The organism is Algibacter sp. (genome assembly GCF_029245835.1).
GTDB lineage: Bacteria > Bacteroidota > Bacteroidia > Flavobacteriales > Flavobacteriaceae > Algibacter_B.
Genome location: NZ_JAQWOO010000090.1, coordinates 1 through 57,671 on the forward strand (window position 1 = coordinate 1; position 57,671 = coordinate 57,671).

Sequence of the window (57,671 nt, forward strand, 5' to 3'; positions counted from 1 at the left end):
GTTAGTCAAAACTATATTTATTATCAGAATACAAGCAACACGTTATATGTTAAAAAATTAAACAGTGCTGTTAGAAAGCTCTCGTTAATCAATATGCGTGGACAAGCAATTATGGAGTTCACAGATGTTTCTAGAGAGCGACTAGAAAACGGCATACAATTCAATAATGTTTCCACAGGCGCTTATGTTGTATGTATGCGAACAGAAGCAAATGAGGTGTTAACTAAAAAGGTTATTGTGAAATAATTTAATAAATATCAAATTTTTTAAAAAGACTACTTTTTTGAGTAGTCTTTTTTCGTTTTAAAATTAATGTTTTAAGTATAATTCATTAAATTCGCGAACTTATAAGAATCAACAAGAAATGAGCGCGAAATTTCCTGAATATAAAGGACTTGACTTACCAAATGTAGCTAACAACATACTGCAATATTGGCAAGAAAAAAACATCTTTGAAAAAAGTGTTTCTACCAGAGAAGGCAAAGAATCATTTGTGTTTTTTGAAGGACCACCTTCAGCAAACGGACTTCCTGGAGTACACCACGTTTTAGCACGTGCTATTAAAGATATTTTTCCACGCTATAAAACCATGAAGGGTTACCAGGTGAAGCGTAAAGCAGGTTGGGATACGCACGGATTACCTATTGAATTAGGTGTTGAAAAAGAATTAGGAATCACTAAAGAAGATATTGGTAAAACGATTTCTGTAGAAGATTATAATGCTGCTTGTAGAAAAGCAGTAATGCGCTATACAGATGTTTGGAATAACCTAACTCAAAAAATGGGGTATTGGGTAGATATGGACAATCCATATATTACTTACGAACCTAAATACATGGAATCTGTTTGGTGGTTGTTAAAACAGATTTACAATAAAAAATTAATATATAAAGGCTATACCATTCAGCCTTATTCACCAAAAGCAGGAACAGGTTTAAGTTCGCATGAGTTAAACCAACCAGGAACCTATCAAGATGTTACGGATACTACGGTTGTTGCTCAATTTAAGGCAATAGAAAGTACCTTGCCTGAAACTCTAAAAAAGTTTGATCATTTACATTTTCTGGCTTGGACAACTACACCATGGACTTTGCCTAGTAATACGGCATTAACTGTTGGTTCTAAAATTGATTATGTTGTAGTAGCAACTTATAACCAATATACTTTTGAACCCATTCATGTTATTCTGGCTAAAAATCTAGTTGGAAAACAGTTTACAGGTAAATATCAAAAAGCAGAAGATGTTTCAGAGCTCTCTAGTTATTCAAAAGAAAACAAAAAAATACCTTATTTAATTGCATCAGAATGTAAAGGCGAAGACCTAGTCGGAATTAAATATGAACAACTTTTAAAATACGCACTTCCAAACGATAATCCTCAAGATGCATTTAGAGTTATTTCTGGAGATTTTGTAACTACTGAAGATGGAACAGGAATTGTACATACCGCACCAACTTTTGGAGCAGATGATGCTTTAGTTGCAAAACAAGCAAAACCAGAAGTGCCACCGTTATTGGTTAAGGACGAAAACGATAATCTAGTACCACTAGTAAATTTACAAGGTAAATTTAGACCAGAAATGGGTGAATATGCTGGTAAGTATGTGAAGAACGAGTATTATAATGAAGGCGAAGCACCAGAGCGTTCAATAGATGTTGAGTTGGCTATTAAATTAAAAGAAGAAAACAAGGCCTTTAAGGTTGAAAAATATAAGCACAGTTACCCAAATTGCTGGCGTACAGATAAGCCAATTTTATATTATCCATTAGACTCGTGGTTCATCAAAGTAACTGATGTTAAGGAGCGCATGTTTGAACTTAACGAAACTATAAACTGGAAACCTAAATCAACTGGTACTGGTCGTTTTGGTAATTGGTTGGCAAATGCAAACGATTGGAATTTATCGCGTTCGCGATATTGGGGAATTCCGTTGCCAATTTGGAGAACTGAAGATGGTAAAGAAGAAATTTGTATTGGTTCTGTTGAAGAGCTTAAAACTGAAATGCAAAAAGCCGTTTCAGCAGGTGTTTTAAAAGCAGATATTTTTGCTGATTTTGAAGTTGGAAATAATTCCGAAGAGAACTATGCTAAAATAGATTTACATAAAAACATTGTTGATGAAGTAGTTTTAATATCAGCAACCGGTCAAAAAATGTTCCGCGAAAGCGATCTCATTGATGTCTGGTTCGATTCTGGTTCTATGCCTTATGCACAATGGCATTATCCGTTTGAAAATAAAGATCTAATTGATAAAGGAACAACTTACCCTGCTGATTTTATTGCAGAAGGGGTAGATCAAACTCGAGGGTGGTTCTATACACTCCACGCTATCGGGACTATGGTTTTTGATTCGGTTGCCTATAAAAACGTCGTGTCTAACGGATTGGTGTTAGACAAGAACGGACAAAAAATGTCTAAACGTTTAGGAAACGCCGTTGATCCCTTTGAGACTTTAGGAACTTATGGTGCCGATGCTACGCGTTGGTATATGATTTCAAACGCTAATCCTTGGGATAATTTAAAATTCGATTTAGAAGGTATTGAAGAAGTGAAACGTAAGTTTTTCGGAACGCTTTACAATACGTATTCATTTTTTCAGTTATATGCTAATCTAGATAATTTTAATTACGGTGAAGCTGATATTCCTGTAAATGAAAGACCAGAGATAGACCGTTGGATACTTTCAGAATTACACACATTAATCAAAAAGGTAGATGCTTTCTATGCGGATTATGAGCCTACTAGAGCGGCAAGAGCTATATCTGATTTTACACAAGATTATGTAAGTAACTGGTTTGTGCGTTTAAGCAGAAGACGTTTCTGGAAAGGCGATTACCAAAAGGATAAAATTTCTGCATACCAAACACTTTATACCTGTTTGCTAACTATTGCTAAGTTAGGCGCTCCAATTGCTCCTTTTTTTATGGATAGATTGTATTTAGATTTAAATGCAGCTACAAAAAAAGAAAGTTTTGAAAGCGTACATTTATCAAATTTCCCAGTTTTTGATAAAGCTTTTGTTGATAAGTCTCTGGAGAACAAGATGGAAAGTGCTCAGACTATATCCTCTTTAGTACTGTCTTTAAGGGCTAAAGAAAAAATAAAAGTAAGACAACCATTACAAAAAATAATGATTCCTGTTGATAGTGAATCTCAAAAAAATGAAATATTAGCGGTTGCAGACCTTATAAAATCTGAGGTTAATGTAAAAGAAATTGAAGTTTTAGAAGACGCCTCTGATATTCTGGTAAAACAGATAAAACCAAATTTTAAAGTCCTTGGACCTCGATTTGGAAAAGACATGAAGGCTGTGGCTCAGGTCGTTAATAACTTTACTGCAGACGATATTAAAAAAATTGAACAAAATGGTATTTTAGACGTCGAAGTTAACGGAAAAAGTATTACTTTAGAACGTACAGATGTTGAAATAACATCACAAGATATTGAAGGGTGGTTGGTTGCAAATGAAGGTGCTTTAACGGTAGCTTTAGACGTAACTATTACAAACGATTTGCGGAAAGAAGGGATTGCTAGAGAGCTGATAAATAGAATTCAAAACTTACGTAAAGATTCTGGTTTTGAAGTTACAGACAGGATTGATGTAACCTTTCAAAAAGACCAACAAGTAGTAAATGCCGTAGATTCAAATATGACTTATATAAAATCAGAAACGTTAACAAATAAAATTGAAATAATAGATAAATTAGAAAATGGTATAGAAATTGCTTTTGATGATGTAAATACCAAACTATTTATTCAAAAACATTAAAATTATGGGAGAGAATACCGTAAGATTTCCAGACAGTGACTTAGCAGAATTCAAAACGCTAATCACAGAGAAAATAGCAAAAGCACAACACGATTTAGAGTTGATTAAGAGTGCTTATATGAACGACCATAATAATGGTACAGAGGACACATCGCCACAATTCAAGGCTTTTGATGAAGGAAGTGCAGTTATGAGTAAAGAGTCGAATTCGCAATTAGCCATTCGTCAAGAAAAATTTATTCGCGATTTAAAAAATGCATTGATTAGAATTGAAAACAAAACATACGGTGTTTGTCGAGTTACAGGTAAGTTAATAAACAAGGAACGTTTAAAACTAGTGCCTCATGCTACCTTAAGTATTGAAGCTAAAAACATGCAATAAATTCCTGTGAAGATAGGAGTCTAAAGAATTTCAATTATAATCGCTTTAATTTGTTTAAAGCGATTTTTTTTATTTTATCGAACACAGGTTAAATGACACTAAAAAAATCTATAATCTTAATTATAATTATTTTACTAATCGATCAGATTAGTAAAGTATATATAAAAACAAACTTCGTACTTCAAGAGAGTGTTGATATTTTTAGCTGGTTTGAAATCATATTTGTTGAAAACGATGGTATGGCTTGGGGCACAAAAATTAGTGATTTTGTTACATTTATATCAGATAGAACAGCCAAAGTGATTTTAACTTCATTTAGAATAGTTGCTATTTTCGGAATTGGCTATTGGCTTTACGATACCACAAAAAAAGAGAGTTCTAAAATATTAATTATTGCCATAGCTTTAATATTTGCAGGTGCTTTAGGGAATATTATAGATTCTGTGTTTTATGGTGTTTTATTTGATGATAGTTATAATCAAGTGGCAAATTTCCTGCCTGATGCAGGAGGGTATGATGGTTTATTGCACGGTAAAGTTGTAGATATGCTTCACTTTCCATTATTTGAAGTAGACTTACCAAAATGGTTTCCTTTTTATGGTGGAAAACGTTTTAGCTTTTTCGATCCGGTTTTTAATATCGCCGATATGGCTATAAGCACTGGGTTTATTATGTTAATTGTATTTAACAAGAAGGCGTTTTCGAATAAATAAAAATAACTAAAACTTATAAACCTCCTCAGCCGTTACACAATAATCCAACTGTACATCACTCTCAAAAACATCGGTAATAGTATCTTCAGCTTCAAAAAAAGAAAGTCCAACTTTAACTGTTTCAGGTTTGCAATGAGATAAAAAACGGTCATAAAATCCTTTACCATAACCCACACGATTTCCAGTTTTATCAAAAGCCAATAATGGGATAAAAATAACTTCAATCTTATCTGTTGCAATTTGGATACCATCAACAGGCTCAGGGATATTATAATTATTTTTCTTTATTACCGTATTATCAGTCAAAAGAAAATGCGTCATATTTCCCGTTTCAAAATCACTTTTAGAAATTAGAATATTTTTGTCTTTACCAGATAAAATATTCAAAATATAATCCGTATTAACTTCCTTCTGTTCTTCAATCGCTAAAAAAATATGATAAAACGAATAATCCCAAACAGGAAGTTTTAAAATCTGATTTGAAATAGCTAAACTCAAATTATTAATCTGACTCTCAGATAAACCTTTCCGATGTTTTTTATATGTTTGCCTTAATTCTTTTTTGGTCATAAATTACGTCTTAAGTATTGTAGTAATATTAAATAATGCATCACCCTGATACACAATAGGTGATTCATTTACGTTAATAATATATCCAGCATTCGAAGCTTTAACCGCATAGTTGAATTTGCCATAGGGGTCGGTAATATTTCCTAGAATACTGCCTTTTAAAACAAACAAGCCAATGTCTGCGGATGCTTTAAACATCCCCGAATGGGCAGCACGTAACCATCGGCTATCAGTAATAAAAACACAATCTTTTTTAGGCTTTGACGATTTAAAGTTAGTTCGTAACATCCCCAAATGTTTTAAAACACGTTTAGAACCGTTAACTCCAGAATTGGTAACAACATCATCAATATGAAACGATTTTCCACCTTCAAAAAGCAATAAGTCTTTACCCATTTTAAAACAGGTTTTTCTAAATGATTTAGATAAATTTTTAGAATATAAAACAAAAGGCGCTCCAAAAATCTCAGCCAATTCGTTGAGTTTAGAATTATTTTTGGCATATCGCAATTGAGGTGCGTTAAAACGTCCTGAACCACCCGTATGAAAATCAATAATTAAATCTACATGCGGAATAACATCTTGTGTTAATTTATGCGCAACTCTACCAGCAAGAGACCCCGATGGGCTTCCAGGGAATACCCGATTTAAATCTCGACCATCTGGAAATTCGCGTTTTAAATTTATAAACCCAAAAACGTTAATAACGGGCATACAAATAATAGTACCACATTTTGGTTTATTAATTCCTTTGGCAATTAGTTGTCTAACAATTTCAACGCCATTAACCTCGTCGCCATGTATACCTGCGGTAAACAAAACCTTAGGGCCAGGTTTTTTTGCACGCTCAATAATAACAGGTAAATTAACAGGTGTTGAGGTATGCAAATTTGCAACATCAAAGCTAACTTCTTTACTCTCACCTAGTTTTACTTGTTCACCTAAAATGTGTAATATATCGGCTTTTGTATCGGGCATTTATTTAGTATTTTTTTCAATAAAAGAAATAATCGATTTAGCAATATTACGTCCAGTTGCGGTTTCAATACCTTCTAAACCAGGTGTAGAATTTACTTCCAATAATAAAGGTCCTCTTGCAGATTGTAACATATCTACACCGCAAACAGGAAGTTTTAAAGCTTTCGATGCATTCATGGCTAATTTTAATTCATCATGGTTAAGTTTAATAATATTAGCAGAACCACCACGATGTAAATTAGAACGAAATTCGCCTTCTTTTCCTTGGCGTTTCATAGCGCCAACAACTTGCCCATCAACTACTAAAGCACGTAAATCTGCACCACCAGCTTCCTTAATAAACTCCTGAACAATAACACGAGCTTGTAATCCGTTAAAAGCTTCTAGAACCGACTCAGCAGCATTTTTAGTTTCCGCTAAAACCACACCCAAACCTTGTGTGCCTTCTAAAAGTTTAATAATAACAGGTGTTCCGCCAACATGTTCAATGACCTCTTCAACATCTCTAGAATAGTTTGTAAACACCGTTTTAGGCATCCCAATTCCAGCTTTACTTAAGCGTTGTAAACTACGCAGTTTATCTCTAGAGCGTTGTATGGCGTCTGATGTTACGATGGTAAAAACCCCCATTTCTTCAAACTGTCTTACCACAGCACAACCATAAAAAGTAACCGAAGCCCCAATTCTAGGTATTATCGCATCCACATAGTCTAAATATCTATCTTTATAATAAATAGTAGGCTTTTCTTTTTCAATAATAATATCGCATTTCAGAGGGTCAATTACCTCCATTTTGTGCCCTCTTTTTTCGCCCTCTTCAACTAGGCGTTCTGTAGAATATAAATTTCCGTTTCTAGACAGTATGACTATGTTCATTTTATTTTTTTCTATTAGTGTTAAAAGAAACGTTTTCTAAATCTACATCAACCATAAATTTTTGCCTTAAAAATTGCCTGCCTATCAAAACCGGAAATTTCATAGCATCTCTTGTGCTTAAAGTTAAGTTAATCTTATACGTTTTACCAAAAAATACCACCTCAGATTTTACTTTATATCTATTTTCTTTAAAACCGTTGCTACTTTTCACGTCAGTTCGCCAAAAAGTATCAAAAATAATCTCCGTTTTACCAAAATTCTTATGCACATTACTATTAAAAATACACAGTAGCGCATTGTCAATCTCAATAATTTCAGAACAATGTATGGTTGAGGTGTACGCTCCCGTATCCATTTTCACATCAATATTGAATAATCCCAATTTCGGGAAATCAACAATATCAGAGCGTCCTACAATTTTTTTACTCATTTTTTTTAATACAATTTGGGCGTTACCCTAAAGGGTCGGGCTTTACATTACAAGTCCTCGCTCCCAAAAGGTCGCTGTGGGCTTTCCACTGCAATCCCTAACGCAAACCAGTCCGCAGTCTTCAGTCATCAGTCAAAATAATATCCGCAAACTTGATAGCTTCCGTCTCCTGTCTTCCGGTCTAAGCCTTTTTTTTAAAAGTGGCGCAATGTAGATAATTTATCGATTCAAAAAATAAAAATCTTTTAAAATTTCAAAACGTTAAATCGTATGTAATTTCAGCGTAAAAAACATTAAAATAATTACCTTTACAATAATGGATACCCCTGATTTAGAGATACAATTAAAAACCTTACCGAATCAACCCGGAGTTTATCAATATTACGATAAAGAAGGGACTATTATATACGTTGGTAAAGCCAAAAATTTAAAAAAACGAGTAAGTTCGTATTTTACCAAAACCCACGAAAATGGGAAAACACGCGTTTTGGTTAAAAAAATTGCGAACATAAAACACATTGTGGTCGAAACCGAAACCGATGCACTTCTATTAGAAAATAATCTCATAAAAAAACATAAGCCACGGTATAATGTGCTTTTAAAAGACGACAAATCATACCCATGGATTTGTATAAAAAAAGAACGTTTCCCAAGAGTGTTTTCCACACGTCGCATATTTAAAGATGGTAGTGATTATTTTGGGCCATACACCAGTGGGAAAACCGTGTATACGCTTTTAGATTTAATTCGTGGCCTTTACAGTCTGCGCACTTGTAACTTCAATTTATCAGAAGAAAAAGTAGATTCGGGAAAATATAAAGTTTGTTTAGAATACCATTTAGGTAACTGTAAAGGCGCTTGCGAAGGGTTAGAAACCGAAGAAGCATACAACGAAAACATAAAAGCCATAAAAGAAATTTTAAAAGGAAACTTTAAAGATTCACTGTCTCAATTTAAAACGCAAATGAAAGAGTATGCTGCAAATATGCAGTTTGAAGAAGCACAAAAAATCAAAGAAAAAGTTGAAGTTCTAGAGAATTACCAGTCAAAATCCACCATAGTAAACCCTAAAATTAGCAATGTAGATGTGTTTTCTATCATGAGCGACGAGAGTTATGGTTACGTTAATTTTTTACAACTATCATATGGTTCTATCATCCGTTCGCATACTTTGGAGATAAAAAAGAAATTGGACGAAACCGATTTGCAATTATTAGAATTGGCCATTACAGAAATAAGGCAGCGTTTCAATTCCAATTCCAAAGAAATATATGTGCCTTTTAAAGTCGATTTAGGTGAAGGTTTAAAAGTAACTGTGCCAAAATTAGGCGATAAAAAGCACATTTTAGACTTATCACTACGTAACGCCAAATATTTTAGAATGGAGCGTTTTAAACAAATAAAAATTGTAGACCCAGATAGGCATGCTAACCGCATCATGGCACAAATGAAGGCAGATTTACGACTTTCAGAAGAGCCAAGGCATATTGAGTGTTTTGATAATTCAAACATACAAGGCACACATCCAGTAGCGGCTTGCGTGGTATTTAAAAACGGAAAACCAAGCAAAAAAGATTATCGTCATTTTAATATAAAAACGGTTGAAGGTCCGGACGATTTCGCATCTATGGAAGAAGTGGTGTATCGCAGATACAAACGTTTACTAGATGAAAATCAGCCTCTGCCACAACTCATTATTATTGATGGCGGAAAAGGGCAATTATCATCCGCATTAAAAAGTTTAGAAGCTTTAGGATTACGAGGAAAAATAGCTATTATAGGAATTGCAAAACGTTTAGAAGAATTATTTTACCCAGACGATCCAATTCCATTATATTTAGATAAGAAAAGCGAAACCCTAAAAATTACACAGCAATTACGAAACGAAGCGCATCGTTTTGGGATAGAGCATCATAGAAATAAACGTAGTAAAACAGCGTTAAACACAGAGCTAGAAACTATTACTGGCGTAGGCGAAAAAACAGTTGTTGAATTATTGAGACATTTTAAATCGGCAAAACGCGTTGCTAATGCTAAATTAGATGAGTTGGAAGCGGTTGTTGGTGTGTCGCGAGCAGAAAAGGTTTATAATTATTACAATGACAATGAGAAGTAAATAACTTAACCTGCGAGGTTTTAAAAACCTTGTAGGTTTCAAATAAACTGGAAGTATTTAAATGATAGAAACTTTTGAGTTGAGAGATAAACCAGAATTAAAGATAACTTTGAGTGAATCTGGAATCGAAATTAGTGATGCTTCTCAACCAAAAAATAATGGAATATTTTTATTCAATACCATAAAAAGTATTGAATTAAATAACAAAAAGACAAATTGGTTCATAACAATTTTTAGTTGGATTATGTATCTCTTTGCTAGTGAGTTAGATAATAAATAATATAAAGATAATGCGAATTTAAAAATAAAGACAGTAAATCAAACATTAAAAATATGGTTAAACAATACTGATTTTCAAAAAGCAGAAAGGATTATAAAAATAATTAATAATAAAAAATATAAAACACCCCTAAAGTCCCCTCGAGGGGACAATCGTCCTATTTAACTGAGTAAATTGTCCCTTGAGAGGACTTTAGGGGTGTAAAAACAAATAACAATAATGGTTAAAGCATTTCTATAAAGCAATATTTTAAAACCTATTAAGTAAAATCAAAACTTGAACAAAAAAAGCATCATATTAACCCTATTCTTAATCGCTTCACTTTCCGCGAAAGCGCAAAATAAAGTACAAGAAAACACTAAAGCCAAAGTAGGTTTGGTATTAAGTGGTGGTGGTGCAAAGGGATTAGCACATATTGGTGTTTTAAAAGTAATAGATAGTTTAGGCGTAAAAGTAGATTACATAGCAGGAACCAGTATGGGCTCAATAATTGGAGCGTTATACGCATCAGGTTATTCCGGGAAACAATTAGATTCTGTTTTCCAAGAAATTGATTTTGATAATATTATTAATGATTACTTACCACGCTCATCCACTGCTTTTAGTGAACGTGCTAATATGGAGAAGTACGCTGTAAAATTGCCGTTTAACGATTTTAAAATAAAATTACCTTCCGCACTTTCAAGAGGGTATAATACCTATGGTTTATTTTTAAAACTTCTGATTCATGTCAATTCAATTAATGATTTTAGCAAACTACCTATACCATTTTTCTGCATTGCAACAAATGTTGAAAACGGGAAGCAAGTTATTTTAGATAAAGGTAATTTAACACAGTCTATAATGGCAAGTGGTGCATTGCCTTCGCTATTTCAGCCCGTAACTATTAATGATGAAATTTTAATTGATGGCGGTGTAGTAAATAACTACCCAGTAGACGAATTGCGTGCTAAAGGTATGGACATCATTATTGGTGTTGATGTACAAGACGGGTTAGCAACACGTGAAGAGCTAAAATCTGCACCAGAAGTTTTATTTCAAATTAATAACTTTAGAACGATAAACGATATGAAACTTAAGGTTAAAAAAACCGATGTTTATATCAAACCTAATATCAAAGATTTTAATGTCGTCTCTTTTAATGAGGGTAACAAAATCATTAAGTCTGGCGAATTTGCTGCATTATCTAAGTTAAATCTTTTATGGGAACTAGCTTCCGAAACGCCTAACATAAACCAAAAGGTGAAATTACAAGTCATAGATAGTTTAACAATAAGTAATATTGATATAAAAGGCAATATTAATTACACAAGGGCTTATATTTTAGGAAAACTGAAATTAAAAGTAGATAAAAAAATAAGCTATAAAGATTTCAATAAAGGTATTAATAACTTAGTAGCAACAAATAATTTCGCTGCTTTCGAGTACGAGTTAAAAAACACAAACCAAGTAGAGAATTATAATTTGATAGCAAAGGTAAAAGAAAATCAGGTAAATACATTTTTAAAACTAGGACTTCACTTCGATGATTTGTATAAAAGTGCTGCACTCGTAAATCTTACAAAAAAGCAGTTACTTTTTAAAAATGACATTGCATCTTTAGATCTTGTTTTAGGCGATAATGTGCGTTACAATTTTGAGTATTTAATTGATAAAGGTTTTTATTGGAGTGTGGGATTAAGATCTAGGTACAATCAATTTGATAAAGAGATTAATGCGCAGTTATTGTTAGATGATGCCCAAATTATAACAACAGGTCTAAATAAAATAGATGTAAAGCTTAGGGATCAAACCAATCAGTTTTACGTGCAGACTCTATTTAGGCGCGATTTTGCATTAAGTATTGGGTTGGAGCACAAACGCCTAGAAATATATTCTGAAACTATTTTTGGAGATAATTCAAATGAAGATTTTCTGTTTGAAAAAACAGATTATATGAGTTTATTTGGGAATTTAAAATTAGATACTTACGATAATAAATACTTCCCAACAAAAGGGGTGTATTTTAATGGTGATTTAAATATATATTTGAACGCATCTGGTTTTGTAGAAAATTTTGAAGAATTTTCAGTAGCTAAGGCTGAAATGGGTTATGCCTTTAGTGTTTCAGATAAATGGGCTTTTAATTTACAGACTAGTGGTGGTTTTAAATTTGGAGATAAATCTAATAGAACCCTCGATTTTGCTTTGGGCGGTTATGGGAATAATTTTATAAACAATTTTATTCCTTTTTTGGGTTATGATTTTATTTCGTTAACAGGAAATAGTTACGTAAAGTCTTCGGCAATAGCTGATTATGAAATTTTTAAAAAACATCACCTCACTTTGGAAGGGAATTGGGCTAACGTAGATGATGATATTTTTGATTCAGGTGAATGGTTTACACTTCCAGATTATAGAGGTTATGCTCTAGGATATGGAATAGAAACGTTTCTGGGACCTATTCAAGCTAAATATAGCTATTCGCCAGAACAAAGAGCAAGCTCGTGGTTTTTTAATATTGGATTTTGGTTTTAATAGAAAGATTTTTCATTTCCTCGAAAGCATAAATTTTCATAAAATTATCCACTAGGTAATTATCAATATTTTTTACGATATTTGTGTTACTATGACCCGCTTTTGGAAAGACTTACTATTACATCTTCACTATCTCATCAAGAGAAATCCTGAATGAACATACTTTTCGTATCTTTATAAATACGAGATATTTAGCATCTTAAGATCAGCTTAAGGTTTCTTTTTTACTCAATTTTTAAAAACTTAAAGTATGCCTTTTTATCATAAATTAGGAAATATTCCTCATAAACGACACACTCAATTCCGGAAGCCAGATGGTAGTTTGTACTACGAACAGTTATTTGGAACTATTGGGTTTGATGGTATGTCAACAAACAGTTATCACGAGCAACGGCCTACGCAGGTTAAAGAAATAAAAAACCAATACAGTGTAGCGCCAAAAATTGCGAAAGTAAATAATATAAAATCGTATCGTTTAAAAGGCTTTCAAGTAAAACCAGAAAACGATTTTCTAGAGAGTAGAAAAACGGTTTTAATTAATAGCGATTGTGCTATAATATTAGCAGCGCCAAAAGAGTCTACAACAGATTATTTTTATAAAAATACCGATGCTGATGAATTAATTTTTGTACACAAAGGCACAGGGAAATTAAGGACCATGTTAGGGAATCTCGATTTTAAATATGGCGATTACTTGTTAATTCCAAGAGGAATCATTTATAAAATAGATTTTGATACTGAAGATAACAGGTTGTTTATTGTAGAATCTCGCAGACCCATTTATACACCAAAACGTTACCGCAATTGGTTTGGGCAATTGCTAGAACATTCGCCGTTTTGCGAACGCGATATTCGCAGGCCTTACGAGTTAGAAACCAATAACAAGAGTGGTGACTTTTTAATTAAAGTAAAAAAACAAGATGATATTATAGAAATGGTTTATGCTTCTCATCCTTTTGATGTGGTTGGATATGATGGTTATAACTATCCGTATGCCTTTTCAATACACGATTTTGAGCCTATTACGGGGCGTATTCATCAACCGCCACCAGTGCATCAAACTTTTGAAACCGATGCTTTTGTAGTGTGCAGTTTTGTGCCGCGACTTTATGATTATCATCCACAATCCATACCAGCGCCATATAATCATAGCAATATTGATAGCGATGAGGTGTTGTATTATGTTGATGGCGATTTTATGAGTAGAAACGATGTTGAAGAAGGGCATATTTCATTACATCCAGCTGGTATTCCGCACGGACCACACCCAGGAGCCACAGAACGAAGTATTGGAAAAACAAATACAGACGAATTAGCAGTAATGGTTGATACCTTTAAGCCACTTATGCTTACCGAAGAAGCTATGAAAATAGCTGATGATGATTATTACAAATCTTGGTTGTAAAGCCTCCCCTAACCCCTCCTAAGGAGGGGGACTGATTACTCAGAATATGAGTTTTCAGTGAGATTAATAAAATAAGAACAGATTGTAAATAAATACTCAAATTCCCGCTTTGAGTTTCTTCCCTTTGGGGAGATTAAGAGGGGCTTCTTATGAAAGACATAAAATCAGTAAACTACGGTTTAGAAAAAATTTTTGAAGGCGCACAAGATTTCTTGCCGCTTTTAGGAACAGACTATGTAGAGTTCTATGTAGGCAACGCAAAACAATCGGCACATTTTTATAAAACAGCATTTGGGTTTCAATCTTATGCTTATAAAGGCTTGGAAACAGGGTCTAAAGACTCGGTTAGTTATGTGCTTAAACAAGATAAAATAAAATTAGTTTTAACAACACCGCTTAATAGTAAATCGCCAATAAATGCCCATATTGTAAAGCATGGCGACGGAGTAAAAGTTATAGCATTATGGGTTGATGATGCCAGAAAAGCGTATCAAGAAACGACTAGTAGAGGTGCCAAATCTTACATGGAACCTGTTGTAGAAAAAGATGAACATGGCGAGGTGGTAAGAGCAGGAATTTATACCTACGGCGAAACCGTACACATGTTTGTTGAGCGTAAAAACTACAAAGGCACTTTTTTACCAAGTTTTGAAGCCTGGAAATCTCACTATAATCCGGAGCCAGTAGGTTTAAAATTTATAGACCATATGGTTGGAAATGTAGGCTGGGGGCAAATGAATACTTGGGTGAAATGGTATGAAGATGTTATGGGATTTGAAAACTTTTTATCTTTTGATGATAAACAAATCCATACCGAATACTCGGCACTTATGAGTAAAGTAATGAGTAATGGAAACGGACGTATAAAATTCCCCATTAATGAGCCCGCAAAAGGCAAAAAACGATCGCAAATTGAAGAGTATCTTGATTTTTATGAAGGTGCTGGTGTGCAACATATTGCAGTAGCTACAGATGATATTATTAGTTCTGTAAGTGCATTAAGAGCTAGAGGTGTTGAGTTTTTATCTATTCCGCCGGAGGAATATTATAGAGCAGTTCCTGGGCGATTAGAAGAACATAGCCATGAATTGCGAGAAGATATTAAAGCTTTAAAAAAATTAGGTATTATGATTGATGCTGATGAAGAAGGTTATTTACTGCAAATTTTCACCAAACCTGTTGAGGATAGACCAACGCTGTTCTTTGAAATTATTCAGCGTATGGGTGCCAGAGGTTTTGGAGCTGGAAATTTTAAAGCACTTTTTGAATCTATTGAGCGCGAACAAGCTAAAAGAGGGACGCTTTAATAAAAATTATATCGACCTACGAGGTTTTTAAAACCTTGTAGGTCTTAAAAGAAAACAGAAATCAATGACAAAATTTAATATCGTATTCACAATATTTTTTGTAACTATATGGATGGGTTGTAATTCTGATAAATCTAAGGTTAGTCCTGAAAATGAAAATACTAACTGCGCCGAAAAGGTAACGGATACATTAAAAAAACACTTAAAACCATTCAAATCTGAATTGCCAACAATTGGGCTTTTAATGTATCATGGTGTTTTGCAAAGCGAGGTTATTGCAACATCAGACGTTTTTACTAAACCAAGCGAAGACGGAAAACAACTTTTTAATGTTATTACAATAGCCGAAACTGAAAGCCCAATAACAACCGAAGAAGGCATCAGAATACTTCCTGATTATACGTTTGAAAATTGCCCAAAACTAACGGCTCTTTTTGTGCCAAGTGCTTATGATATGTATGCCCAAGTGAACAATGAAAAAATTATTAATTTTATTAAAGTAAAAAATAAAGAGACTGAATTTACTGTGAGCAATTGCGCAGGAGCACAACTAATAGGAAAATCTGGAATAGCAGATGGACATAAAATTGTTACTTGGATTGGAGGTGGTAAACAATTGCAAAAGGAGTATCCGAATTTAAAAGTTCAAAATGATAGTTTAGTCACTTTTGTTGCCGATGGAAAATTTAGCTCATCAAACGGGAATCTGGCAAGTTATATTTCCGCATTAAGTTTATTGGAAAAAATGACCAGCTCTAAACATAGAAAGTTTATTGAAAGCTATTTATATCTAGAACGACTTAAAAATTGGAACTAGTAATTATAGTTGGTAATAGCATTGTTTTTCAAATTCTCATTTTTTATTAAAAACTATAGTGTTTGTTATTATATCGGGGTTTCTCTATGATGCTCTGCGGTTCTTGGTGTGTCTTTGAGTAATCTTTTTCGGAAGCTGTTTTAAAGTTCTGCACTGCGTTAAGGATAGTAGCGACATCCTTTTTTTGCTGCCACCTATGGCAAAAAAAGATATAGCGGATAGCCTGACCCTTTTCGGGTAACGCCCTTAATATAGATAAACCGTTAATTTTTGTTAATCTATAATAACTAAAACACGCCTAACCATAGCTAAACCAATAAAATTTCTATTTTTGGAACAGTAATTGTAATTTCTTAGGTGAAACAATAAAACGTAGCGCGTAGAAGTTACATAGCAATTACCCAAAAGAAAATGAAAAAATTACTACTTTTATGTATTGCGATAGTATGTATGCAGACGGCTTTTTCGCAGGAAGAATCGGCATTTGAATCAGGCGAATGGTTTAAATTTAAGATGAGTTATAGTAATTGGTTCAAGGCCGGTAACGCAACGCTTACTGTTAAAGATGCTAAATTAGCAGATAAAGATGTATACCATGTGGTTGGTAAAGGCTGGACTACGGGTATGATTAAATGGTTTTTTAAGGTAAAGGATAGGTATGAGAGTTATTTTGATAAACAAACTATTAGGCCTTATAAATTTATTAGAAATATTGACGAAGGCGGGCATACCAAAAACCTAGAAATAGATTTTGATCAGGTTAAAAATAAAGCACATATAAATGATAAAAAGCGTAATACATTAAAGGTTATTGATACTAAACCAAATATTCAAGATATGGTGTCTACATTTTATTACTTGCGTAATAACTTGGATATAAATGCTCTAAAAAAAGGGGATGAGGTTAAAGTGGATATGTTTTTTGATGAGGAGAATTACGGATTTAAATTAAAGTACTTAGGCGAAGAAATTATTAATACTGATTTTGGAGATATAGAATCTTTAAAATTTAGGCCCTACGTTATGGCAGGACGTGTTTTTAAAGAGGAAGAAAGTTTGACGCTTTGGGTATCAAAAGACAAAAATAAAGTACCTTTACGCATTAAGGCAGATTTGGCTGTTGGGTCATTAAGAGCAGACCTAGAAGCTTTTAAAGGGTTAAGACATCCTTTTAGAATAGTTGTTAATAATTAAGATATTTTGAGTCCTAAAATAACCAATCAACTTAAAGAAAAATACGAGGCCATAGACCAAGATGTCGAGGTGCATTTAGAGGGTTTGTTATATAGTAAACCTATAAATTACTGGGACTATATTCAAACAGATGCCTTATTGAATCTACAAGTACAGCGTACTGTTTTTCCTGACGAGAATGTATTTATTATGTATCATCAGGTAAACGAATTGCTTTTTAAAATGGTACTTTCTGAAATGGCTCAAATAGCCAAAAATAAAGAGATAGATACAGAAACATTTACTACTAAAATAATGCGCATTAGTCGTTATTTTGATGTGTTAACTTCATCTTTTAGTATTATGAAAGACGGCATGGACGTAGATCAATACAATAAATTCAGAACCACATTAACACCAGCCAGTGGTTTCCAGAGTGCGCAATATAGAAAAATTGAATTCGCATCTACTGAGCTTATAAACCTTATAGACAAACGTTTTAGAGATACTATTGATAGAGACTCTACTTACGAGTATGCTTTTGAGCATTTATATTGGCAAGCCGCTGGGAAAGATTATAAAACAGGTAAAAAAACATATACATTATCGGCTTTTGAGGCACGCTACAAAGACGAATTTATTAGATTTACTAAGTTTTATCAACACAACAATTTGTGGAGTAAGTTTAAAACATTGCCAGAAGAAGATCAGTCTAATAAAGATTTGATAACGGCAATGCGCCATTACGATTATACGGTAAATATAAAATGGGTTATGGCGCATTACAATACTGCAAATCATTATTTAAATATTAACGGTAAAACTGCTGAAGCTACTGGCGGAAGTGAATGGGTAAAATATATGCACCCAAAATACCAAAAAAGAATATTTTTTCCAGATTTATGGACCGAGAAAGAAAAAGAAACGTGGGGAACAAGTATTTAGTTCTATTACTATGTGCAATTTGCATCTTTGGATGTAAAAATGACGAAAAACAAGTAGTTGAAGATCTAGTTGAGGTCATTGAAGAGCCAGAAGAAATCTTAGAGTTTGGTTTTAACTTAGAGAATTACATCGTTAAAAGAGATACCATAAGAAAAGGCGATAGCTTTGGCGAAATTCTTGAACGGAATAATGTTGGCTACCCGAAAATTTTTAATATTGCTGAAAAAGCGAAGGATACTTTTGATATCAGAAGAGGGCTTCAAATTGGAAAGCCTTATACGCTTTTATGCTCTAAAGACTCTTTAGAACTAGCAAAATGCTTTATATATCAGCCCAACTTAGAAGAGTATGTCGTCATTAATTTCCATGATTCTATTCATGCCTATACGAGCAGAAAGCCTATTACCTTTGTTGAAAAAACCGCTACAGGTGTAATAAATAGTAATATCTCTGAAACTCTAGAGGAACAAGGTTTGAGCCCAAGGTTAGCTTATAAAATGGCTGATGATATTTATGCATGGACTATTGATTTTAGACGTCTCCAAAAAGGCGACCGTTTCAAGGTAATTTATACAGATAAGTATATAGATGATACTATTTATACAGGTGTACATGATGTTAAAGCGGCTTATTTTGAACACAATAAAGAGCCTTTTTATGCTTTTCGGTTCTTAACAGATTCATCAAAAGGTATTGTGGATTATTTTAATGAAGAGGCTAAAAATTTACGTCGCGCATTTTTAAAAGCACCCGTAAAGTTTAGTAGAATCTCATCAAGATACAATTTAAAGAGGCGTATTGCAGTTTATGGATTTAAATTGCGTCCACATAGAGGTACAGACTTTGCAGCATCCATTGGAACACCTATAATGGCAACAGCTAATGGGACGGTAACAAAATCTGAAAGAAGAGGTGGTAACGGTAATTATGTAAAAATCAGGCATAATGCGACTTACGAAACGCAGTATCTTCACATGAGTAGGCGTCTTGTTAAGGTTGGTCAGTTTGTAAAACAAGGCGATATTATTGGTAAAGTTGGCATGACTGGAAATACGGGAGGTCCTCATGTTTGTTATCGTTTTTGGAAAAACGGAAAAGAGGTCGATCCATTTAAACAAAAATTACCCGAAGCTAAGCCAATTTCAGATTCTTTAAAAATAGAATACTTAAAATTTATTGAACCTGTAAAAACGCAACTAGATAACATTCATTTTTTAGAAGATGTTTTTGAAGATCAGAATCAACCAGAACATACTATAAAGCAAAACGATAATCTTATATCACTTAATAATTAATTATGGCATTACCAAGCATAAATCCAACAACAACCAATTCATGGAAAAAATTACAAGAACATTTTAAAGCTATTAAAGATGTTCACATGAAAGATTTATTTGCCCAAGATGGAGCTCGAGCAAATAAATTTACCATAAAATGGGATGATTTTTATGTGGATTTTTCAAAGAATAGAATTACAGAAGAGACTTTTAAGTACCTTTTAGAATTAGCTGATGATGTTAAACTAAAAGAAGCTATTTATAGTCAATTTTCAGGAGAAATTATAAACCAAACAGAAGGAAGAGCCGTTTTACATACCGCCCTTCGTGCACCAAAAGACGCAAATTTTAAAGTTGAAGGTGTAAATGTGATGCCAGAAATATATGAAGTAAAACAAAAAATAGAAAGTTTTACAAATGAAGTTGTTAATGGGGATAAAAAAGGGTTTACAGGAAAGGCATTTACCGATATAGTAAATATTGGAATTGGTGGTTCGGATCTTGGACCAGCTATGGTTGTAGATTCACTTCAATATTATAAAAATCATTTAACAACACACTTTGTTAGTAATGTTGATGGAGACCATGTTAACGAAGTGATTAAAAAACTAGACCCAGAAACAACATTATTTGTTATTGTTTCAAAAACGTTTACAACTCAAGAAACACTTTCGAATGCCAATACCTTAAAAGCTTGGTTTTTAAAATCAGCCAGTGAAGATGCAATAGCAAAGCATTTTGTAGCGGTTTCAACCAATATAAAAAATGTAAAAGGGTTTGGTATTGACGAAAACAATGTTTTCCCAATGTGGGATTGGGTTGGTGGTCGTTTTTCATTATGGAGCGCCGTTGGTTTAACTGTAAGTTTAGCTGTTGGATATAACAATTTTGATAGCTTATTAAAAGGCGCTAACAAAATGGATAACCATTTTAAAAATGAAGATTTTGCCACAAATATCCCTGTAGTTTTAGCATTGATAAGTGTTTGGTATAACAACTTTTTTAAGGCTGAAAGTGAAGCTATTATTCCGTATTCTCAGTATTTAAATCAATTTGCAACCTATTTGCAACAAGGGATTATGGAGAGTAATGGTAAAAGTGTTGATAGAAATGGCAATCCAATCGATTACCAGACAGGAACCATTATTTGGGGAGAACCAGGAACAAATTCACAACATGCCTTCTTTCAATTAATACACCAAGGAACAAAATTAATCCCAGCAGATTTTATTGGTTTTACACAATCATTACACGGAAATCAAGACCATCAAGATAAATTAACATCAAACTTTTTGGCACAAACAGAAGCGCTGTTAAATGGTAAACCCAAAACTGAGGTTGTTGCAGAGGGAACCAAAGAAGCAATTATTCCTTTTAAAATATTTCAAGGTAATAAACCTACTAACACTATTTTCATTAATAAGCTTTCACCAGAAAGTTTAGGAAAACTCATAGCCATGTACGAGCACAAAATATTTGTTCAAGGTATTATATGGAATATTTTTAGTTATGATCAGTTTGGTGTAGAATTAGGAAAGCAATTGGCAACCAAAATTTTACTAGAAATTAACAATAATGCTGATAACGAACATGACTCTTCAACTACTAATTTATTGAATTATTATAAGAGTTTAAGTTAATTAAATAACATTTTGTTACTGAAATCATAAAAAAGGCATAAATATTTTAATATTTATGCCTTTTTTGATGTTAATTATTGTTAATATTTGTTAACATGTACATCACATATACTGCTCATTTATATGTATTTTTGCTTTGACTAATTTCAAATAATTAATTATGAAAAAAAGAACTCAATTTTTATTAATGGTTGTGGTAATGCTTTTTACTACACTCAATTATGGACAGACTACTACTTCTGCCGTAAATGGTCGAATTACCGACACAAATGGTGAGCCATTACCAGGTGCAAATGTATATATTGTGCATATGCCAACAGGAACTGTTTATGGAGCAGCTACTGATTTTGAAGGATATTATAGAATATCTAATATGAGACCAGGAGGCCCTTATACAGTAAAGATTACCTATGTAGGATATTCTGACTATTCAGAAGAAGGATTGCAACTATCTTTAGGACAAACAACATCTATTACTAAGAAATTAGCGGAAACTGCAAGTGCTTTAGAAGAGGTTGTCATCACAACAACACGTAATAACGTATTCGACTCGAATAGAACAGGAGCTGAAACAACAGTAAGTAAAAGAGATCTTTTAACGATTCCTTCAGCATCTAGATCTGTTGCTGACTTTTTAAGAGCGACTCCACAAGCTCAGTTAACTGAGGGTAATGATGGTTTTTCGGTTTCATTAGGAGGTCAAAACAACAGGTTTAATAGTATAAATGTTGATGGTGCTGTAAGTAATGATGTATTCGGTCTTGCGGGTTCTGGTACTGATGGTGGACAAACGGGAGCGAATCCATTTTCAATTGATGCCTTGGAACAAATTCAAATTCAATTAGCACCATTTGATGTTAAAATATCTGGATTTACAGGTGGAGCGATTAATGCTATTACACGTTCAGGCTCTAACAATGTAGAGGGTTCTATTTATACTTATTATAGAGATCAGTCTCTTGCTGGTAAGACTCCAACAGCTCTGATTGATTCAGGCGATACAAGAGAAAAGTTGGCAGATTTTTCGGCTTTAACTTATGGTATTCGAGTTGGAGCCCCAATTGTAAAAGATAAATTGTTCGTTTTCGTTAATTACGAGAAGCAAGATAATGAGACTCCTCAACCTTTCAATATTAGTAATTACAATGGAGATTCGTCTGCAGCTGATTTAGAGACACTAAGACAATTTTTAATTACTACATACGGTTATGATCCTGGTGTTTATGATAATAATACGTCTACTTTAGTTAACAACATGGTAACTGCAAAGTTAGATTGGAATATCAATCAAAACCACAGTATATCATTAACGCATAGATTACAAGACATTGACAACTTAGAAGCGAGAAATTCTGGAGATAACGATATTCGTTTCCTAAATGGGTCTGAGCTTTTTATAAGTAAAACTAATGCGACTACTTTACAATGGAATTCGTCTTATGGCAATAAGTATGCAAATAGTATGACAGTTGCATACAAAACAGTAAGAGATGACAGAGATGGCCAAGGCTCTCCGTTTCCACAAGTGCAATTAGAAGATGGCGATGGCGATATTCTTTTTGGCTATGATAGATTTTCTTCCGCTAATTTATTAGATCAAGATGTTTTTACATTTACCAATAATTTTGAAATTTTTAAAGGACGTCACACGATAACTTTGGGTACACACAATGAGTATTCTAAAATGAAGAATTTATTTTTCCCGAGTAACTTTGGTTATTATGAATTTGATAACGCAGGTGCTTTATCTGGGGTAGAAAGATTTTACAGTGGCGTAAATGCCGATCTTTACGATCATGGTTATTCTCTTGTTGGGAGTGGTGCTGTAGGTGATGAGTCTGATGGGGCGTCACAATTTGAAGTGTTTCAAACTGGTTTTTATGCACAAGATGATGTACAAATGTCTGAAAATTTCAAGTTAAGCGCTGGTATCCGTTTTGATATTCCCTTCTGGCAAAATGGTCCGGTAAACGACGATTTTAACAATAGAACAATACCTTTGTTAGAAGCTGCTGGTAAAGATTTACAAAGAGCACAGGTAGGACGTGGTGTTAGTACAACGATTCATGTTTCGCCTAGAATAGGTTTTAACTGGGATGTTAACGGTAATAAGACAACACAAATTCGAGGTGGATTAGGAGTTTTTACTTCTAGATTGCCTTTAGTTTGGCCCGGGGCTACTTACAACAGTAATGGTATAACAGGGGGAAGTGATTTTCGTTTTGATTCGGTTCCTTTTGAGGCAGATGTTAATAACCAATTTAAAAGCGTTACTCCAGGAACAGGTGCAAATGCTGGTAATGTAGATTTATTTGCAACAGATTTTAAATTACCACAACGATTTAAAGTAAACTTAGCAGTAGATCAAAAATTACCTATTTGGGGTTTAATAGCCAGTGCAGATGTTATTTTTAATGATAATATTACTGATGTATACTATGAAAATTTAAATGTTAGGGGTCCTGTTGGTAATTTGGTTGGGGCAGATAATAGACCAGTTTATAATAGAAGTGATGAAATAGACGACACATATGGCAGAATTATACTCGCCTCTAATACAGGTGGAGGGAATTCTTGGAATGCTGCCTTTACATTAAGAAAACCTTTTGAAAATGGATTTGCCGGACAAGTATCTTACTCTTACGGTGAAGCAAACAGTGTTTTTGACGGTACATCGTCTCAAAATAGTTCACAATGGAGAGGGGTTCAAACTGTAAATGGTAAAAACTCAAACTTACCGATAACGAGATCAAATTTCTCTCAAGGGCATAGAATTTCAAGTAATATGTCTTATGAGATTAACTGGAATGATAATATTAAAACCACTGTAGCATTGTTCTATAATGGTTCTCAAGGACAACCTTTCTCTTATACGTATAGAGAAGGTAGAGATATTTTGAATGATGATTCTAGAGATAATGCTTTAATGTATGTGCCTGCAGATGCAACTGAAATTGTTTTAACAGATAGATCTGGTTCGGATGCTGGAACCGCTGATGAATGGGCAATATTGAATGATTACATAAATAATGATGACTATTTGAAAACTAGAAGAGGGAAGTATGCTGAAAGAAATGCATCTAGAGGACCTTGGAGTCATATTGTAGATTTTAAATTGCTACAAGATATTTCTTTTCCAGCAATGAAAAAGAAGAATACCTTACAGTTATCTATCGATATCTTTAACTTCACTAATTTATTAAATAAAGATTGGGGAAGACAAACGTTTGCGTCTAGTAATACATCTATATTACAAACGGACGATGCCGGTGGAGCAGGAGGTACTCCTAGATTTGGTCTAAGAGAAAATGTACTTGAAGATGGTCCTACATTATTTGATGATAGTGGTATCCAAAGTTCAAGATGGCAAGCGCAAGTTGGTTTAAGATATACTTTTAACTAATAATATATCCATTTATAATTTTAAAACCGCTTCAACATGAAGCGGTTTTTTTATGTATTTAATTACTACATTTGCTATTCAAAAAATAAATTGATAAATCATGTACGACGTAGTAAAATCTCTCCATTCATATTGGGCATATTTAGTGCTTATTGTTTTAATAATTGCAACTTTTAATGCGATTATAAAAACAATAGGAGGTAAGGAATACGAGGCTAATGATTTTAGAAAATCATTATTTACCCTTATTGTATCTCACATTCAATTATTGATTGGGCTAGTACTATATTTTGTATCTCCTAGATTACGCCTTTTTAGTGAATCTGGTATGGGTGAAATCATGAAAGATTCTGTAAACCGACTATATTTAGTGGAGCATCCATTAGTTAATATTATAGCTGTTGCATTAATTACTATAGGATACTCCAAGCATAAAAAGAAATTGACTTCAAAGCCAAAATTAAAAACTATAGCTATCTTCTATTCTATTGCACTAGTGTTGTTTTTATCAAGAATTCCTTGGAGCGCTTGGTTAGGACTTTAAATTAATAATTAGCTTCTTTAATCAAATACATGTAAACTGGGAAATGGTCGCTAAAACCATTGTTAAAACCACTGTAATTCCAGCTTCTAAAAGGATAACCTTTGTATTTCCCTCCAGTGGTAATTAAATAGTTTCTATTAAAAATGCCAGACTTGTAGTACCGAAAAGACGTATAGTCTTTATCAAGTAAAGGTTTAGAAATAATAATTTGGTCAAATAAACTCCAATTATCTCGGTAAGCCGTTGTGCCTAGACCATCTCTGTAAAAATTTTCAAATGGGTTGTATAATTCTTTGAAACCCACTTTTTTTCGTTTTCTTTCCGTTTTTAAAACGTCTTTTAAGCTAGAATTAATTGGGTCATCATTCAAGTCTCCCATTATAAATACTTTTGCATAAGGGTCTTCGGTTTGAAGCGAATCCAGAATGCGCTTATTTAATTTTGCAGCAGCAACGCGTTTAGGTCTACTTCTTGCTTCACCGCCACGTCTTGAAGGCCAATGATTAACTAGTATATGAATTAAATCGTTTTCAAGCTTACCGCTCACTAATAACTGGTCTCTTGTTGCTATTTGTTTTCCATCTTGGTCATCATAAATTTTTAATTCATGCGAGCTAGAACTTATTGGTGTAAACAAACTTTTTTGGTATAAGAGTGCCACATCAATACCCCTGGCATCAGGAGAATCATAATGAACAATCCCGTAGTTTTTTTCAAGTAAAAGAGAATCATTAACCAAATCTTCAAGAACCTCTTTATTTTCAATTTCACAAACGCCTAAAATAGCTGGTGTATTATGAGTTACATCTTTACCAATTTCAGAAATAACTCTAGTCATATTAGTTATTTTTTGTTTGTAAGCGGCTCCTCGATTTGCTTTTAGTTCCATAATCGGACTATAATCATCAAATTTTATAGGGTCGTTTATGGTATCAAATAAGTTTTCTAAATTGTAGAAGGCAAGTGTGTGAATTTTAAATTTTTTATCTTGAGCATTGATAGAAACAAAAACACTTAAAAATAAAATAGAAAAAGCAAGTTTAATAAAATTCATTTTTTAACAAAAAAGGTTGCAATAGTCTTCAACACAAAACCCAAGCCAAAGTTATAGTAATGATTTAAAATTTTTATAATCAATTAGTTACTTTTTTGGTATTTTGGTGTCTTAAAGATAACTATGAATAAATTAACCCTCATTCTTTTATTCGGAATTTTTTCAATTTCTACCTATTCTCAACAAACTATTGTTAAAGGAAGTGTTTTGGACGCCGTATCATTACAACCCATTTTAAATGTTAAAATAACTTTAGAAGGTACTACTATTACTACATTAACAGATGTTCAAGGGGAATTTATATTTTCTTCCAAAGTACCTTTTGGAGAACAAATTTTAAAAATATCTAAATCAGGATATATTATCAAACGTTTTCCAATTATTGTGAATGAAGGCAAAACAGTAGATATTTCTGGTATGACTTTAGAGCGCGATTTATCTCAAAGTCAAGATTTATTTACCATTACTTTGTCTGATGACGAATTAGACAACGATGCTAGTGGTGCAGATAATATTACGGGTTTGTTATCATCCTCTTTAGATGTATTTCAAAGAACTGCGGCTTTTGAATTTAGTCAATCGTTTTTTAGGTTAAGAGGCTTAGATTCCGAAAATGGTTCGGTACTTATTAATGGTATTTCTATGAATAAACTTTACAGTGGCAGACCACAATGGAGCAACTGGGGCGGCCTAAATGATGTGATGCGAAACCAAGAACTAACCACGGGATTATCCCCATCAAGTTATAATTTTGGTGGTGTTTTAGGAACTACAAATATTAACGTAAGAGCATCTGAAGCAAGAGCAGGTGGGCGTATTACTTATTCCTCTTCAAACAGAAGTTATACGAATAGATTTTTGGCAACTTATGCTTCGGGGCTTTTAGGAAATAATTGGGCGTATACTATTTCTTTAGGAAGGCGTTGGGGCAATGAAGGCTATCAAGATGCAACACTTTATGATGCTAATTCGTTCTTCCTTTCCGTTGAAAAAAAGTTGAATGACAAACATAGTTTGAATTTTACTGGAATGTATGCGCCAAATCGTAGAGGAAAATCATCACCTAACACTCAAGAAGTTTTCGATTTAAAGGACATCAAATACAATGAATATTGGGGATGGCTAGACGGAGAAAAACGTAATTCGCGAATTAAAAAAGTAGAAGAGCCTATTTTTATGTTGAATCACTATTGGGATCTCTCTTCTAAAACAGCTTTAAATACCAATGTAGCCTACCAGTTTGGGAAACTTGGAAACAGCCGATTAGATAATAATGGAACCGATTTAGTAAATGGTTTTCCAGAAGGCGGAGGTTCAAACCCAAGTCCAGCATATTATCAAAAACTACCGAGTTATTTTGAACGTAATTTCCCAGAAGATTTAGGATTTGCTTACCGCGCATTAAAGGAATTTGAAGATAGTGGGCAAATCGACTGGAATACTTTATATCAGGCTAATATATCTAATACACAAACTGGTGGAAATGCTATTTATGCCTTATATGAAGACCGAGTTGATGATACACAATTCACAATCAATTCTATTTTAAATACAGAGATAAATGACAATGTAGTACTGAATACTGCCGTAAATTATCAGAGATTAAAATCTGAAAATTATGCCCAAGTTTTAGATTTGTTAGGTGCTAAAACGTATTTAGATATTGATCAATTTGCTACAGCTATTGATGAAGCCCAAAACGATTTGCAAAACCCAAATAGGTTAGTGCGTGAGGGCGATACATTTAAATACAATTACAATGTGTTCGCAGAGGTTTTAAATGCTTATGTTCAAACAGAATTCACTTTTAATAAGTTAGATTTTTACATGTCTTTGAGTGTTTCTAACACGCAATATCAAAGAGAGGGCATGTATCAAAATGGCGCTTTCCCAGATAATTCTTTAGGCAAAGGAAAAAAATTATCCTTCACAGGTTTTGGGGCAAAAAGCGGGGTTACTTATAAATTATCAGGTAAACATTTATTTACTTTTAATGGCGGCTATATCTCTAGGGCACCTGCTTTAAGAAATACCTATTCAAATTCTAGAGAAAATCACAATATAGTCCCGAATATTACTAATGAAAAAATACTAACTACAGATGCGAGTTATATTTTTCGCTCACCAATTATTAAAGCTAAAATTACAGGATATTATACTAAAATTGAAGATGCCAATGAAATCTCTTTCTTTTTTGCTGATGGTATTGGGGGCGATAATGTGGCTTTCGTTCAAGAGATTTTGCAAGGTGTAGATAAGCAACATTTAGGAGCGGAATTAGGAATTGAAGCCCAAGTAACACCAACCATAAAATTGAAAGGTGTGGCCTCTATAGGGCAATTTACCTATGCCAATAATCCTAATTTATATTTAACTACTGAAGCTGATGAAGAATCTGTCGCTGCAGGTTTTGTAAACGGGTTTAAAGAATTTGGGCAATCAAAGCTAAAAGATTATAAAATAGCAGCAGGACCACATCGTGCATATTCAGTTGGTTTTGAATATAGAGATCCTGATTTTTGGTGGTTTGGTGCCACAGCAAATTTTCTTACTAATACATATATTGATATAAGCCCACTAACACGCTCAATAAATTTCACCACCGATTTTGATGGAAATGTATTTAATGATTATGATGAAGATTTGGCAAGAAAATTATTAAAGCAAGAACGCTTTGATGATTATATGGTTGTAAATCTAGTTGGTGGAAAATCTTGGAAAATTGGAGGCAAATACGTGAGTGTTTTTGCTAGTGTAAATAACCTTTTAGATGAAGTATTTAAAACAGGAGGTTTTGAGCAAGGTAGAAATGCTAATTACAGAGAATTAAGAGACGATAAGTCTTTGAATACTCAGGTTTTTGGATCAAAATATTGGTATGGTCGTGGTGCGACTTACTTTTTAAATTTGAATTATAGTTTTTAAGTCTGTGTTTATTTCCTTGAGGGATGTTTTTAAACTTACTGAAGTTATATAATTAAATAGAAATAGTGTCCTGTCCTTAAGTTTCAGGATTTAAAAATAATAGAATGATGAAGAAAATAAATAATATTTTATTCGGAATGATAGTTTTGTTTTCAATGTCTTGTGTGCAAGATGATGATTATAGTACACCTGATATTTCAGTTGAGGATTTAGATATTCCAGCAGCACAATTAACAACTTTCAAAGCTATAAAATCACTTTATGAACAAGCTGTAAATGGAGGGAATACAACAGCGGTTATAGATGATGCAACCGATTTATATATAACAGGCTATGTAGTGTCTTCAGACAAGGGAGGGAACTTTTTTGAGGAATTAATTATTCAAAATAAAACAGATGATAGTAGTCCAGATAACGACCCAAGACTAGGGTTTAAAGTTGATATTAATGTGAGTAGTTTATCTGACACCTATCAATTCGGCCAAAAAGTATACATAAAACTAAATGGATTAACCGTGGGAGAAACTAGTGGTGTAATCACCATTGGTAAAGGTGCAGGTGTTACTTTAGAACAAATTCAAGCCGCTGAATATAAAGACATTGTTTTGCGCGGTAATGAAATAGCAGAGATAAAACCTAAGATTTCTGGTTTAGCAGATTTAACTGAAAACGATGAAAATACGTTGATTCAGTTGAACAATATGCAGTTAAATAGATTTGAACTAGGAGCAACTTTTGCAAGTGAATCTTTTGATGAATTTGATGGTTTACGTTTGTTAGAAAGTTGCGATTCTGGTATCCAAATGATTATGCAAACCAGTACGTTTTCGGATTTTAAAACCTTGATTGTACCGCAAGGAAAGGGTAATGTAACGGGTGTTTTTAGTCGCGATTTTAGAGATAATTTTAATGTGCTCGTTATCAATACGTCTACCGCTATTAATTTTGATAGTACTGAACGCTGCGATCCATTAGAGTTTTCGTGCGGTCTTGCTTCTACCATAGGTTCAGAAAATTTACTATATGAAGATTTTGAACCACAAAAAAATAATAAACCTATAGAAATTGAGGGATGGACAAATTATATGGAAGCTGGTACTCAAGCATGGGAAGGCTTTTCTTCAACGTCATCAAATGCGTCTTTAGGACGTTCTGCTAGATTTCAATCTGCAAGCTCTGGTGATGCCAGTAACATAGGTTGGTTAATTACACCTGAAATAGATTTGGATGCTCAAGATGGAGAATCTTTACGCTTTAAAACCTCTAGTAGTTTAGCAGATAGTAGTTATATGGAAGTTTTTTATTCTCCAGATTGGGATGGTACTCAAGCTAGTGTAACTTCGGCAACTTGGATGATATTAACGGATGCTTATGTTGTAAAAGATTCTGATTCTTTTGCACCTTGGTTTAGTTCTGGAAATGTAGATTTATCGTGTCTTTCAGGAACCATTCATATTGCATTTAAATATACAGGAAGCGGTCAGAGCACTTTTGATGGGGTTTATGAATTGGATGAGATTACTGTGGATTATACGGAATAGTAAAACATTAGTTCTACCTTTGCAAAATAAATTACCAAATGACCTCATTCGACTCTCTTTTCTTTCGCTTTTTTCAACATTATAAAACTAAAAAGAGTATAAAAGCTAATAGTATTGCAACGTTTTATATAACGTTTTTGCAATGCAGTTTGTTATTACTTCTAGGTGTGTTTTTTGCAAGGTTTTTTAGGCAAATGCATGTAGATACCATGTCTGCAAGTAAAGCATGGACATTGTTTATATTAGTTACTATTTTTATTTATTTCAAAAACTGGATGCAATATGGTGGTAGAAAACGAAAAGTGCTAAACGCAAAAATGCTTAAAAATAAAAAACTAACTTATAATATTTGGTTGCTTTGGCTATTACCAATTGTTATTTTAGGTTTAACCTATATTCTTTTTCAGGCTACTTAACTACTTTTTAAAAATAGCGTACACTGGAAAGTGGTCACTGTACCCGCCTTTGTACTTTGGGCCAACAAAAGTTCTAAAAGGTTTGCCTTTATACTTTCCTTTAAGCAGTTTTAAAAATTCATCATCAAATATATTAGCTTTATCAAAACTTAATGTATCAGGCGTAGCCTCAAAAAAGTTAGTAGAAAATAGTATTTGGTCAAATAAATTCCATTGGAAATTATAAGTGGTCGTTCCTCTAGAATACGTATGTAAAACTTCCATAGGATTAAATAAATCTAGACTATTAACCATTTGTTTTATGCTCTTACTTGAGGGGTCATCATTAAAATCGCCAATGACAACTATTTTAGGAGTGTGATATTCACTATTTAAACTATTCATTATTTCTATCACCTTATCGGCGGCAGCCAAACGCTTATGTTCTGTTTCTTGTGCGCCTTCACGTCTAGACGACCAATGGTTTGCAATAACATGTATTTCTTCACCATCAAGTAATCCAGAAACTAGTAAAATATCTCTGGTATAATCCGTTTCTCCATCATCTCTTGTAAGATGTACAATAAACGATTCAGAGTGTGTTACCTCAAAGACATCAATGTCATAAAGTAATGCAACGTCAATACCGCGTTCATCTAAAGAATCGAAGTGAACATACCCATAATTAATAGCTTCTAAATGTTTTGAAGCTATTAAATTGTCAATAGCTTTAGCGTTTTCAACTTCAGCTAAACCAACAATAGCAGGATGTTTGCCTGTTTCCTTTTTACCAATATTTGAAATAGCAAAACCTAATTTTCTTAGTTTACGTTTGTAACGTTTTGGTGTCCATTTTTTCTCAGATCTAGGCAGAAAATCATTATCATGCGTATTTGGGTCGTCTTCAATATCAAATAAATTTTCAAGATTATAAAAAGCAATAGTTTGCAAATCACTACGAACGGGAATATTATCTAAATCGTCTGCCATAAATCAAAAATAGGCTTAAAAATGTTAAATATATAATTTCTAAAATTCAATATTTAATATTAACCCTATAGTGAGAATGACAATTTGAATAAAAACTTTGATATTTTATACAGAGAAGTTCTTTTTTCAATAAAACGCTAGCAATTATGTAACTTTGCAATATGATAGAAAAGAAAGATGTAAGCCTAGAGAGAGCAGTTTTAATAGGTGTTATTACTAAAGATCAAAACGAAGAAAAATCTAAAGAATATCTAGATGAATTAGAGTTTTTAACTTTTACAGCTGGTGGTTATGCAGTGAAACGTTTTACTCAAAAAATGGACATGCCAAACCCGAAAACCTTTATTGGAACAGGTAAGATGGAAGATGTACGCAAATATATTGAAGAGCAGGATATTAGTACAGCCATTTTTGATGATGAGTTATCTGCAGCTCAAGAACGTAACATAAGTAAAATTCTTGATGTTAAAGTATTAGATAGAACAAACCTAATTTTAGATATTTTTGCACAACGTGCCCAAACCAGTTATGCTAGGACGCAAGTAGAATTAGCGCAATGTGAATATTTACTACCTCGATTAAGAGGCATGTGGACGCACCTTGAGCGTCAAAAAGGGGGTATTGGCATGCGTGGTCCAGGAGAAACCGAAATTGAAACAGACAGACGTATTGTACGCGATAAGATTTCATTATTAAAAACCCGCATAAAAACCATTGATAAGCAAATGGCTGTACAGCGTGGTAACAGAGGTAAAATGGTGCGTGTGGCGCTAGTTGGTTATACCAATGTTGGTAAATCTACGCTCATGAATGTGATTAGTAAAAGTGAAGTTTTTGCAGAAAATAAATTATTTGCAACACTAGATACTACCGTTAGAAAAGTAGTGATCCAAAATCTACCGTTTTTATTAAGTGATACAGTTGGGTTTATAAGGAAGCTTCCAACACAATTGGTTGATAGTTTTAAAAGTACACTTGATGAGGTTAGAGAAGCCGATTTATTGCTGCATGTGGTTGATATTTCGCATCCTAATTTTGAAGAACATATTGCCTCTGTAGAGAAAATTTTGGGGGAAATAAAAAGTGGGGATAAGCCAACCATTATGGTGTTTAATAAAATTGATGCTTTTGAATCTGAACCTTTAGATGAAGATGATTTAGAAACAGAACGTACGGAGAAACACTATTCATTAGAAGAATGGAAAAGTACTTGGATGAGTAAAGTAGGCAATAATGCCTTATTCATTTCTGCATTAAACAAACAAAATTTAGAAGATTTTAAAAAGCGCGTTTATGATGAGGTTCGTGAAATACACGTGACACGTTTTCCATACAATCATTTCTTGTACCAAGATTATAATGAAGAGGGTTTAGTTGAAGAATAGTATTTGGGCAACTGCCAGCTAGGGGGTTACCCCGAAAAGTGATCGGGCTTTACGCCAAAAGCTACCACTGCAATCCCTAATGTAGATAGCTACGATATTTTTTATATAAAATGTTGTTTTATTTTTGAAACGTTTCGTTTAACGGTTTATGAAATGAGTAATTATTTGGGGTAGTACTTAACTTTGCAAGTACACACCAAACTTAAAAATAGTGAGGATTTTAAGTGGTAGGTGAGAACAAGGAATAGCTTATAACGCTTATCGTCTCTCGTTATTTTTCTCCTATATGTTGTTTGTAAAATTCCCAGACTTCTTTGGCTACATGTCTTCCTAATTCTAATCCAGCGACATTATCTGACTGAATATGGTATCCGCCTAAAACTCTAGAAATACCTGCCATTTCTGCTGTTTCTGTAAAAGTTGGGAATTCCAATGTTATCGTATCCCCCAAATTATCGGGTTCGGTCATGGCTCCGGCAACTAATTTAGATGTAGACCCAAATTCATCATTTCCCGTCCATATTTTTAATGCTTCTGCACACCCTCCGCTAATTGTACTATGTCCTGAAACATAACTTGGAAACGGTGGACACAAAAATGTTTCTGGCGAATAAGGGCGCCATTGTTTTCCATCCATTTCTACCATTCCTTTTCCTTCTCCTCCCCAAGCTTTAATTTTTTGGTTATCATAATACTCGTGAACTAAAGCGTATGGTCTTGCATAATCATAAAACATTTTAGAATCCCATGATGCGATAAAGGCATCCATTGCTACGGCTTGATTGTAGAAGTACATTTTTACATCTTGGTCAAGTGTATGATTATCTCTTCTCGAAACATCTTGAGCAAATTTTAGCCAATGCCCTGCTTGTTGTACCGATTGAGGGCCGTCTCGCATAAACTCAACCAATGCTTTCTGATAGTCAGTCAGATTAGCTTGCATTTCTATGACTTCTTGAACTTCTTTTTCTAATTGTTTAGAACCTATCATTGGAGGTGGACCTGGTCTAAATTGGTCTCCTGATTTAAGTGCAATCGGTTTTACCTTGTCCCAATAAGGGGTCAAACAGCCGGGAGCAAATTTCCCTCCTTTTCCATCCGAAAAGTATTTTGGTTGCCAACGGTTTGGATCAACATTCTTGTCCGCAGAATTTACAGGTTCATATCCTATATAATTGAAATAAGGTTCTCCATTTGACTCTTTTTCCTCTCCATATTGATTTGCTCCATCACCTTTTCGTGCCTTAATTACTGCTTTAGCTGCTAAATTCCCTATACCTTCAGGTGTATTTGGGTCTAAACTTTCGTTTTTAGGGTCTAAACCCAATTCCCTCATAAAATCTTCAAATAGTTTTTTGTCTGAATAATAATATTCATTCATTGCTCGAAATGCTGCATAACTAATAGCTATCTCTTTATTTTTCAATGAACGTTCTTTTTCTGATCTTCTAGCTACATCATTAAGATATACGGGGATTGCTTTTTCGTCATATCGTGACCAAGCATCAAAAACTGAAACAAAAATTAAGCCCAAATATCGAGAGGTTATTGTTGGTCTTGGCTTAAACTTTTCTGTGTCGTTAGCTGTTGCAGTCAAAGCCATTTGTCCCCATTTATAAGCAACGTTTTCAACGCCTTTCGGTTCAGTTATTTTAGTCGAACTTTGTTGTTTGTTTTCATTATCCTTACACCCAAATAAAATTAAGGTAAAGATTGATAATAGTAGTACTCTTTTCATTATTATGGTTTCGTTTTAGTTTCGAAATTTAAAAAATTAGCAAAAAATATTTTTTTTACTGCTTAATATTTGTGTCTATAATAAGATACAATTCTAAGACAAAGTTCTGTTTCAATGGACTTTATGGATTGTTAAGCTAAGTTATTATTTTTTTTGATAAAGTCAAGCAGTCTATGAAATTCTTAAACCAAAAAATGCGCTTTCCTTTAAAAGGAAGCGCATTTTTTATCAATACTTTTGATATTTCTAAAGTGTACTAAAACTTATAGCTTAAACCAAGTGTGTAATACGTTTGTAAATCATTATCAACATTGTCAAAATTTGGCTCAGTTTGAGCAGGAACTGCTAAAGGATCAAACTGTCCTAATGCATAATTTAAAGCCTCTTGTTTGTTGCTTCTTAAACCAAAATCAAAACCAACACCAATCATTTTCCATAAGGTATAACCAAAAGAGTTAGACCAAGTCCAGTTAGAGAAGTCTCCAGACTTATAACTTTGGAAAGCAGACAAGTTAGTCTTAAAATTAATAGCTCCAATTTGTCTTGTGTAATCTGCAACTATTTTTGCACCTAAAGACGATTCAAAAACAGAATTGCTATCAGCAAAAACAAAGTTGTAGTTTAAAGGGTGTATTACTACGATTAAGTTTTCAATAGGCGTCCAAGTTGCACCAACACCAACATCTAAATAACCTGGGTCATTAAAGTTGTCTAACAATGTTGTTCTATATTCTGCTAATCCAGAAACAGCTAAGTTTTTAGTAATATTTCTACCGTATAAAGATGAAATATTGAACACATCTGTTGTAGGGTTGAAATCTTCACTGTCAGCATTAGTATCTTTATTATCTAATTTTACCCAATTCAAGTTTGAAGTTAAACTGTTTCTCCAAAAGAATTTATCTTCAATTAAATTAGCAAAGGCATTAATTGTTATACCAATATTACCTGAAGCATTGTTTGGAGCCCCTTGAGCGTACCAATTATTAAAGTTGGATAAACTACCACCAATAGTACCAAAAGCACCTTTTCTCCATCCTGGAAGGGCGTCAATCTTACCTTGTAAAGCGTTTGCTTCTGCTTGAGCAGCATCTGCTATAGCTTGTTTTTCAGCTTTCTGAGCTTGTAATTCTTCTTTAGTTTGTGCATTCATCGAAACCATTCCGATGAGTAATGCAAATAATAATAATGGTTTTTTCATTTCTTAAATTTTAAAAATGTGTGCAAATATAGGTTGATTTTTATTCTCATAGAAAATCAATTCAATTAAAAGTAATTATGTGTAAGACCCTTAGAATGGAGTAAGGTCACAATAAAATACGAGATTATTTCTTTTTAAAAAGTGGGACAGAAGAACAGGCTTCACCATACATAATAGATTTTGCAACAGCCTTAAGTTTGTTTGAAAGCATAATGTAAGCGTTTTGAGGCACTGGTTTATTGGAACAGCCTTTTATAATTATAGGCTTATCTTGAAATTCAGAAATATCAAGATGACTTATGATGTCTTGATAGATAGATGTTTCTAAATTATCTAAGTTGCCAACAATAACTTTTTTTGCATAAGGCTCTAAATGAATACTTAAAAGCATGTAAGCCCAACCTGGAATAATAGCATCTGTACTACAAGTTAAAGCGATGTAGTTGTCTTGATATTGGTTCCAGTTAAACTCATTTACTTGGGTTCTAAAATCTTTTTCGCGAAGCACAAAACCTTCAAACAGCCAATCTTTAATATCAAACAAAACACGTTTCCCTTCAGGGTAAAAATCCTCAAGGTCTATAGTAACTAATTTGCTACTTGCTACGCGATTTATGATTTCGTCTTTCAAAAAAGTATGTTGTTAATCTGATTGTTGTTAAGTTAGTTTTACTATGAATAATAACTGAGACTTTCAACTCTCTTAAAGCATACCTAATTCTAACTTAGCTTCTTCGCTCATCAATTCTTGTGTCCAAGGTGGATCGAAAGTGATTTCTACTTCGGCATCTTTTACTTCGTTAAGCGATTTTACTTTTTCTTCAACTTCTAATGGTAAAGTTTCTGCAACAGGGCAGTTAGGAGTTGTAAGCGTCATTAATATTTTAACATCATAATCTTCATTCACAAATACATCGTAAATTAAACCTAATTCGTAAATATCAACAGGTATTTCTGGATCGTAAATTGTTTTAAGTACGTTTACTATTTTTTCCCCTAATTCGGCGGTATCTATGGTTTCACTCATGTTTTTAATGTTTGTTGTTAATTTGTTTGTTGTTTAGTCGTAGGCACTAAAAACAGCTTTTCGACTAAACAACATACAACTTTACTAATTAAGTTGTGTTTGGTATGCAATAGCATACATTTTTAATTGCTTCACCATACTTACTAATCCATTAGCGCGTGTTGGTGATAAATGCTCTTTTAACCCTATTTTATCAATAAAGTCGGTATTAGCATTAATAATATCTTTAGGATGTTGATTTGAAAATGTTCTGATTAAAATAGCAATAATACCTTTTGTAATAATGGCATCACTATCTGCAGTAAATTCAATTTTATCATCTTTCATTTCGGCATGCACCCACACTTTACTTTGGCAACCTTTTATAATGTTGCTATCGGTTTTATATTGGTCTTTAATTAAGGGTAAATCTTTCCCTAAATCAATCATATATTGGTAACGTTCTTCCCAGTCTTCAAACATTGAGAATTCGTCTATAATTTCATTTTGAATGGCTTCAATACTCATAGTTTTAATTTTGTCTTCTTGATCGCAATTGAAAGGTGCTTTTAATCATTTGATTTTAAAAAGGTTTCGACTATGCTTAACTTGACAATTTCGAATTTTTTACAAAAATACAATAAGAAATTAAGACAACATCATTTTAGCTTTCTTAACACCTTCAACCAATATATCAATTTCAGCTTTAGTATTATAAAATGCAAAAGAGGCTCTAACGGTTCCTGGTATTTTATAGAAATCCATAATAGGTTGCGCACAATGGTGTCCGGTTCTAACAGCAATTCCTAATTTATCTAAAATAGTACCAACATCATATGGATGAATCCCTTCTAAATTGAAAGAGATAACAGACGTTTTATGTTTTGAAGTACCATATATTTTTAGTCCATCAATTTCTAGTAGTTTTTCTGTGCTGTACTCCAATAACTCATTTTCGTAGGCTGCAATATTATCAAAACCAACAGCATTCATATAATCTATGGCTGCTCCAAAAGCAATTCCTCCACAAATATTAGGCGTTCCTGCTTCAAATTTATGTGGTAAATCGGCATAGGTAGTCTTTTCAAAGGTTACTTCAGCTATCATTTCACCACCGCCTTGGTATGGCGGTAGTTTTTTTAGCCATGCCTCTTTTCCGTAAAGCATACCAACGCCTGTTGGCCCACAAATTTTATGCGCAGAAGTAACGTAGAAATCGACATCTAAAGCTTGAACATCTGGTTTCATGTGTGGTGTAGATTGTGCTCCATCTATTAAAATAGCTGCACCTACCGCATGTGTTTTTTCAATGATATATTCAATAGGATTTATAGTTCCCAAGGCATTTGAAATATGATTTACAAAAACGAGTTTAGTGTTTTCTGATAATAATTTGTCAAATTCTGACATCACAAGTTCGCCGTCTTCATTCATCGGAATGACTTTTAGAGTGGCTCCTGTGCGTTTACATAACATTTGCCAAGGCACAATATTACTGTGGTGCTCTAAGGCAGATACTATAATTTCATCTCCTTTTTTTAATAGGGATGAAAAGCCGTTTGCTACAAGGTTAATACTGTGTGTAGTTCCTGATGTGAAAATGATTTCATGCGAAAATTTCGCGTTAAAATGTGCTTGTATTTTTAGACGTGACTGTTCGTATAAATCGGTTGCTTCTTGACTCAGCGTATGTACACCACGATGAATATTGGCGTTATAATTTGAATAATAATCTACAATAGCATCAATAACTTGTTGTGGTGTTTGTGATGTTGCTGCATTATCAAAATACACTAAGGGTTTACCATTGACTTTGCGAGAAAGAATGGGGAAGTCTTTTCTTATGTCTTCTACGTTGAACATGGCTGTTTATTTCTAGCCCCGATTGAGGCATTTGTTGGAGCTCCTCGCAGAGAGCGACTGCCGAAAGCGGGATTAGCTTCAAATAATTTTTATTGATACTGAAACAAGTTCAGTACTAGAGGTCGAAACCTAAATTAACGCCTAATTTGTTGGCTATAATTTTGGTAATACGTTGTTTTAATTCTGGAATTTTAACTGAACTTAATACGTTATTACTAAATGCAAACATTAACAATGCTTTGGCTTCTTTTTCTGGAATACCACGCGAACGCATGTAGAACATAGCGCTTTCGTCTAACTGTCCTATAGTACAACCGTGTGAGCATTTTACATCATCAGCAAAAATCTCTAATTGTGGTTTGGTGTTTATTGAGGCTTTATCACTTAATAAAATGTTATTGTTAGATTGAAATGCGTTTGTTTTTTGTGCTTCTTTATTTACCAGAACTTTACCGTTAAAAACACCTGTAGAGCTATCGGAAAAAATACCTTTATAGTCTTGATGACTTTCACAATTTGGTTCGATATGATGCACTAAGGTATTATGATCTACGTGTTGTTTATCGCCAATAATTGTGATGCCTTTTAAGGTAGAATCAAGACGCTCACCTTCTTGATAAAAGTTTAGATTGTTACGTATTAATTTACCACCAAAAGCGAACGTATGCACGGAGGCAAGACTTTCTCTTTTCTGTTTAATAAAGGTGTTATCAATTAAAGACGCATGCTGGTTATCGTTTTGAATCTTGTAATAATCTACAATGGCACGTTTGTTAGTGAAAATTTCAGTAACACTATTGGTTAAAACGGGATTGTTAGTTAAACTTTGATGACGCTCAATAATTTGTACATGCGAGTTCTCATCTACCACAATTAAATTACGTGGTTGTAACATGGTAGCAGATTCTTTTCCTGTTGAAAAATGTAGAATTTGAATGGGTTTTTCTACCACTTTATTTTTAGGAATATGAATGTAAGCGCCTTCGTTTGAAAATGCCGTATTTAATGATGCTAGGCTATCTTTTGTAGCAGCTTTATTGAAATAATTTTCAATAATCAATTGGTATTTTGGTTTGTTTAAAGCGGAAGACATTAAACATACATCAATACCATCGTGTGTGGTTTGAGATAAGTGTGACGAATATTTACCATCTATAAAGATGATTTTATAAGTATCAATATCATGGATGAAATATTTTTTAACATCCTTATAATCTAAAGCGTTTTCTTGTTTTGGGAAAACACTATAGTCTTCTTTTAAAACACTGTTTAAAGAGGTGTATTTCCAATCTTCTTCTTTTTTTGAAGGAAAGCCTTTTTCTTCAAATACTTTTATAGCATCAGATCTCACATCATGGATATATCCATCTATATCGACATGATTTTCGAATGCTAAAAATGATGATACTAATTTTTCTTTTAAATCCATTTCTATCAGTTTTCAGTCTTAGTCTCAGTTTTCAGTAAAAAGATAAACCAGAAAAAACTGTGTGCTATTTTTAAAATTTTGAGTATTCAGTTTTGAGTAAGCTACTGCAAACTGTAGCTGGATACTGCAAACTTTTACGCGTTTACTTCTTCTTTAATCCAGTCGTAGCCTTTTTCTTCTAGCTCATGTGCTAGCTCTTTGCCACCAGATTTTACAATTCTTCCATTGTACAAAACATGTACAAAATCCGGAACGATATAATCTAATAAGCGTTGGTAATGCGTAATCACAACCACTGCATTGTCTTTGCTTTTTAATTTATTTACACCGTTAGCTACAATACGAAGTGCATCAATATCTAATCCAGAATCGGTTTCATCAAGTATTGCTAATTTTGGTTCTAACATTGCCATTTGAAAAATCTCATTACGTTTTTTCTCTCCACCAGAAAATCCTTCGTTTAAAGAGCGCGATAAAAATTTTCTATCAATTTCTAATAACTCAGATTTTTCACGAATCATTTTTAGCATATCTTTCGCAGGCATATCTTCTAAGCCTTTAGCTTTGCGCGTTGCGTTAATAGCAGTTTTCATGAAATTAGTAACAGATACTCCAGGGATTTCTACAGGATATTGAAAGGATAAAAATACGCCTTTGTGAGCGCGCTCTTCTGCTGCTAGTTCTTCTATATCTTCGTTTTCAAAAAAGATGTTTCCTTTTGTAACTTCGTACTCTTCTTTTCCTGCAACAACTGATGCCAATGTACTTTTACCAGAACCGTTAGGTCCCATTATAGCATGAACTTCACCTGGTTTTACTTCAAGGTTAATACCTTTTAAGATGCTTTTACCTTCAACACTTGCGTGTAAATTATTTATTTTTAACATACTATTGATTTCCTAGTTTTATAACTTTATTTTCGTCTTTTGGTGATGCTTTGATACTTAATATTTCAACAACTTCAACCTTGTTCTCCCAAAGAATCTTTTCGTCTTTTTGGTTTGTTATTTTTCCTCGTATTTCAACTTGAACCATATCAGTTGGCTCTGTTTTGTATTGTTGTGCTTGATTATTTAGTGCTTCTAATTTATCTGTAATTAGAATACCATAAATCTCTGCATGTGTTTGTAAAACGGCAGCACCATCATAATACACAAATTCGCCTTTTAATAGTGTTAGTCCATCATTTTGCTTAGCTGTTTTTTCAGAATCGTCATTACTTATAGTGTCTTCTGATTGTTGAGATTTTATATCTTTTTTACAACTTAAAAATGCTGAAATACATACAAGTAGGATTAATACTTTTTTCATTTTAATTAATTTAACCGACACTTCCTTCTAAACTTATTTCTAATAATTTTTGTGCTTCAACAGCAAATTCCATAGGGAGTTTATTTAAAACATCTTTACTAAAACCGTTTACGATTAATGCAATGGCTTTCTCTGTATCAATACCTCTTTGGTTACAATAGAAAATTTGGTCTTCACCAATTTTACTAGTGGTTGCTTCGTGTTCAATTTTTGCTGTTTTGTTTTTAGCTTCTATGTACGGGAATGTATGTGCACCGCATTCGTTACCCATTAACAAACTATCACATTGTGAAAAGTTACGTGCATTTTCGGCTCTTGAATTTATTTGAACTAAACCACGGTAACTGTTTTGAGATTTCCCTGCTGAAATTCCTTTTGAAATGATAGTGGATTTCGTGTTTTTTCCTAAGTGGATCATTTTTGTCCCTGTATCGGCTTGCTGGTAGTTGTTAGTTACGGCTATTGAGTAAAACTCACCAACTGAATTATCACCTTTTAAAACACATGACGGATATTTCCAAGTTACTGCAGATCCTGTTTCTACCTGAGTCCAAGAAATTTTTGCGTTTTTCTCGCACAAACCACGCTTGGTAACAAAGTTAAAAACACCCCCTTTACCTTCAGCATTTCCAGGATACCAGTTTTGTACTGTAGAATATTTTATTTCAGCATCATCTAAAGCAATCAGCTCAACAACGGCTGCGTGTAATTGATTCTCGTCACGACTTGGTGCCGTACAGCCTTCAAGGTAACTTACATAACTGCCTTCATCAGCAATTACTAAAGTTCTTTCAAATTGTCCAGTTCCTGCTTGATTTATTCTAAAGTATGTAGATAATTCCATTGGGCAACGAACGCCTTTTGGAATGTAGCAGAAACTTCCATCACTAAATACAGCAGAATTTAAAGCGGCGTAAAAGTTGTCTTTTTGCGGGACTACAGTTCCAAGATGTTTTTTTACAAGTTCTGGATGCTCTTTTATAGCTTCAGAAATACTCATAAAAATAATGCCTTTTTCTCCTAATGTTTTTTTGAATGTAGTAGCTACAGAAACAGAATCTACAACAACATCCATGGCTACATTAGCTAACTTTTTTTGTTCATCAATAGAGATACCAAGTTTAGCAAATGTTGCTAAAAGCTCAGGGTCTACTTCATCTAAACTATCGTATTTAGGTTTGCTATTTGGTGCAGAATAATAGGAGATACCTTGAAAATCTGGTTTTTTGTAATGCACATTTGCCCATTCTGGCTCGGTCATTTCTTTCCAGACTTTAAAAGCTTCCAAACGCCATTCAGTCATCCATTCTGGTTCTTCTTTTCTTTTAGAAATAGCACGAACAATATCTTCGTTTAAACCATTAGGAAACGTGTCAGATTCTATATCTGTATAAAACCCGTATTCATATTCCTTGGTTTTTAATTCTTCGCGTAAATCATCCTCGGTATATTTCGACATATTGCTTTCTTATTTTTATAATGAAAATGATTCGCCACAACCACAAGTACGGTTAGCGTTAGGATTGTTAAAAACGAAACCCGTTCCGTTTAATCCTCCTGAATATTCTAGTGTTGTTCCTATTAGGTATAAAAAACTTTTTTTGTCGACTATGATTTTTATGTCATTGTCTTCAAAAACTTTATCGCCTTCTTGTTGTTCTTTATCAAAATTCAAATCATAAGATAACCCAGAACAACCGCCACTTTTTACGCCAACACGAACATAGTCGATAGCTGCATTGAAACCATCATCAGCCATAAGCTCAATCACTTTCTTTTTAGCTGTTTCAGAGACTTTTATCATATTATTTTTTAATTAAACTTAGTTTTGAATTAATATTTTTATTAAGACAGTTTCTAAATAGAGCACAAATATACAATATAAGTCCCTGAAAATCGAATAACCTAACATTATATTATTATATAGTTAGATAGCTTTTTCTTATCAATTTATGAAGTACTCAATTAAAGGGTATTACCTTCTTTTGACTAATTTTATTGAGTAATACTTTTAAAGTTTAAGCGGTTCTTTTTTTGTAAAGAAGCGATGAGAATTTTTCGTTTTCTTTCAGAGAAACGGGCGTTATAGATCCATTATCCTCAAATTTAAAATACTTTTTACAACATTTACATATTAACTCTGGAGTATTTGTACTAGCATGACTCAAACGAAAATAATTATGCCCATAAGTGGTACAAAAAATATTAGATGTTATACTTTTATTCATAAAACTAATCTTTTCGTTGGATTAAATTAATTAAAAATTAATAAACAAACAGCTTAAAAACGTTTTTTTTCGATGAAATTCGTTTTTGTATAGTATTATTCTTTTTAGTTGGTATTAACGAAATTGTAGTCAGATAGAGCTAATAAGAATGCTTTTAAATCTGCTTTGTCGGTATCTGATAAACCTATCCCACCTTGAGTTACTTTTTTCATTAAAGGATCTATAGTTGAAGAATTTTTTAAGCCCTCGCTATAATGATTGATTACGTCTTCTATAGTTTCAAATCTGCCGTCATGCATATACGGAGCGGTAAAAACTAAATTTCTGAGTGATGGTGTTTTAAACTTTCCATTATCTGCAGGGTCGCCTGTTACAGCTCCTAACCCTAAGTCGATAAAAGTGTCGTCTAATCCATTGTTATGAAACATATTGTCTGTCCAGAGTGGGTTTTTATCACTTCCATGGCAATGAAAACAATCACCTTTTGCCTCATCCATAAACACATTAAATCCGTTTGATTCTTCAGGAGTTAGTTCAGTTTCACCTAAAAGATATTTATCAAATTTTGAATTAGCAGAAATTAAAGTGCGTTCAAATTGTGCTATAGCTTTTGTAATTAAAGTTGAATCAATTTTTGAAGTGCCAAAGGCTTGTTCGAATAAGTTTGGATATTCATTATGTTGCTGTAATTTTTGTTCAACGTTGGGCCAAGTATTATTCATCTCGATAGGGTCTGTAACTGGAATAAAAGCCTGATGTTTTAAGCTAAATGTGTTGCCATCCCAAAAGAATTTTTCATCGTAATTCCATGCTAAATTGAAAAGCGGCATAGAATTCCGTTCTCCCAAAATACCAGCAACACCGACGCTAAACCTATCTGAATCCGTAAATGCATTTTCTGGAGCATGACAATCGGCACATGCTTGGGTATTGTTAGCAGATAAAATGGTGTCGAAAAACAGTTTTTTGCCTAATGCAACACCTTCAATAGTTTGTGGGTTATCAATAGGGATTACAGGCGCTAATATATTATCCTTAAAAAGTTTTGGAATTTCAAGAGGACTAGGAGTTGCTAAATATTTTTCAACAGATTCATTTTCGCATGAAAAAAATAAAGCAATCAAAATAATATGTAGTAATCCTTTTTTCAAAATAGATGTTTATGGATTATCTGATTTTAAACTAAACACATTCTGACCGTTTTCAAACATCTTGATTTGAGCATCAGAATTCGCCATCAAACTACTATTAAGCTGATTCAAATCCCAAGTATTAGGGGTTTTAAACCACTCAGCAATATTCATTTCAATATTAAAAGTAGTATTTGTTGAGATTGTAATGGCTCCAAGACTTACATTGAAAAAGGTGTCTTGCGGAAAGGTTGGGTTTGGTCCGGGATTGTCTGCGGCTCTAATAGCATGATAATTAAATCCTTGTTCTTGATTTGAAGCATTTAAAAAATTACCATCAAATTGCATGTAATGATAGCCACCACCTAACATTTCTGGCACAATCCAAGAAGTATTTAAATCGGGATAATTACCATTATTATCTTCATTGTTAAAACCGAAGGTAAACGTAACGTTGGTATAAGATCCTGTTGCAACAGATGTTATTGATGTAAAGGATAAGTTTTCGTTATTAGTAACATCAACCAAATTGTAACCATCTAAAACGGTTTGACTGCCGTCAGTTTTATAAAAAATTACTTTTGAAATAAGATAACGTAATCGCTCAATACTTAATTGATTCCCAAATGCATTTGTAAATTTGATGGTGTTAAAATCTGCATTAGTAACTGGTGTTCCGTCCCAATTATGACTAAAATTTAAAGTAATATTAGCTTGTGAAACCTTATCATCATTGTCTTCACTACAAGATAATATTGTAAACATAAAAATCAATAGTATCAGGATGGATTGTTTCATTATTTTATTTTACAAATCAGTACGTCTGTGAATCCTTTATTTTCTAAAACATCAAGGTTTGAGCTGCCAGAATCACCTACTACTATGATGCTTTTATCATTAAGTTCAACAGCATCATAGGCAAAATCAATTTCTGAACCGCCAATTGTTTTTTGCCATTTTAGATTGCTATTGGTGTCTATTTTTATAACCCAAGCATCGTTCTGACCATTATTAATGGTTAAATCGCCATTTGAACTTCTTGAGCTTCCAGAAATAATGAAGTCTCCATTTTGGGTTTTTGATATGGAACGCGCTACATCAAAACTATTACCGCCAAAAGATTTTTCCCAAATAAGACTACCTGATGGCGAAATTTTAATGACCCATAAATCTGCAGCTCCGTTATTTATTGAAACGTCTTTATCATTACTTCTAGTATCTCCGACTATAATATAGTTGCCGTCGTTTGATTTAGTTATAGCTCTTGCTTCATCAGTTTGTGATCCTCCAAAAGATTTTTCCCAAAGTAAAGTGCCAGTATCAGATATTTTAACCACCCAAAAATCATAACCACCTTTCTCTTCTTGAATATCAACATCATCACTATCTGAGGAACCTATAATGATATAGCCGTTATCGTCTGTTTGAATAACATCAAAAGGTGTGTCTGTAAATGTACCACCGTAAAATTTACTCCATTGTTTTTCGCCCAAAGCGTTTATTTTTATAGCCCAATAATCGCCACCAGCGTGTTTAACTGAAGCGGCTTTACTATTCCCTTCGCCATTTGATGCAGAAACATCTAGAACACCTAAAAGGAGATACCCGTTATCATTGGTTTCAATTATAGACATCCCATTATCAGCTCCTGAAAAACCAAAAGATTTTTCCCATAAAATAGTTCCAGAAGCATTTAACTTTGAGACCCAAAAATCATTAGCTCCCGCATTATCAGTTATATTACCTTTATTACTTCTACTGAAACCAATAATAGCATAACCGCCATCTGTTGTTTGAATAATATCATTCCCTCTATCATCATCATCCCCACCATACGTTTTTTGCCATTGAAGCGAGTTGTTTTGATCAAACTTAAGTAGCCAATAGTCATAAGATTCGTTAGATTTGTTAGTTACATCGCCATCCATACTTTGTGTATGTCCTAAAATAGCGTATCCGCCATCGGAGGTTTTGGTAATGGCTTTTGCGCTTTCGTTTTTAGTGCCACCAAGGGTTTTTATAAAATCGATTTCTATTGAAGTATCGATAGAGATTATTGAATCATTATTATCATTTTTAGAGCAGTTAAAAGTTATAAAGATAATACTTAGCGGAATTATGAGTTTTTTAAAGTAGTTGTTCATAAATGATGAATTGTTATTCACTTTTCCTAACAATAAATAAACCTCTGTTGATGTCGTTTATAATAATATTTCCGCTTGAAAAATAGGGGTAAACACTCCATGCGCCATTAAAATTTGTGCCATCGTTTTCTGGATGTGTATCAAAAAAACCAGTTTCATTAATCGAATTATTAGCAATATTTGTAATGTCTAGTACCCGCATTCCGGCAGTATAATTTGCTAGAAAATATGAGTTTCCTTTAACATAGCCATTATGGTCTATAGCAGCAGAGGCTCCTAAATAGTCCGTTTTATATTTTGGATCGTCTAAATCTGTAAAATCAAAAATGATGGTTCTGGTATTTGTGCCAAAATCGTTTTCATCAAGTTCATCACCAAAAATAAAATATTGCATATCTTCTGTAAACCAACCTTGATGAGCATAACCTGGATTTGAGTATGAGATTTCTGAAATAAATATAGGGTTAGTTTTGTCTGTTACATCAATGATTACAACTTTATTAGCTCCAAAGCGTTTTCCGTTACTTCCTATATAGATTTGTTTTCCTGTGTAGTCTGTATCTGGTCCATTATAAGTTACAACTTGGGCGTCATGGGAATATCCATTATCTGCAAAACCTCCAATTTCTAGTGGGTTGGTTGGATTGGAAATATCAATAAAAACAGGTCCGCCATCGTAGATATTACAACCTACTAGGTATGCTACACCTTCACTTTCATTAATAAAAATATTATGGCATTCAGTAACACCATTATATACAAAATCTGCATTGAAAGTCTGCGGCGGGTTTGTAATATTTCTTAATCGGGTTAAATTAAATACTTGCATACCATGTGTACCCGCATTATCAGCAACAATAAAAACATGGTTGTTGTATATTTTAGCATCTCGCCAAGAATTGGCAATGGTTTCAGTTTCCAGTCGTCCTAAAAAAACAGGATTAATGGGGTTGGTTACATTCACAAAAGCGGTACTATTTGTTGTGCAAACAATAGCATATTCATTGCCATTAGATGCGTCTGTCCAACCCCAAATGTCATTTCCAGCAATAGTATTTGTGTTTGTAGTTAAACTTGATGCTAATGTAGATAATGGCATGTGTGCCATTAAGTCGTAACCATTACAAGGGTAGTTTCCAGCAAAACCATTTTCACAGAAGGCTAAAGCGTTGTCGGAATCATCATTCTCACTAATGATACTATCATCATCATCATTTTTACAAGATTGAATATTTAAAACAATAAGTAATAACAAAAAAATAGAAGGGGTTGAATTACAGAATTTCATAGCAATGTTTAAAATGATAACTAAATAGGAGATGTTTTAGTATAAAGATAGTAAAAACAAATATAGCTTCTTATTTTTGCATTATGATAGAAGATAAAAATCAACAACGAACACAGCTAAGTGACTTAGGTGAATTTGGGTTAATTGAGCATTTAACAAAAAATTTTAAAGTAAAGCAAAAGTCCACTATAAAGAGTATTGGCGATGATGCCGCTGTGTTAAATTTTGAAAACAAGAAAGTAGTTGTTACTACAGATTTACTTGTTGAAGGCGTACATTTTGATTTGAGTTATATGCCATTAAAGCACTTGGGGTATAAAGCAATTATTGTGAACCTGTCTGATGTTTATGCTATGAATGCCAAAGCCACTCAGGTAACCGTTTCTATTGCGGTATCTAATAGATTTCCATTAGAAGCTTTGGAGGATTTGTATGCTGGTATTGAAGCTGCAGCAAAACTTTATAATATAGATGTTGTTGGAGGCGATACAACATCATCTAATAAAGGTTTGTTGATTTCGGTTACGGCTATTGGGGAGGTGGAATCTGAGAATGAAGTGTACCGAAGTGGTGCAAAGCCAAATGATTTATTAGTTGTTTCTGGAGATTTAGGAGGCGCCTATATGGGCTTGCAGGTTTTAGAACGTGAAAAAGAAGTGTATAAGGTTAACCCTAATAGTCAGCCAGATTTAGAGCCTTATAATTATATTATTGAAAGGCAGTTAAAACCAGAAGCAAGACAAGACATTATTAAATTATTAGTCGATTTAGACGTAAAGCCTACGTCTATGATTGATATTAGCGACGGTTTATCTTCAGAAATTATTCATATCTGTAAACAAAGTAAGGTAGGTTGTGATTTGTACGAAGAAAAAATACCATTAGACCCTCAAGTTATTTCAACTTGTGAAGAGTTTAATATAGACAGTACAACAGTGGCTTTAAATGGCGGAGAGGATTACGAATTACTTTTTACGGTATCTCAAAAAGATTTTCCAAAAATCAAAGCAAATCCGAGTTTGAGTATTATTGGTTATATAAAAGAAGAAAAAGAAGGTATTCATTTAATTACACGCGCTAACACTAAAATCCCTATTACAGCGCAAGGCTGGAAGAATTTTAACGATTAAGCGATAAGTAATTTAGCTTCTTTTTGTTGTTTAGAAGTAGTCATTCTTTTATTTATTCTTAGAATGCGTTTATGGTGTATGCGTTCAAGAACGTCATTTATTTCTTTAAATTTTGGTGTAAGTTCAATTAAGTTACCGTTGCCGCTTGTAGTGAGTTGTTTTTTGCAACTTTCACAGGTGTATTCTTTAACATGATATGTTACATGTCGAGTAACTTTATAGTCATGTCCAAACACCTTGCAATGAATGTTTTTCATGTTTTTTGCTTATTAATAATTTAAGAGAGACGCTTAAAAGTACTAAAAACCAAGTTATTGTATTGATAACTTGTTAATAAATCGATGAAGCGAGAGATTTATTCTTTAAACGTTCAGTTCTAGAGGTGTGTATACGCTCTAAAATGGCATTTATTTCTTTAAATTTTGGAGTCAGCTCTGTTAATGTTCCGTTACTGTTGGTTGTTAATTCTTTTCTGCAGTGTCTGCAAGTATATTCTTTAACATGATAAGTTACACGTTTGGTTACTTCAAAATCATGACCAAAAAGATTACAATACATTTTTGGGATTAGCGTAGGTTTGTTAGAAGATTTTTTCATTTTGTAGTCATTTGGGATTATAAATCTATGAAAAAAATCTAATAAATCGTTTAAAAGCTAATATTTTTCGATGAAATACATTATATTACGTAGGAATTCATCTTTATTTTCAATATGACTCATGTGTCCGTCTGGAAGTTTTATTAATTCTATATCTGTATTTTTTATTTGACAGATTAAGTTGTTGTAGTCTAGTACAGGGTCTTTTTCTCCTAAAATCAATATTTTTTTAGAAGGTATAGCATGAAAAAGGAGTGTTCTGTTTTTTCTAATTTTCATACCTTCAAGAGCGGCAATAATACCTTGTAAAGGAGTTTGTTGTGCTTCTTCGATAACGTTGTTTATGTCTTTAGAAAAAAGTGTTCTGTTTTCAGGTCTAAACAAATTGACAACAGCCACTCTAATAAATGTTTTATGATTTTGTTTAACTGCTAATATAGCTCGATCTCTATTTTTTTGTTTTTCTAAAGTATCAGCATTTGCAGTAGAATTCATTAAACATAAACCGCTTATTGCATCTGGGTTTTTTTCCGCGAAAGCGAGTGCTACATAACCACCCATAGAATGACCTATAAAAGTGGCGTTTTTAATCTTTAAGTGATTTAGTAAGGCTTCAACAGTTTCAGCCATTAACTCCATGGTGTGCACATAACCTAGGCAACCCGTTTTTCCATGGCCTAATAAATCAATACAAATAATTCTGTTATTTTTAGAAAGTTCAGGAATAAAAGGCTTCCACATGGACGTGTTTTCCAGAAAACCATGCAGTAAAATAATAGGTATTCCCTTTCCAGTATCCGTAAAAAAAATGTCAATTCCTCTATAGTGTAGTATCATTTTTTGAAAAATCTACGACAAAGATATAATTGCACATTGAATAAAACTACATATCATTTGTGCAATTAAAAAGGCCTTATTTTAATTAAAGCCTTAGAAAAATAATCGCAATCGTTATAGTGATAAATATTACACTTCGATAAAATTATTTCGTTGAAATTTGTCCCAAATTAAATTAGAAATGAAAAAAATCATAGTTATTGGCGGACTCTCTGCGGGACCATCGGCAGCAGCAAAAGCAAGAAGAGAAAACGAAAAAGCTGAAATTCTTTTGTTCGAAAAAGGCGTAAATATAAGTTATGCTACTTGCGGAATGCCCTATGCATTCTCTGGAGTTATTGAAAGAAGAGATCATTTAATGGTAGTAAAACCAGAATTACTTAAAACTAGATTTAATATTGATGTTCATTTAAATGAAGAAATTATAAAAATTGATTCAAAAGCAAAATTAGTGTGTTCGAATACAAAAAGTTACGAGTACGATACTTTGATTTTTGCAACAGGAGCAAGCTCTATTGTGCCTCCAATTGAAAATATAAAATTAGCAAGTAATTGGTCAACTTGTCGGTCAATGATTGATTTTGATAAGATAACTAAAGAAGGACTTACTAGCGAATCGAAACACATAACATTAATTGGTGCAGGTTTAATTGGGGTTGAAGTAGCCGAAAACTTAAGGCATGCTGGCAAAAAAGTAACTTTAATTGAAGGCTCCAGACATGTGTTAAATATGTGGCAACAGAAATTCGGAAATTTTGCTGAAAGTATATTAAAGTCTGAAGGCATCGAGGTGTTAACAGATACCCTTGTTTCTAAATTTAATATTGATAGAAATGGTAAAATACAAGCTGTAGTTACAAAGGACGGGAATAGCGTTCCAACAGATTTTGTAATATTAAGCGTAGGAATTAAACCAAATACCGATTTATTATTGGCGGAAGGCGCCGAAGCTATTGGCAACGGAGCTTTAAAAGTTAACACCTTAATGGAAACCTCTATTAAAGATGTTTATGCGGCTGGTGATAATGTGTCGATTAAAAATTTACAAACCAATGAATACGATTATTTTCCATTAGGAACACACTCTAATAAAGCAGGACGAGCAGCAGGTGCCAATGCCGTTGGAAGAGCCATAGAATTTAAGGGCGCTTATAAAACAGCTATAGTTAAGGTTTTTAACTATATATTGGCTAGAACCGGGATGAATGCTACGGCATTAACCAATAAAGAAATTCCTTTTAAAACTGTTTTATCGGTTGCTGGTTCTACTCCAGGATATTATCCTGGTCAAAAAGACTTAATTACAGAAATTTATTATAATCCGAAAACTGAAGAAATTTATGGTGCAGAACTCTTTGGAGAAGTAGGTGTTGATAAACGAGTTGATGTTTTAAGTACCGCTATTTATGCGAAATTAAAAATCACCGATTTAGCACAACTGGATTTAGCTTATGCACCGCCATTTTCGCCAGCAAAAGATCCTGTAGTGGTTTCAAGTTATGTTACCGAAAATGTTTTAAATAATAGAAGTGAACAATTTTCTGTGGAAGAGTTAGTAGAGCTTATTAATGACAGTGTTACAAATGATTATTTATTGATAGATTCAAGAACTGTTCAAGAGTACGAAAAAGGAACCATTCCTGGCGCTGTAAATTATCCTTTAGATTCAATAAGAAATCATATAGATTTTATAAAATCACAAGATAAAAAAGTTGTTATTTTTTGTCAAAAGGGATTGAGAGGTTATTTAGCCGAATTAATATTAAGAAATAACGGCATAACTAATGTTTTAAACGTTGCAGGTGGTTTTAAAGTGTGGCAAATGTATAGCAATGACATAGAGATGCCAGAACTTGCAGCAGCGCATAAATAGCATATTCTGATTTTACATGCTTAGGATTTAACCTTTTTAATAGCTGTAAAAGCTTTATCGACGAATTCATCTTCAACCAGAATAGTGAATTCGTTTGTAGTAGATAAAACTTCGTATAAAACGATACCTTCCCAAGCTAATCGTTTAAAAAAATGATAATACAAACCTGCTATTTTTGAATTGTCTTGAGGCAGGTTTATGCTTATAGCCGATAAATTTTCTTGTACCGCAATAAAGGTTTCATCTTTTAAATGATGATTAACAAAATCATTCAAACTGCTAGAAACCACAATGTTGCTTTCGTGAATACCTCTAGTAAATGCATAAAACAACTTTTCTTCTATATTAATACGTTCTAATATTTTCGCATGATTATCAATTAAGGTTGTTGAATTTTTAACTGTAAAATCAGAAAGATTTGATCGTACAGTAATATCTCCAAGGTTTTGAATGACCCGTTTCATTTTAATGGAATTGCCTAAAGTTACAGGTGGGTTATAGCGCCTTAGTGCCATCATTACAGCTCCGGGTTTAACCTCTTTTTTAAGCATTTTGCTAATCGGTTCAACAAGCTCTATAGCCAAAGCACTAAAATTTATGATGTTTCTTGATAAGGCTTCCTCTAAATAAGGTTGGGCTATTAATATGTCTTCAACACAATTGGATACCGTTTTCACGTGCTTAATTTATTAAAGTGTTAATTATTTAACAATCTGTGCAAAAATAACTCTTTTTTTTAAGAAACATAGTTATTATGTAAATGAGTCTTAGTTTTGCACCTTTAAATTAATAGAAATGAAAGTATTAAAGTTTGGCGGCACTTCGGTAGGGTCTGTTGAAAATATGCACAACGTTAAGGAAATCATTAACGATGGGGATAAAAAGGTTGTGGTGCTTTCTGCTATGTCTGGTACTACAAATCAATTGGTTTCAATAGCTCAAGATATTAGTGCTGGAAAACCTAATGTTGCTATTGATAAGATTAATAACCTGCATGAAACGTATTTTTCAACTATTGATAATCTTTTAAATGACGCACTTCTAAATACGGATGTTAAAAATTATGTTTCAAGTGTTTTTGAACTTTTGGTAGATTGTACCAATAAAGAATTTTCTGAAGCTTTAGAGAATCAAATTTTAGCTCAAGGCGAATTACTTTCTACTTATATGTTTAATAGCTATTTAAGACAAGAAGGGATTAGCGCATCATTATTACCAGCCTTAAACTTTATGCGGATTGATGCGTTTAAGGAACCAGATATTAAATACATAAAACAACACTTTAAAAGTGTGCTAAATAATACTGAAAATTCTGAAGTATATATTACTCAGGGCTTTATTTGTTTAGATGATGAAGGTGGTATTTCTAACCTTCAACGTGGTGGTAGCGACTATACAGCAACCATTATTGGGGCGGCGATTAAAGCTGAAGAAGTACAAATTTGGACCGATATAGATGGGATGCATAATAACGACCCGCGATATGTTGAAAACACAAGAGCGATTTCTAACTTGTCTTTTGAAGAGGCCGCAGAATTAGCCTATTTTGGTGCTAAAATATTGCATCCGCAAACGGTTACGCCAGTTAGGAAAGATAGTATTCCAGTACGTTTAAAAAACACCATGAAACCAGCTGCTCATGGCACATTAATTTCTAAAAGTACTTCTGAGAATGGTATAAAGGCCATAGCTGCAAAAGATAATATTATAGCAATTAAAATTAAATCTGCTAGAATGTTACAAGCACATGGTTTCTTAAAAAAAGTGTTTGAAATTTTTGAAACCTATCAGACATCTATTGATATGATTACAACATCAGAGGTAGCAGTGTCCTTAACTATTGATGATGATAAAAATCTAGATAAAATTTTAGCAGAATTAGATAAGATAGCTTTAATCGAAGTTGATAAAAACCAAAGTATTGTTTGTTTGGTAGGGCATTCCGTTGTAAATCATCAAGACACTTACAAGTTATTTCAAATATTACAAGATGTTAAAATTAGAATGATTTCTTATGGAGGAAGTAATAATAATATCTCACTATTAATTGACTCAAAAGATAAAATTAACACGCTGCAAAAACTAAATGATTATTTATTTGAATTAGTCACTCTATAAATCATAAAATTAGATTTGTTAGCTATAGGGGTCGTTGTATAACGACCTCTTTTTTTGTTTTCAAGAATTCATGATGTCTTCTATTTCATCAGATTCTATAGGGATGTTTTTCATTAAGTTAAATGGTTCTCCAGAATTTTGAATCACAACATCATCTTCTAGTCTAATACCAAAACCTTCGTCTGGAATATAAATACCTGGTTCTACTGTAAATACCATATTGGCTTGCATAGGTTCGGTTAAAATACCATAATCATGTGTGTCTAAGCCCATGTGGTGGCTTGTTCCGTGCATAAAGTATTTTTTGTAAGCTGGCCACTCTGGATTTTCGTTTTGTATATCAGCTTTATCAAGTAACCCTAGTCCTAGTAACTCGCTGCTCATTATTTTTCCAACTTCAACATGGTATTCAGCCCAATCCGTTCCAGGAATCAGCATTTTTGTCGCTTCATTTTTCACTCGTATTACCGCATTATAAACTGCTTTTTGTCTATCAGAAAAACGGCCAGAAACGGGGATGCTTCTTGTCATATCACTTGAGTAATTAGCGTATTCTGCACCTACATCCATTAAAATTAAATCACCTGCTTTACAACGTTGGTTATTTTCTATGTAATGCAAAACGTTGGCATTATTACCTGATGCAATTATGGGTGTATATGCGAATTTTTTAGAACGGTGTCGCAAAAATTCGTGCATAAACTCTGCTTCAATTTCAAACTCCCATACATCAGGTTTTACAAACCCTAATACGCGTCGAAATCCTTTTTCTGTAATATCGCAAGCTTTTTGAATCAAATCAATTTCAATAGGGTTTTTTATAGACCGTAAACGTTGTAATATAGGATTGCTTTTTGCTACAGTATGAGCGGGGTATTTATTTTTTAACCATTTAGTAAAGCGGTTTTCGCGAGTTTCGGTTTCAACATTTGCACGATAATGTTCATTGGTATTAATGTAAACCGTGTCACATTGGGTCATAATTTCAAACATGATTTTTTCCAAGTCTTGAAGCCAATACACCGTTTTTATTCCGCTAGTTTCAAAAGCTTTTTCTTTAGTTAGTTTCTCACCTTCCCAAATAGCAATATGTTCATTCGTTTCTTTTAAAAATAGAATTTCACGGTGTTTTTCTTTTGGGCAATCAGGAAAAAGAATAAGGATGCTTTCTTCTTGATCAACACCACTTAAATAGAAAATATCTCTATGTTGCTCAAAGGGCATGGTGCTATCTGCGCTTATAGGATAAATATCATTAGAGTTAAACACAGCCAAACTATTAGACTTCATTTTCGATTTAAATTTTGTTCTGTTTTTTATGAAAAGAGACTTGTCAATTGGAAAGTATTTCATGTGAAGTAAAGTTTATTTTTTCGACTGATGTAAATGTATAAATAAAAACTAGATTTTTATTTCTTATATTTGATATCTCCTCGAATATTTTTTGTTCTAATTTTAATTAAAAAAATATGAAAAAAATTACATTAAAGCCTACACTTATTATTTTTTTATCATTTATATGTGGTTCGTTAAGTTTGAGCGCTCAGGGGTTAATTAAAGAGGTTTCGTTAGAAAAACAAATTAAAAACTCTGGTTTTATTATAGAAGGGGAAGTTTTATCTAAAAAATCATATTGGGATAAAGAAAATAAGAATATTTACACTTTAAGCACAGTACAAGTACATAAGGTTTTTAAAGGAGAAATTGTAACAATAATAGATGTTGTTACGCCTGGAGGTGTCGTTGGCTTAAATGCAGAAATTGTCACGCCTAGTTTAAATTTAAACATAAATGATATTGGTGTGTTTATGTTACATGATAATAATATAGAGTTGCAGCATATGTCCAAAAGACAATATAAACCCTATTCAAGTGCTCTAGGTTTTTATAAGTACAACTTGTATAAAGATGTTGCAGCAAATCAGTTCAACAAAAAAGTAGGTATAACGACATCGTTTTATAATGAGTTAATGTCTCACACTAAAACTGGTTATATTGATGTTACTAATTTTAAAGTTGAAAAAAAATTATCTGGATACAACCAAAGTAAAAATAGTTTAATACCAAGTGGAATTACCTTTTCTCCAACTATTCTTTCAGCTGGAACTCAAGAAGTTTTAACTATTAACGGTTCTGGTTTTGGTTCTGTAAAAGGCAAAGTTGGTTTTTCTGATGCTGATGAAGGTGGTGGAGGTTTCTATGTTGATGCTTTAGATACACAGGTGCTAACATGGACAGATACTCAGATTACTGTTGAGGTGCCTTCAGGAGCAGGAACAGGGAGAATTAGAGTGACTGATAGTTCAAGCGATTCGGCAATTTCTAATGATGTTTTAACGGTTTCTT

At 33.2% G+C, this 57,671-nt stretch carries 50 protein-coding genes (1 of these 50 running past the window's edge); 24 read left to right on the forward strand and 26 right to left on the reverse strand.

What is annotated here, in order from left to right; all coding sequences use genetic code 11:
• The 4 genes from P8K68_RS13985 to P8K68_RS14000 all read left to right on the forward strand — a co-directional run.
• A partial coding sequence (locus P8K68_RS13985) for a T9SS type A sorting domain-containing protein (protein ID WP_300252267.1) occupies nt 1-246 on the forward strand: 246 nt, incomplete at its 5' end.
• Nucleotides 247-364: 118 nt separating this feature from the next.
• Nucleotides 365-3,769, forward strand: a complete 3,405-nt coding sequence (gene ileS / locus P8K68_RS13990; RefSeq protein ID WP_300252269.1) for an isoleucine--tRNA ligase — start codon at nt 365-367, stop codon at nt 3,767-3,769.
• 4 nt (nt 3,770-3,773) lie between these two features.
• Nucleotides 3,774-4,151 carry a TraR/DksA C4-type zinc finger protein gene (locus P8K68_RS13995; protein WP_300252271.1) on the forward strand — a complete coding sequence of 126 codons (378 nt, stop codon included), beginning with the start codon at nt 3,774-3,776 and terminating at the stop codon, nt 4,149-4,151.
• Between the two features lie 92 nt (nt 4,152-4,243).
• Nucleotides 4,244-4,864, forward strand: a complete 621-nt coding sequence (locus P8K68_RS14000) for a lipoprotein signal peptidase (protein ID WP_300252274.1) — start codon at nt 4,244-4,246, stop codon at nt 4,862-4,864.
• 6 nt (nt 4,865-4,870) lie between these two features.
• On the opposite strand, the gene P8K68_RS14005 is transcribed toward P8K68_RS14000, so the two are convergent.
• From P8K68_RS14005 to P8K68_RS14020, 4 genes are read right to left on the reverse strand one after another with little or no spacing between them, the layout of a single operon-like run.
• A complete protein-coding gene (locus P8K68_RS14005; protein WP_300252276.1) occupies nt 4,871-5,434 on the reverse strand; it encodes a 5-formyltetrahydrofolate cyclo-ligase in 564 nt (187 codons plus the stop codon).
• Between the two features lie 3 nt (nt 5,435-5,437).
• Entirely contained in the window at nt 5,438-6,412 is a 975-nt protein-coding gene (locus P8K68_RS14010) for a succinylglutamate desuccinylase/aspartoacylase family protein (RefSeq protein WP_300252278.1), read from the reverse strand.
• A complete protein-coding gene (rimK, locus tag P8K68_RS14015; RefSeq protein WP_300252281.1) occupies nt 6,413-7,288 on the reverse strand; it encodes a 30S ribosomal protein S6--L-glutamate ligase in 876 nt (291 codons plus the stop codon).
• A gap of 1 nt (nt 7,289) precedes the next feature.
• Nucleotides 7,290-7,718 (reverse strand): RimK/LysX family protein, encoded by a 429-nt coding sequence (locus P8K68_RS14020; RefSeq protein ID WP_300252282.1) that lies wholly within the window; start codon nt 7,716-7,718, stop codon nt 7,290-7,292.
• Between the two features lie 316 nt (nt 7,719-8,034).
• Here P8K68_RS14020 and uvrC point away from each other — a divergent pair, with 316 nt between their 5' ends.
• From uvrC to P8K68_RS14080, 12 genes are all read left to right on the forward strand, one after another.
• Nucleotides 8,035-9,834, forward strand: a complete 1,800-nt coding sequence (gene uvrC / locus P8K68_RS14025) for an excinuclease ABC subunit UvrC (RefSeq protein ID WP_300252285.1) — start codon at nt 8,035-8,037, stop codon at nt 9,832-9,834.
• Between the two features lie 61 nt (nt 9,835-9,895).
• On the forward strand, nt 9,896-10,114 hold the full coding sequence (locus tag P8K68_RS14030; protein ID WP_300252288.1) for a hypothetical protein: 219 nt from the start codon (nt 9,896-9,898) through the stop codon (nt 10,112-10,114).
• Between the two features lie 276 nt (nt 10,115-10,390).
• Nucleotides 10,391-12,631 (forward strand): patatin-like phospholipase family protein, encoded by a 2,241-nt coding sequence (locus P8K68_RS14035; protein ID WP_300252291.1) that lies wholly within the window; start codon nt 10,391-10,393, stop codon nt 12,629-12,631.
• Between the two features lie 250 nt (nt 12,632-12,881).
• Nucleotides 12,882-14,036, forward strand: a complete 1,155-nt coding sequence (locus P8K68_RS14040; RefSeq protein WP_300252293.1) for a homogentisate 1,2-dioxygenase — start codon at nt 12,882-12,884, stop codon at nt 14,034-14,036.
• Between the two features lie 149 nt (nt 14,037-14,185).
• Complete coding sequence (gene hppD / locus P8K68_RS14045; RefSeq protein WP_300252296.1) at nt 14,186-15,343, forward strand: 4-hydroxyphenylpyruvate dioxygenase; 1,158 nt, start codon at nt 14,186-14,188, stop codon at nt 15,341-15,343.
• A gap of 64 nt (nt 15,344-15,407) precedes the next feature.
• On the forward strand, nt 15,408-16,160 hold the full coding sequence (locus P8K68_RS14050; RefSeq protein WP_300252299.1) for a DJ-1/PfpI family protein: 753 nt from the start codon (nt 15,408-15,410) through the stop codon (nt 16,158-16,160).
• Nucleotides 16,161-16,571: 411 nt separating this feature from the next.
• A complete protein-coding gene (locus P8K68_RS14055; RefSeq protein WP_300252302.1) occupies nt 16,572-17,354 on the forward strand; it encodes a DUF3108 domain-containing protein in 783 nt (260 codons plus the stop codon).
• A gap of 6 nt (nt 17,355-17,360) precedes the next feature.
• Nucleotides 17,361-18,278 (forward strand): tryptophan 2,3-dioxygenase family protein, encoded by a 918-nt coding sequence (locus P8K68_RS14060; protein WP_300252304.1) that lies wholly within the window; start codon nt 17,361-17,363, stop codon nt 18,276-18,278.
• Entirely contained in the window at nt 18,260-19,573 is a 1,314-nt protein-coding gene (locus tag P8K68_RS14065; protein ID WP_300252306.1) for a peptidoglycan DD-metalloendopeptidase family protein, read from the forward strand. Before P8K68_RS14060 ends, P8K68_RS14065 begins: the two co-directional genes overlap by 19 nt.
• Before the next feature lie 2 nt (nt 19,574-19,575).
• Nucleotides 19,576-21,195 (forward strand): glucose-6-phosphate isomerase, encoded by a 1,620-nt coding sequence (gene pgi / locus P8K68_RS14070; protein ID WP_300252309.1) that lies wholly within the window; start codon nt 19,576-19,578, stop codon nt 21,193-21,195.
• 160 nt (nt 21,196-21,355) lie between these two features.
• Nucleotides 21,356-24,598, forward strand: a complete 3,243-nt coding sequence (locus P8K68_RS14075) for a carboxypeptidase regulatory-like domain-containing protein (protein WP_300252311.1) — start codon at nt 21,356-21,358, stop codon at nt 24,596-24,598.
• Between the two features lie 100 nt (nt 24,599-24,698).
• Nucleotides 24,699-25,142, forward strand: coding sequence for a hypothetical protein (locus P8K68_RS14080; RefSeq protein WP_300252314.1), 444 nt, complete (start codon nt 24,699-24,701; stop codon nt 25,140-25,142).
• Nucleotide 25,143: 1 nt separating this feature from the next.
• Here the strand turns inward: P8K68_RS14080 and P8K68_RS14085 are convergent, their stop codons facing one another.
• Nucleotides 25,144-26,196 (reverse strand): endonuclease/exonuclease/phosphatase family protein, encoded by a 1,053-nt coding sequence (locus P8K68_RS14085; protein WP_300252317.1) that lies wholly within the window; start codon nt 26,194-26,196, stop codon nt 25,144-25,146.
• A gap of 123 nt (nt 26,197-26,319) precedes the next feature.
• On the opposite strand from P8K68_RS14085, the gene P8K68_RS14090 reads away from it, so the two are divergent.
• The 3 genes from P8K68_RS14090 to P8K68_RS14100 all read left to right on the forward strand — a co-directional run bounded on the left by P8K68_RS14090 (nt 26,320) and on the right by P8K68_RS14100 (nt 31,078).
• Nucleotides 26,320-29,121 carry a carboxypeptidase-like regulatory domain-containing protein gene (locus P8K68_RS14090; protein WP_300252320.1) on the forward strand — a complete coding sequence of 934 codons (2,802 nt, stop codon included), beginning with the start codon at nt 26,320-26,322 and terminating at the stop codon, nt 29,119-29,121.
• A 104-nt stretch (nt 29,122-29,225) separates the two neighbouring features.
• Nucleotides 29,226-30,662: a DUF5689 domain-containing protein gene (locus tag P8K68_RS14095; protein WP_300252323.1), complete on the forward strand. Its 1,437-nt coding sequence runs from the start codon at nt 29,226-29,228 to the stop codon at nt 30,660-30,662.
• A gap of 38 nt (nt 30,663-30,700) precedes the next feature.
• The gene (locus tag P8K68_RS14100; RefSeq protein WP_300252326.1) at nt 30,701-31,078 is read left to right on the forward strand and encodes a hypothetical protein; all 378 of its coding nucleotides are present in this window, start codon (nt 30,701-30,703) and stop codon (nt 31,076-31,078) included.
• Here the strand turns inward: P8K68_RS14100 and P8K68_RS14105 are convergent, their stop codons facing one another.
• Nucleotides 31,079-32,047, reverse strand: coding sequence for an endonuclease (locus P8K68_RS14105; RefSeq protein WP_300252328.1), 969 nt, complete (start codon nt 32,045-32,047; stop codon nt 31,079-31,081).
• 161 nt (nt 32,048-32,208) lie between these two features.
• Here P8K68_RS14105 and hflX point away from each other — a divergent pair, with 161 nt between their 5' ends.
• The gene (gene hflX, locus P8K68_RS14110; protein ID WP_300252330.1) at nt 32,209-33,432 is read left to right on the forward strand and encodes a GTPase HflX; all 1,224 of its coding nucleotides are present in this window, start codon (nt 32,209-32,211) and stop codon (nt 33,430-33,432) included.
• Between the two features lie 271 nt (nt 33,433-33,703).
• Here hflX and P8K68_RS14115 read toward each other — a convergent pair whose 3' ends face one another.
• The 15 genes from P8K68_RS14115 to P8K68_RS14185 form a co-directional block, all read right to left on the reverse strand.
• A complete protein-coding gene (locus P8K68_RS14115; protein ID WP_300252333.1) occupies nt 33,704-35,170 on the reverse strand; it encodes a vanadium-dependent haloperoxidase in 1,467 nt (488 codons plus the stop codon).
• A 256-nt stretch (nt 35,171-35,426) separates the two neighbouring features.
• Nucleotides 35,427-36,371: a DUF3078 domain-containing protein gene (locus P8K68_RS14120; RefSeq protein WP_300252335.1), complete on the reverse strand. Its 945-nt coding sequence runs from the start codon at nt 36,369-36,371 to the stop codon at nt 35,427-35,429.
• Between the two features lie 124 nt (nt 36,372-36,495).
• Nucleotides 36,496-37,002: a DUF2480 family protein gene (locus P8K68_RS14125; protein WP_300252337.1), complete on the reverse strand. Its 507-nt coding sequence runs from the start codon at nt 37,000-37,002 to the stop codon at nt 36,496-36,498.
• Nucleotides 37,003-37,074: 72 nt separating this feature from the next.
• On the reverse strand, nt 37,075-37,398 hold the full coding sequence (locus P8K68_RS14130) for an SUF system Fe-S cluster assembly protein (protein ID WP_300252339.1): 324 nt from the start codon (nt 37,396-37,398) through the stop codon (nt 37,075-37,077).
• 84 nt (nt 37,399-37,482) lie between these two features.
• On the reverse strand, nt 37,483-37,905 hold the full coding sequence (locus P8K68_RS14135) for a SufE family protein (protein ID WP_300252342.1): 423 nt from the start codon (nt 37,903-37,905) through the stop codon (nt 37,483-37,485).
• Nucleotides 37,906-38,025: 120 nt separating this feature from the next.
• On the reverse strand, nt 38,026-39,240 hold the full coding sequence (locus P8K68_RS14140) for a cysteine desulfurase (RefSeq protein ID WP_300252345.1): 1,215 nt from the start codon (nt 39,238-39,240) through the stop codon (nt 38,026-38,028).
• Nucleotides 39,241-39,355: 115 nt separating this feature from the next.
• On the reverse strand, nt 39,356-40,669 hold the full coding sequence (gene sufD, locus P8K68_RS14145) for a Fe-S cluster assembly protein SufD (protein WP_300252347.1): 1,314 nt from the start codon (nt 40,667-40,669) through the stop codon (nt 39,356-39,358).
• Nucleotides 40,670-40,803: 134 nt separating this feature from the next.
• A complete protein-coding gene (gene sufC / locus P8K68_RS14150; RefSeq protein ID WP_300252351.1) occupies nt 40,804-41,556 on the reverse strand; it encodes a Fe-S cluster assembly ATPase SufC in 753 nt (250 codons plus the stop codon).
• Nucleotide 41,557: 1 nt separating this feature from the next.
• Entirely contained in the window at nt 41,558-41,980 is a 423-nt protein-coding gene (locus P8K68_RS14155) for a hypothetical protein (protein WP_300252354.1), read from the reverse strand.
• A 10-nt stretch (nt 41,981-41,990) separates the two neighbouring features.
• Nucleotides 41,991-43,439, reverse strand: coding sequence for a Fe-S cluster assembly protein SufB (gene sufB, locus P8K68_RS14160; RefSeq protein ID WP_300252357.1), 1,449 nt, complete (start codon nt 43,437-43,439; stop codon nt 41,991-41,993).
• Nucleotides 43,440-43,454: 15 nt separating this feature from the next.
• A complete protein-coding gene (locus P8K68_RS14165; RefSeq protein ID WP_300252360.1) occupies nt 43,455-43,784 on the reverse strand; it encodes an iron-sulfur cluster assembly accessory protein in 330 nt (109 codons plus the stop codon).
• Between the two features lie 528 nt (nt 43,785-44,312).
• Nucleotides 44,313-45,359 (reverse strand): cytochrome c peroxidase, encoded by a 1,047-nt coding sequence (locus P8K68_RS14170; RefSeq protein WP_300252363.1) that lies wholly within the window; start codon nt 45,357-45,359, stop codon nt 44,313-44,315.
• A gap of 9 nt (nt 45,360-45,368) precedes the next feature.
• The gene (locus P8K68_RS14175) at nt 45,369-46,136 is read right to left on the reverse strand and encodes an MbnP family protein (RefSeq protein WP_300252366.1); all 768 of its coding nucleotides are present in this window, start codon (nt 46,134-46,136) and stop codon (nt 45,369-45,371) included.
• A complete protein-coding gene (locus P8K68_RS14180) occupies nt 46,136-47,482 on the reverse strand; it encodes a hypothetical protein (RefSeq protein ID WP_300252369.1) in 1,347 nt (448 codons plus the stop codon). Before P8K68_RS14180 ends, P8K68_RS14175 begins: the two co-directional genes overlap by 1 nt.
• Nucleotides 47,483-47,495: 13 nt before the next feature.
• The gene (locus P8K68_RS14185; RefSeq protein WP_300252371.1) at nt 47,496-48,770 is read right to left on the reverse strand and encodes a choice-of-anchor B family protein; all 1,275 of its coding nucleotides are present in this window, start codon (nt 48,768-48,770) and stop codon (nt 47,496-47,498) included.
• Nucleotides 48,771-48,853: 83 nt separating this feature from the next.
• Here P8K68_RS14185 and thiL point away from each other — a divergent pair, with 83 nt between their 5' ends.
• The gene (thiL, locus tag P8K68_RS14190) at nt 48,854-49,900 is read left to right on the forward strand and encodes a thiamine-phosphate kinase (protein WP_300252374.1); all 1,047 of its coding nucleotides are present in this window, start codon (nt 48,854-48,856) and stop codon (nt 49,898-49,900) included.
• Here thiL and P8K68_RS14195 read toward each other — a convergent pair.
• From P8K68_RS14195 to P8K68_RS14205, 3 genes are all read right to left on the reverse strand, one after another.
• The gene (locus P8K68_RS14195; protein ID WP_300252377.1) at nt 49,897-50,157 is read right to left on the reverse strand and encodes a hypothetical protein; all 261 of its coding nucleotides are present in this window, start codon (nt 50,155-50,157) and stop codon (nt 49,897-49,899) included. The genes thiL and P8K68_RS14195 overlap by 4 nt on opposite strands.
• A 73-nt stretch (nt 50,158-50,230) precedes the next feature.
• Entirely contained in the window at nt 50,231-50,497 is a 267-nt protein-coding gene (locus P8K68_RS14200; protein WP_300252380.1) for a hypothetical protein, read from the reverse strand.
• 57 nt (nt 50,498-50,554) lie between these two features.
• Complete coding sequence (locus P8K68_RS14205; protein ID WP_300252383.1) at nt 50,555-51,334, reverse strand: alpha/beta hydrolase; 780 nt, start codon at nt 51,332-51,334, stop codon at nt 50,555-50,557.
• Between the two features lie 181 nt (nt 51,335-51,515).
• Between P8K68_RS14205 and P8K68_RS14210 the strand changes: the two genes are divergently transcribed.
• A complete protein-coding gene (locus tag P8K68_RS14210) occupies nt 51,516-53,207 on the forward strand; it encodes an FAD-dependent oxidoreductase (protein ID WP_300252385.1) in 1,692 nt (563 codons plus the stop codon).
• A gap of 20 nt (nt 53,208-53,227) precedes the next feature.
• Here the strand turns inward: P8K68_RS14210 and P8K68_RS14215 are convergent, their stop codons facing one another.
• A complete protein-coding gene (locus P8K68_RS14215; RefSeq protein ID WP_300252387.1) occupies nt 53,228-53,884 on the reverse strand; it encodes a hypothetical protein in 657 nt (218 codons plus the stop codon).
• Between the two features lie 118 nt (nt 53,885-54,002).
• Here P8K68_RS14215 and P8K68_RS14220 point away from each other — a divergent pair, with 118 nt between their 5' ends.
• The gene (locus tag P8K68_RS14220; protein ID WP_300252390.1) at nt 54,003-55,325 is read left to right on the forward strand and encodes an aspartate kinase; all 1,323 of its coding nucleotides are present in this window, start codon (nt 54,003-54,005) and stop codon (nt 55,323-55,325) included.
• A 60-nt stretch (nt 55,326-55,385) separates the two neighbouring features.
• Here the strand turns inward: P8K68_RS14220 and P8K68_RS14225 are convergent, their stop codons facing one another.
• Entirely contained in the window at nt 55,386-56,678 is a 1,293-nt protein-coding gene (locus tag P8K68_RS14225; protein ID WP_300252392.1) for an aminopeptidase P family protein, read from the reverse strand.
• Between the two features lie 116 nt (nt 56,679-56,794).
• Here P8K68_RS14225 and P8K68_RS14230 point away from each other — a divergent pair, with 116 nt between their 5' ends.
• A protein-coding gene (locus tag P8K68_RS14230) for a T9SS type A sorting domain-containing protein (RefSeq protein WP_300252395.1) crosses the window boundary here: on the forward strand, nt 56,795-57,671 show its start. The gene runs 959 nt beyond the window's last position; the window shows 877 of its 1,836 coding nt (coding positions 1-877); it begins with the start codon at nt 56,795-56,797; its stop codon lies beyond the right edge, outside the window.

Bases quoted from the DNA above. Each gene is read 5' to 3' on its own strand.
- P8K68_RS14140 (WP_300252345.1), bottom strand. From the start codon at position 39,240: ATGTTCAACGTAGAAGACATAAGAAAAGACTTCCCCATTCTTTCTCGC.
- hppD (WP_300252296.1), top strand. From the start codon at position 14,186: ATGAAAGACATAAAATCAGTAAACTACGGTTTAGAAAAAATTTTTGAA.
- P8K68_RS14090 (WP_300252320.1), top strand. From the start codon at position 26,320: ATGAATAAATTAACCCTCATTCTTTTATTCGGAATTTTTTCAATTTCT.
- uvrC (WP_300252285.1), top strand. From the start codon at position 8,035: ATGGATACCCCTGATTTAGAGATACAATTAAAAACCTTACCGAATCAA.
- P8K68_RS14135 (WP_300252342.1), bottom strand. From the start codon at position 37,905: ATGAGTATTGAAGCCATTCAAAATGAAATTATAGACGAATTCTCAATG.
- sufC (WP_300252351.1), bottom strand. From the start codon at position 41,556: ATGTTAAAAATAAATAATTTACACGCAAGTGTTGAAGGTAAAAGCATC.
- P8K68_RS14165 (WP_300252360.1), bottom strand. From the start codon at position 43,784: ATGATAAAAGTCTCTGAAACAGCTAAAAAGAAAGTGATTGAGCTTATG.
- P8K68_RS14205 (WP_300252383.1), bottom strand. From the start codon at position 51,334: ATGATACTACACTATAGAGGAATTGACATTTTTTTTACGGATACTGGA.
- P8K68_RS14115 (WP_300252333.1), bottom strand. From the start codon at position 35,170: ATGAAAAGAGTACTACTATTATCAATCTTTACCTTAATTTTATTTGGG.
- pgi (WP_300252309.1), top strand. From the start codon at position 19,576: ATGGCATTACCAAGCATAAATCCAACAACAACCAATTCATGGAAAAAA.
- P8K68_RS14010 (WP_300252278.1), bottom strand. From the start codon at position 6,412: ATGCCCGATACAAAAGCCGATATATTACACATTTTAGGTGAACAAGTA.
- P8K68_RS14105 (WP_300252328.1), bottom strand. From the start codon at position 32,047: ATGGCAGACGATTTAGATAATATTCCCGTTCGTAGTGATTTGCAAACT.
- rimK (WP_300252281.1), bottom strand. From the start codon at position 7,288: ATGAACATAGTCATACTGTCTAGAAACGGAAATTTATATTCTACAGAA.
- P8K68_RS14155 (WP_300252354.1), bottom strand. From the start codon at position 41,980: ATGAAAAAAGTATTAATCCTACTTGTATGTATTTCAGCATTTTTAAGT.
- P8K68_RS14225 (WP_300252392.1), bottom strand. From the start codon at position 56,678: ATGAAATACTTTCCAATTGACAAGTCTCTTTTCATAAAAAACAGAACA.
- sufD (WP_300252347.1), bottom strand. From the start codon at position 40,669: ATGGATTTAAAAGAAAAATTAGTATCATCATTTTTAGCATTCGAAAAT.
- P8K68_RS14095 (WP_300252323.1), top strand. From the start codon at position 29,226: ATGATGAAGAAAATAAATAATATTTTATTCGGAATGATAGTTTTGTTT.
- P8K68_RS14050 (WP_300252299.1), top strand. From the start codon at position 15,408: ATGACAAAATTTAATATCGTATTCACAATATTTTTTGTAACTATATGG.
- P8K68_RS14085 (WP_300252317.1), bottom strand. From the start codon at position 26,196: ATGAATTTTATTAAACTTGCTTTTTCTATTTTATTTTTAAGTGTTTTT.
- P8K68_RS14220 (WP_300252390.1), top strand. From the start codon at position 54,003: ATGAAAGTATTAAAGTTTGGCGGCACTTCGGTAGGGTCTGTTGAAAAT.
- P8K68_RS14130 (WP_300252339.1), bottom strand. From the start codon at position 37,398: ATGAGTGAAACCATAGATACCGCCGAATTAGGGGAAAAAATAGTAAAC.
- ileS (WP_300252269.1), top strand. From the start codon at position 365: ATGAGCGCGAAATTTCCTGAATATAAAGGACTTGACTTACCAAATGTA.
- P8K68_RS14180 (WP_300252369.1), bottom strand. From the start codon at position 47,482: ATGAACAACTACTTTAAAAAACTCATAATTCCGCTAAGTATTATCTTT.
- sufB (WP_300252357.1), bottom strand. From the start codon at position 43,439: ATGTCGAAATATACCGAGGATGATTTACGCGAAGAATTAAAAACCAAG.
- P8K68_RS14040 (WP_300252293.1), top strand. From the start codon at position 12,882: ATGCCTTTTTATCATAAATTAGGAAATATTCCTCATAAACGACACACT.
- P8K68_RS14195 (WP_300252377.1), bottom strand. From the start codon at position 50,157: ATGAAAAACATTCATTGCAAGGTGTTTGGACATGACTATAAAGTTACT.
- P8K68_RS14210 (WP_300252385.1), top strand. From the start codon at position 51,516: ATGAAAAAAATCATAGTTATTGGCGGACTCTCTGCGGGACCATCGGCA.
- P8K68_RS14000 (WP_300252274.1), top strand. From the start codon at position 4,244: ATGACACTAAAAAAATCTATAATCTTAATTATAATTATTTTACTAATC.
- thiL (WP_300252374.1), top strand. From the start codon at position 48,854: ATGATAGAAGATAAAAATCAACAACGAACACAGCTAAGTGACTTAGGT.
- P8K68_RS14080 (WP_300252314.1), top strand. From the start codon at position 24,699: ATGTACGACGTAGTAAAATCTCTCCATTCATATTGGGCATATTTAGTG.
- P8K68_RS14055 (WP_300252302.1), top strand. From the start codon at position 16,572: ATGAAAAAATTACTACTTTTATGTATTGCGATAGTATGTATGCAGACG.
- P8K68_RS14100 (WP_300252326.1), top strand. From the start codon at position 30,701: ATGACCTCATTCGACTCTCTTTTCTTTCGCTTTTTTCAACATTATAAA.
- P8K68_RS14075 (WP_300252311.1), top strand. From the start codon at position 21,356: ATGAAAAAAAGAACTCAATTTTTATTAATGGTTGTGGTAATGCTTTTT.
- P8K68_RS14175 (WP_300252366.1), bottom strand. From the start codon at position 46,136: ATGAAACAATCCATCCTGATACTATTGATTTTTATGTTTACAATATTA.
- hflX (WP_300252330.1), top strand. From the start codon at position 32,209: ATGATAGAAAAGAAAGATGTAAGCCTAGAGAGAGCAGTTTTAATAGGT.
- P8K68_RS13995 (WP_300252271.1), top strand. From the start codon at position 3,774: ATGGGAGAGAATACCGTAAGATTTCCAGACAGTGACTTAGCAGAATTC.
- P8K68_RS14030 (WP_300252288.1), top strand. From the start codon at position 9,896: ATGATAGAAACTTTTGAGTTGAGAGATAAACCAGAATTAAAGATAACT.
- P8K68_RS14005 (WP_300252276.1), bottom strand. From the start codon at position 5,434: ATGACCAAAAAAGAATTAAGGCAAACATATAAAAAACATCGGAAAGGT.
- P8K68_RS14185 (WP_300252371.1), bottom strand. From the start codon at position 48,770: ATGAAATTCTGTAATTCAACCCCTTCTATTTTTTTGTTATTACTTATT.
- P8K68_RS14120 (WP_300252335.1), bottom strand. From the start codon at position 36,371: ATGAAAAAACCATTATTATTATTTGCATTACTCATCGGAATGGTTTCG.
- P8K68_RS14200 (WP_300252380.1), bottom strand. From the start codon at position 50,497: ATGAAAAAATCTTCTAACAAACCTACGCTAATCCCAAAAATGTATTGT.
- P8K68_RS14020 (WP_300252282.1), bottom strand. From the start codon at position 7,718: ATGAGTAAAAAAATTGTAGGACGCTCTGATATTGTTGATTTCCCGAAA.